54 protein-coding genes and 1 pseudogene (2 of these 55 cut by a window edge) are annotated in these 57,671 nt (G+C 41.4%); 41 read left to right on the top strand and 14 right to left on the bottom strand.

The features are described from left to right. From CVN76_RS18750 to CVN76_RS18710, 9 genes are all read left to right on the top strand, one after another. Positions 1 to 153 carry the 3' end of a cytochrome c biogenesis CcdA family protein gene (locus CVN76_RS18750; protein ID WP_100532535.1) on the top strand. Its footprint begins 555 nt before the window's first position, so the window shows 153 of its 708 coding nt (coding positions 556-708); its start codon lies off the left edge, out of view; it ends in the stop codon at positions 151 to 153. Positions 154 to 364: 211 nt separating this feature from the next. Then, the gene (locus CVN76_RS18745; RefSeq protein WP_100532534.1) at positions 365 to 724 is read left to right on the top strand and encodes a response regulator; all 360 of its coding nucleotides are present in this window, start codon (positions 365 to 367) and stop codon (positions 722 to 724) included. 114 nt (positions 725 to 838) lie between these two features. Beyond that, on the top strand, positions 839 to 1,300 hold the full coding sequence (locus CVN76_RS18740; RefSeq protein ID WP_100532533.1) for a CcdC family protein: 462 nt from the start codon (positions 839 to 841) through the stop codon (positions 1,298 to 1,300). Positions 1,301 to 1,517: 217 nt separating this feature from the next. Further along, positions 1,518 to 2,573, top strand: a complete 1,056-nt coding sequence (locus tag CVN76_RS18735; RefSeq protein ID WP_198512596.1) for a YeeE/YedE family protein — start codon at positions 1,518 to 1,520, stop codon at positions 2,571 to 2,573. 37 nt (positions 2,574 to 2,610) lie between these two features. Next, a complete protein-coding gene (locus CVN76_RS18730) occupies positions 2,611 to 2,838 on the top strand; it encodes a sulfurtransferase TusA family protein (protein ID WP_100532532.1) in 228 nt (75 codons plus the stop codon). A gap of 124 nt (positions 2,839 to 2,962) precedes the next feature. Further along, positions 2,963 to 3,268, top strand: a complete 306-nt coding sequence (locus tag CVN76_RS18725) for a DUF3219 family protein (protein WP_100532531.1) — start codon at positions 2,963 to 2,965, stop codon at positions 3,266 to 3,268. Between the two features lie 77 nt (positions 3,269 to 3,345). Further along, complete coding sequence (locus tag CVN76_RS18720) at positions 3,346 to 3,774, top strand: DUF2621 domain-containing protein (protein ID WP_061141687.1); 429 nt, start codon at positions 3,346 to 3,348, stop codon at positions 3,772 to 3,774. A gap of 776 nt (positions 3,775 to 4,550) precedes the next feature. After that, positions 4,551 to 5,696, top strand: coding sequence for an exonuclease SbcCD subunit D (locus CVN76_RS18715; RefSeq protein ID WP_100532530.1), 1,146 nt, complete (start codon positions 4,551 to 4,553; stop codon positions 5,694 to 5,696). Next, a complete protein-coding gene (locus tag CVN76_RS18710; protein ID WP_100532529.1) occupies positions 5,693 to 8,824 on the top strand; it encodes an AAA family ATPase in 3,132 nt (1,043 codons plus the stop codon). The genes CVN76_RS18715 and CVN76_RS18710 overlap by 4 nt, the downstream gene beginning before the upstream one ends. 72 nt (positions 8,825 to 8,896) lie before the next feature. Here the strand turns inward: CVN76_RS18710 and CVN76_RS18705 are convergent, their stop codons facing one another. Further along, positions 8,897 to 9,304: an Hsp20/alpha crystallin family protein gene (locus tag CVN76_RS18705; RefSeq protein WP_061141684.1), complete on the bottom strand. Its 408-nt coding sequence runs from the start codon at positions 9,302 to 9,304 to the stop codon at positions 8,897 to 8,899. A gap of 479 nt (positions 9,305 to 9,783) precedes the next feature. On the opposite strand from CVN76_RS18705, the gene CVN76_RS18695 reads away from it, so the two are divergent. From CVN76_RS18695 to CVN76_RS18665, 7 genes are all read left to right on the top strand, one after another. After that, a complete protein-coding gene (locus CVN76_RS18695) occupies positions 9,784 to 11,334 on the top strand; it encodes a long-chain-fatty-acid--CoA ligase (RefSeq protein WP_232732323.1) in 1,551 nt (516 codons plus the stop codon). Positions 11,335 to 11,429: 95 nt separating this feature from the next. After that, positions 11,430 to 12,707, top strand: coding sequence for an MFS transporter (locus CVN76_RS18690; protein ID WP_100532527.1), 1,278 nt, complete (start codon positions 11,430 to 11,432; stop codon positions 12,705 to 12,707). A gap of 66 nt (positions 12,708 to 12,773) precedes the next feature. Then, entirely contained in the window at positions 12,774 to 13,946 is a 1,173-nt protein-coding gene (locus CVN76_RS18685) for a thiolase family protein (protein ID WP_100532526.1), read from the top strand. Positions 13,947 to 14,002: 56 nt separating this feature from the next. Next, complete coding sequence (locus tag CVN76_RS18680; protein ID WP_100532525.1) at positions 14,003 to 15,151, top strand: acyl-CoA dehydrogenase family protein; 1,149 nt, start codon at positions 14,003 to 14,005, stop codon at positions 15,149 to 15,151. 85 nt (positions 15,152 to 15,236) lie between these two features. Next, positions 15,237 to 16,421, top strand: a complete 1,185-nt coding sequence (locus CVN76_RS18675; RefSeq protein ID WP_100532524.1) for a thiolase family protein — start codon at positions 15,237 to 15,239, stop codon at positions 16,419 to 16,421. Between the two features lie 74 nt (positions 16,422 to 16,495). Next, positions 16,496 to 16,900, top strand: coding sequence for a PaaI family thioesterase (locus CVN76_RS18670; protein WP_100532523.1), 405 nt, complete (start codon positions 16,496 to 16,498; stop codon positions 16,898 to 16,900). Between the two features lie 73 nt (positions 16,901 to 16,973). Next, positions 16,974 to 18,569, top strand: coding sequence for a long-chain-fatty-acid--CoA ligase (locus CVN76_RS18665; protein WP_100532522.1), 1,596 nt, complete (start codon positions 16,974 to 16,976; stop codon positions 18,567 to 18,569). 88 nt (positions 18,570 to 18,657) lie between these two features. On the opposite strand, the gene CVN76_RS18660 is transcribed toward CVN76_RS18665, so the two are convergent. Continuing rightward, a complete protein-coding gene (locus tag CVN76_RS18660) occupies positions 18,658 to 19,437 on the bottom strand; it encodes a hypothetical protein (RefSeq protein ID WP_100532521.1) in 780 nt (259 codons plus the stop codon). Positions 19,438 to 19,712: 275 nt separating this feature from the next. Here CVN76_RS18660 and CVN76_RS18655 point away from each other — a divergent pair, with 275 nt between their 5' ends. From CVN76_RS18655 to CVN76_RS18615, 9 genes and pseudogenes are all read left to right on the top strand, one after another. Continuing rightward, positions 19,713 to 20,735, top strand: a complete 1,023-nt coding sequence (locus CVN76_RS18655; RefSeq protein WP_100532520.1) for a LacI family DNA-binding transcriptional regulator — start codon at positions 19,713 to 19,715, stop codon at positions 20,733 to 20,735. Positions 20,736 to 20,898: 163 nt separating this feature from the next. Then, positions 20,899 to 21,495, top strand: a pseudogene (gene deoC, locus CVN76_RS18650) (deoxyribose-phosphate aldolase). A 41-nt stretch (positions 21,496 to 21,536) separates the two neighbouring features. Further along, positions 21,537 to 22,883, top strand: coding sequence for an L-fucose:H+ symporter permease (gene fucP / locus CVN76_RS18645; protein ID WP_100532519.1), 1,347 nt, complete (start codon positions 21,537 to 21,539; stop codon positions 22,881 to 22,883). Between the two features lie 80 nt (positions 22,884 to 22,963). Next, positions 22,964 to 23,977, top strand: coding sequence for an aldose 1-epimerase family protein (locus CVN76_RS18640; RefSeq protein ID WP_100532518.1), 1,014 nt, complete (start codon positions 22,964 to 22,966; stop codon positions 23,975 to 23,977). Between the two features lie 13 nt (positions 23,978 to 23,990). Then, positions 23,991 to 24,911: a ribokinase gene (gene rbsK / locus CVN76_RS18635; RefSeq protein WP_100532517.1), complete on the top strand. Its 921-nt coding sequence runs from the start codon at positions 23,991 to 23,993 to the stop codon at positions 24,909 to 24,911. Between the two features lie 252 nt (positions 24,912 to 25,163). Next, entirely contained in the window at positions 25,164 to 25,712 is a 549-nt protein-coding gene (locus tag CVN76_RS18630) for a hypothetical protein (protein ID WP_100532516.1), read from the top strand. 437 nt (positions 25,713 to 26,149) lie between these two features. Beyond that, positions 26,150 to 27,985, top strand: a complete 1,836-nt coding sequence (locus tag CVN76_RS18625; protein ID WP_100532515.1) for a beta-glucoside-specific PTS transporter subunit IIABC — start codon at positions 26,150 to 26,152, stop codon at positions 27,983 to 27,985. 3 nt (positions 27,986 to 27,988) lie between these two features. Further along, complete coding sequence (locus tag CVN76_RS18620; protein ID WP_100532514.1) at positions 27,989 to 29,416, top strand: glycoside hydrolase family 1 protein; 1,428 nt, start codon at positions 27,989 to 27,991, stop codon at positions 29,414 to 29,416. Positions 29,417 to 29,443: 27 nt separating this feature from the next. Continuing rightward, the gene (locus CVN76_RS18615) at positions 29,444 to 30,277 is read left to right on the top strand and encodes a PRD domain-containing protein (RefSeq protein ID WP_100532513.1); all 834 of its coding nucleotides are present in this window, start codon (positions 29,444 to 29,446) and stop codon (positions 30,275 to 30,277) included. 686 nt (positions 30,278 to 30,963) lie between these two features. Here CVN76_RS18615 and CVN76_RS18605 read toward each other — a convergent pair. Further along, entirely contained in the window at positions 30,964 to 31,518 is a 555-nt protein-coding gene (locus CVN76_RS18605; protein ID WP_100532511.1) for a helix-turn-helix domain-containing protein, read from the bottom strand. Positions 31,519 to 31,628: 110 nt separating this feature from the next. On the opposite strand from CVN76_RS18605, the gene CVN76_RS18600 reads away from it, so the two are divergent. Continuing rightward, on the top strand, positions 31,629 to 32,213 hold the full coding sequence (locus CVN76_RS18600; protein WP_100532510.1) for a LysE family transporter: 585 nt from the start codon (positions 31,629 to 31,631) through the stop codon (positions 32,211 to 32,213). Between the two features lie 84 nt (positions 32,214 to 32,297). On the opposite strand, the gene CVN76_RS18595 is transcribed toward CVN76_RS18600, so the two are convergent. From CVN76_RS18595 to CVN76_RS18575, 5 genes are all read right to left on the bottom strand, one after another. Continuing rightward, a complete protein-coding gene (locus CVN76_RS18595; protein ID WP_100532509.1) occupies positions 32,298 to 32,972 on the bottom strand; it encodes a hypothetical protein in 675 nt (224 codons plus the stop codon). A gap of 232 nt (positions 32,973 to 33,204) precedes the next feature. Then, a complete protein-coding gene (locus CVN76_RS18590) occupies positions 33,205 to 33,498 on the bottom strand; it encodes a putative quinol monooxygenase (RefSeq protein ID WP_100532508.1) in 294 nt (97 codons plus the stop codon). A gap of 48 nt (positions 33,499 to 33,546) precedes the next feature. Further along, complete coding sequence (locus CVN76_RS18585) at positions 33,547 to 34,185, bottom strand: nitroreductase family protein (protein WP_100532507.1); 639 nt, start codon at positions 34,183 to 34,185, stop codon at positions 33,547 to 33,549. A gap of 46 nt (positions 34,186 to 34,231) precedes the next feature. After that, complete coding sequence (locus CVN76_RS18580) at positions 34,232 to 34,618, bottom strand: MarR family winged helix-turn-helix transcriptional regulator (protein WP_061141841.1); 387 nt, start codon at positions 34,616 to 34,618, stop codon at positions 34,232 to 34,234. 267 nt (positions 34,619 to 34,885) lie between these two features. After that, entirely contained in the window at positions 34,886 to 36,622 is a 1,737-nt protein-coding gene (locus CVN76_RS18575; RefSeq protein WP_100532505.1) for a methyl-accepting chemotaxis protein, read from the bottom strand. Between the two features lie 455 nt (positions 36,623 to 37,077). Between CVN76_RS18575 and CVN76_RS18570 the strand changes: the two genes are divergently transcribed. The 4 genes from CVN76_RS18570 (at position 37,078) to CVN76_RS18555 (ending at position 40,444) form a co-directional block, all read left to right on the top strand. Continuing rightward, positions 37,078 to 37,977 (top strand): ABC transporter ATP-binding protein, encoded by a 900-nt coding sequence (locus tag CVN76_RS18570; protein ID WP_100532504.1) that lies wholly within the window; start codon positions 37,078 to 37,080, stop codon positions 37,975 to 37,977. Continuing rightward, complete coding sequence (locus CVN76_RS18565) at positions 37,970 to 39,220, top strand: ABC transporter permease (RefSeq protein WP_100532503.1); 1,251 nt, start codon at positions 37,970 to 37,972, stop codon at positions 39,218 to 39,220. The genes CVN76_RS18570 and CVN76_RS18565 overlap by 8 nt, the downstream gene beginning before the upstream one ends. Before the next feature lie 148 nt (positions 39,221 to 39,368). Further along, complete coding sequence (locus tag CVN76_RS18560; RefSeq protein ID WP_100532502.1) at positions 39,369 to 39,671, top strand: hypothetical protein; 303 nt, start codon at positions 39,369 to 39,371, stop codon at positions 39,669 to 39,671. 512 nt (positions 39,672 to 40,183) lie between these two features. Beyond that, the gene (locus CVN76_RS18555; RefSeq protein WP_100532501.1) at positions 40,184 to 40,444 is read left to right on the top strand and encodes a hypothetical protein; all 261 of its coding nucleotides are present in this window, start codon (positions 40,184 to 40,186) and stop codon (positions 40,442 to 40,444) included. A gap of 68 nt (positions 40,445 to 40,512) precedes the next feature. Here the strand turns inward: CVN76_RS18555 and CVN76_RS18550 are convergent, their stop codons facing one another. Continuing rightward, the gene (locus CVN76_RS18550) at positions 40,513 to 40,860 is read right to left on the bottom strand and encodes a c-type cytochrome (protein ID WP_100532500.1); all 348 of its coding nucleotides are present in this window, start codon (positions 40,858 to 40,860) and stop codon (positions 40,513 to 40,515) included. Positions 40,861 to 41,244: 384 nt separating this feature from the next. Here CVN76_RS18550 and CVN76_RS18545 point away from each other — a divergent pair, with 384 nt between their 5' ends. From CVN76_RS18545 to CVN76_RS18510, 9 genes are all read left to right on the top strand, one after another. Further along, the gene (locus tag CVN76_RS18545; protein ID WP_100532499.1) at positions 41,245 to 41,454 is read left to right on the top strand and encodes a twin-arginine translocase TatA/TatE family subunit; all 210 of its coding nucleotides are present in this window, start codon (positions 41,245 to 41,247) and stop codon (positions 41,452 to 41,454) included. Positions 41,455 to 41,750: 296 nt separating this feature from the next. Continuing rightward, positions 41,751 to 42,512, top strand: a complete 762-nt coding sequence (locus tag CVN76_RS18540) for a gluconate 2-dehydrogenase subunit 3 family protein (RefSeq protein ID WP_100532498.1) — start codon at positions 41,751 to 41,753, stop codon at positions 42,510 to 42,512. Between the two features lie 21 nt (positions 42,513 to 42,533). Beyond that, entirely contained in the window at positions 42,534 to 44,249 is a 1,716-nt protein-coding gene (locus CVN76_RS18535) for a GMC family oxidoreductase (RefSeq protein WP_100532497.1), read from the top strand. 179 nt (positions 44,250 to 44,428) lie between these two features. After that, positions 44,429 to 44,692, top strand: coding sequence for a hypothetical protein (locus CVN76_RS18530; RefSeq protein ID WP_061141650.1), 264 nt, complete (start codon positions 44,429 to 44,431; stop codon positions 44,690 to 44,692). 273 nt (positions 44,693 to 44,965) lie between these two features. Further along, positions 44,966 to 45,577: a hypothetical protein gene (locus CVN76_RS18525; RefSeq protein ID WP_100532496.1), complete on the top strand. Its 612-nt coding sequence runs from the start codon at positions 44,966 to 44,968 to the stop codon at positions 45,575 to 45,577. A 188-nt stretch (positions 45,578 to 45,765) separates the two neighbouring features. Next, positions 45,766 to 46,083 carry a putative quinol monooxygenase gene (locus tag CVN76_RS18520; protein ID WP_100532495.1) on the top strand — a complete coding sequence of 106 codons (318 nt, stop codon included), beginning with the start codon at positions 45,766 to 45,768 and terminating at the stop codon, positions 46,081 to 46,083. Positions 46,084 to 46,207: 124 nt separating this feature from the next. Then, positions 46,208 to 46,375, top strand: coding sequence for a hypothetical protein (locus CVN76_RS31125; RefSeq protein WP_157805704.1), 168 nt, complete (start codon positions 46,208 to 46,210; stop codon positions 46,373 to 46,375). A 203-nt stretch (positions 46,376 to 46,578) separates the two neighbouring features. Then, positions 46,579 to 47,976, top strand: coding sequence for a right-handed parallel beta-helix repeat-containing protein (locus tag CVN76_RS18515; protein ID WP_100532494.1), 1,398 nt, complete (start codon positions 46,579 to 46,581; stop codon positions 47,974 to 47,976). Between the two features lie 228 nt (positions 47,977 to 48,204). Continuing rightward, entirely contained in the window at positions 48,205 to 49,473 is a 1,269-nt protein-coding gene (locus tag CVN76_RS18510; RefSeq protein WP_332850650.1) for an ABC transporter permease, read from the top strand. A 240-nt stretch (positions 49,474 to 49,713) separates the two neighbouring features. Here CVN76_RS18510 and CVN76_RS18505 read toward each other — a convergent pair whose 3' ends face one another. From CVN76_RS18505 to CVN76_RS18485, 5 genes are all read right to left on the bottom strand, one after another. Further along, positions 49,714 to 51,387, bottom strand: coding sequence for a glycoside hydrolase family 13 protein (locus CVN76_RS18505; RefSeq protein ID WP_100532635.1), 1,674 nt, complete (start codon positions 51,385 to 51,387; stop codon positions 49,714 to 49,716). Between the two features lie 49 nt (positions 51,388 to 51,436). Then, positions 51,437 to 52,258 (bottom strand): carbohydrate ABC transporter permease, encoded by an 822-nt coding sequence (locus CVN76_RS18500; RefSeq protein ID WP_100532492.1) that lies wholly within the window; start codon positions 52,256 to 52,258, stop codon positions 51,437 to 51,439. Next, entirely contained in the window at positions 52,258 to 53,091 is an 834-nt protein-coding gene (locus CVN76_RS18495) for a carbohydrate ABC transporter permease (RefSeq protein ID WP_232732342.1), read from the bottom strand. The genes CVN76_RS18500 and CVN76_RS18495 overlap by 1 nt, the downstream gene beginning before the upstream one ends. Before the next feature lie 46 nt (positions 53,092 to 53,137). Continuing rightward, on the bottom strand, positions 53,138 to 54,367 hold the full coding sequence (locus CVN76_RS18490; protein ID WP_100532490.1) for an ABC transporter substrate-binding protein: 1,230 nt from the start codon (positions 54,365 to 54,367) through the stop codon (positions 53,138 to 53,140). 159 nt (positions 54,368 to 54,526) lie between these two features. Next, positions 54,527 to 55,519: a LacI family DNA-binding transcriptional regulator gene (locus CVN76_RS18485; RefSeq protein ID WP_100532489.1), complete on the bottom strand. Its 993-nt coding sequence runs from the start codon at positions 55,517 to 55,519 to the stop codon at positions 54,527 to 54,529. Between the two features lie 1,070 nt (positions 55,520 to 56,589). Here CVN76_RS18485 and CVN76_RS18480 point away from each other — a divergent pair. Both CVN76_RS18480 and CVN76_RS18475 read left to right on the top strand, forming a co-directional pair. Beyond that, positions 56,590 to 57,315: a ThuA domain-containing protein gene (locus CVN76_RS18480; protein ID WP_100532488.1), complete on the top strand. Its 726-nt coding sequence runs from the start codon at positions 56,590 to 56,592 to the stop codon at positions 57,313 to 57,315. 23 nt (positions 57,316 to 57,338) lie between these two features. Continuing rightward, on the top strand, positions 57,339 to 57,671 hold the 5' end (the start) of the coding sequence (locus tag CVN76_RS18475) for a Gfo/Idh/MocA family protein (protein ID WP_100532487.1). Its footprint extends 720 nt past the window's final position; the window shows 333 of its 1,053 coding nt (coding positions 1-333); its start codon is at positions 57,339 to 57,341; the stop codon falls past the right edge of the window.

Raw genomic sequence — 57,671 nt, 5'->3', positions numbered from 1 at the left:
GGTAAGCTGAAGTGGATCAAAAAGTATAGCCAATCCATTATGAAGATTGGCGGATACCTCATGATTGTAATGGGTGTCATTTTGTTTTTTGATTGGATGACCCAAATCATTTCAGTCCTGTCTAGACTATTCGGTGGCTTTACCGGGTTTTAGTCCATAAAAAGCTATTTTTTCAAAAAAATTCAAAACAATTAGAGTCGATTGGGTCTAAATACCCTTAAAAGATGATTTTACACTTGTAAATCGGATGATAATTCTTGATTTTAGGTCTAAAGTTTTATATCCTATACATACTAGATAAATCATTACATTTCTCACGCAGTTTTTTTTTTGAACCTTGTTGTTGGAAATGAGGAGGAAGACCATGGCCCGAATATTAATTGTTGATGATGCTAAGTTTATGAGGATGACGCTTTCAAATATTTTATCAAAGGCTGGACATGAAGTGATCGGTGAAGGTGAGAACGGCGAAGAGGCGATTGAACTATATCGTCACCTTCAACCTGATTTGGTGACTATGGATATAACGATGCCACTCATGAGCGGGTTGGATGCAGTTAAAGAAATCAAAAAGGAATTTCGGGCTGCAAAGGTTATAATGTGCTCTGCAATGGGGCAGCAGAAAATGGTTGTCGAAGCGATAGAAGCTGGGGCAAAGGATTTTATCGTCAAGCCCTTTGACGAGAGCAGGGTAGTGGATGCCATCAATAGGGCGCTTGATTAAGTACACGCTCCTTGTTTATCTTAAATAGGTAATATATACTTTGTTTATTAATTGAAGTCATATATAATTTTTTATGGTACTTACCTATTTTTAGTTAAAAGGGATGGTTAAGAGATGATATATATATCAACGGGTATAGCGATCGTGATGGCTATGGGTGTTTTCATGTTGCGGATGAAGGAAACAAAAAAACCAGTGAATGAAAAGAAGATCATCTTGCCGCCGTTATTCATGAGTACGGGAGCTTTGATGTTTATTTTCCCCATGTTCCGGGTTTCTCGATACGAATTTTTGGAGGCTCTAGTCGCAGGGATGCTATTTTCCATCTTGCTCATCAAAACCTCAAAATTTGAAGTGAGAGATGAAAAGATTTACATTTTGCGCTCAAAAGCGTTCATATTCATCCTTATTGGCCTTATGGTTGTTCGGCTCGTCGCGAAACTTATGCTCGGGAGCACCATTGAAATAGGCGTCTTGAGCGGAATGTTTTTCTTGCTCGCCTTTGCTATGATCGTCCCCTGGAGAATTGCGATGCTATATCAATATAAAAAGGTAAAGGCAGCCAGTTTCAGCTAATTTGTTGTGGAATTTCAATGAATGTCCTGCTTTTCACGGATGCCAGTAATAGAAGTCAAAAAACCTGAGTCGATCTTCAAAGCGACCCAGGTTTTTTTATTGTTAGGGAGCGTAAAGGGCTTGTAAAAAACATCACGAGAAAATGTAAACCTAGTAATTTCATCTGAATTATATTATATTAGTATTATTAAAAATTTACTAGAGGAGGAGACGGTTGATGTTACAAATGATTGTGTTAGGGATTATATGTGGGCTAATGCTCGGATTTGTGCTTCAAAGGGGCCGTTTCTGTGTTGTTGGTGCATATCGTGATTTGATTTTAGCTAAAGATGGACGGATGTTTTTAGCTACATTCGTTGTTATAGCGATACAAAGTATGGGTGTTTATGCTTTGAATGGCACAGGGGTCATTCAGTTTGGAAATGATGGATTTCCATGGCTGGGAACAATCGTGGGAGGCTTTATATTCGGTATCGGTATGGTACTCGCAGGCGGTTGCGCTACCGGTACATGGTACCGGGCTGGAGAAGGAATGATTGGTAGCTGGGTAGCTCTTTTTGGTTATATGCTTGGAGCAGCCATGACGAAGTACGGCGTTTGGAAAGTGGCTGGGGATCATCTGTTATCCTATCGTACAAGCGACACGTACATTCACGAGACATTGAATGTTTCTCCGTGGGTGCTTGTGATCATCGTAACCGTTTCGGTAGGAATCTTGGTGATACGTGAATTAAGGAAGCCTAAACTGCCGATCTTTCAAATGAAACCGAAGAAAAAGGGGCTGGCTCACCTATTATTCGAAAAACGGTGGCATCCATTTATTACGGCATTGTTGGTTGCCCTGATTGCCATCATCGCCTGGCCGTTAAGTGCGATGACAGGCAGGATGTTTGGTCTCGGAATCACGGCTCCTTCCGCGAACATCCTGACTTTCCTTATTACAGGTGATGATGCGTTAATTGATTGGGGGACGTTTTTAGTTTTGGGTATTTTCCTCGGTGCTTTCATAGCGGCAAAAGGAAGCGGGGAATTCCGTTGGCGCCTGCCAGATATGAAAACATTACGTAATAATGCCCTAGGCGGTGTAATCATGGGATTCGGGGCGAGTGTCGCAGGAGGATGTACAATCGGGAATGGCTTGGTGAATTCTGCATTATTTGCCTGGCAAGGCTGGATTGCGATTATCTTCTTCCTGCTAGGTACATGGGTGGCTACTTATTTCACGATTATCCGTAAGCAAAAGCAGAAGGTTGGTTCTTCCAAAGCCGCTTAAGATTTCAGCAAAAATACGAACAAGGAGTGGATTTCACTTGGCAAAAGTACTGGAGACGACAGGGATGGTTTGTCCGTTCCCTTTAGTGGAAGCAAAAGAAGCAATTGTGGATATGGCGATAGGAGAGGAATTGATCATTAATTTCGATTGCACCCAAGCAACGGAAAGCATTCCGCGCTGGGCTGCCACTGAAGGTCATGAAATTACGGAGTTCGAACAGATCGATGATGCTAAATGGCGCATCATCGTCAAAAAGGGAAATTGATCAATAAAAAAACGTGCGAGGAATTCCTTTGCACGTTTTTTTATTTTTTCAAGACTGAATCGTTGGCTAGGGCAGTTTCAAGTGATAACATAATTGAAAGAACATTTAAGGAGATGTGGATAATATGGTGGATGAGGTCATTTTAAATGATGTTCGGCTGAATGTTACGGATTTTCTTGCTGACACTGTAGAAGGATCTGAAGGTGGAGAAATCAGAAAAGTCAGTTTTAATTTCAAGGTAACGAATGAGGAATACCATGATATCACAACACTGCTTTATCAAATGATATTCGATATAAAGATTCCGCAGCTGAACGAGGAGTTTCGAGCGGAAATTTTTAATTATGCTACTTCCGTTACAAATCTCTATGAAGAAAATGCAGTCGGGGATTTTTCACTGGTTCTACTGGAAGTGAACGAGTCGGAATGATTACTTTGCCAGTCTTGTAAAGATATGGGTTACTGTCTATAATGATAGTGACGATTCTATACATATGGGGTGATACTTTGCTAAGTGGCTGGTTTTTATGGTTTATTCTATTTTGGGTAGTCCTTTTAATCATATTGATGAGCATTGGCGGCTTTTTCATGTTTCGAAAGTTCCTGAAAAGATTTCCTAAAGAAGACGGAAAGTCGGATATGGATTGGGAAGAATACTATTTGGATCAAACCAAGCACTTATGGACAAAGCAGCAAAAGGATTTGCTTGAAGATTTAGTGAGCCCTGTACCGGAACTTTTTCGGGATGTTGCCCGGCATAAGATTGCCGGGAAAATCGGTGAATTGGCCATAAAGGAAAAAGCGGGGGATATTACCGAGGACCTGGTGATACGAGGATATATCATCGCGACACCAAAGCGTGATCACAAGTTCTTACAAAAAAAATTGGCTGAACGAGAAGTGAATATGAGTCCATATGAACATTTATTCAGTTAAGGAGAATAAGGACCGGCTGCAGGCAAACTCGAACTGCCCGATATATGTTAGACACCAGACTCACATGTACCGGGTTTTTTTATGGCTAATTCAATTAGGGCCGACCAACAAATAATTTAAAAGAAAAATTTTAGTCAAATAAATAATGAAACTTAAAGTTTCCTACTTAACAACTAATGTTATTGAAGAAATACAAAACATAATGAATATTTTTAATATGAAATGTTATTAAAGTATTGAGGTTTGAGGTAATTTCGCAGATAAAAAGGCAGTTTTGGTAGATAAATCACAAAATTGGCAGATGATTTTTCCATAGAGTTTTTGTTCGGAGCATTTTATGATTTTTCTAGGGTATTCCTCCAATACTTATCCGCATTAATTAATACGTGCGTCTCTCCGCAGTAATGAGCTACCATGAAGAACGAGTTCCGAACGGAGTATAGAAAAAATGTAAAGTGAAAAATGAGCTTGGAGATACATTCCAAGTTCATTTTAATATGAAAACATGGATAACTATTTCTAAGTCTTAATGTCTCTGCGATTTCCTAAGTTCAAGAAAAACTTGATAAAATAAGCATCAGCTTCTTACTTTACATATTTTTTACTTAACTGAACAATCAACAAGGGTTTCGGGTTTTCTCATTCCGAAACTCTTCTTTGTTCTGTACAGCAGATTCGAAAGAATGGTAAAAATTAGAACGTTTGTGCCCAATCCATGCTATTCTATGAATTTTTGCTATAATAATAGTAAGTAAAAATGAGGACGGAGTGAAACTATGAAATTTATTCATACGGCTGATTGGCATTTAGGGAAAATTGTTCACGGTGTACATATGACAGAGGATCAAAGGTATGCACTGCTGCAATTCATAAATATAGTCGAGGAGGAAAAACCGGATGCGGTCGTGGTTGCCGGGGACTTATATGATCGTTCGGTCCCGCCGATTGAAGCAGTGGAGCTTCTTGATGAAATCCTTTGTACGATCAATGTGAAAATGAACATTCCGATCGTTGCTATATCAGGAAACCATGATTCGGCACAACGGCTCTCCTTCGGTTCATCATGGTATCGCCATAGCCAGTTATACATTCAGGGAAAATTGACGAATACATGTGAGCCGGTTCGCATCAAGGGTGTGAATTTTTATTGCGTCCCGTATGCTGAACCTGGGACGGTCCGCCATCTTTTTGAAGATGATAGCATCCATTCCCATCAAGACGCCATGAAGCGGATAACCGGCAAGATCGCGGAGAACCTCAATCAGGATGAACCGAATGTCTTTGTCGGACATGCGTTTGTTTTAGGCGGCAAAACGAGTGATTCCGAGCGTGTTTTGTCAGTAGGCGGTTCAGGCTGTGTTACCTCGGACCTATTCGATGCTTTCGATTATACGGCGCTTGGTCATCTGCATAGTCCGGATGCCATTCGTCACCCTAAAGTGTTTTACTCCGGATCGCTGCTGAAGTATTCATTCTCTGAGGCCAAGCAAAAAAAATCGCTTTCCGTCGTCGATATGAAAGAGGATGGGAGCTTTGAACTAAGCTATCGATCGTTGGAGCCTAAGCTTGATATGAGGGAAATAGCAGGAACGATGGAGGAACTGCTCGATCCTGCCTTTTATCAATTGCAAAAACAGGATGACTACTTAAAAATAACCTTGAATGATGAGGGCTCGCTCATCGATCCGATCAATCGCTTACGCCAAATATACCCGAATGTACTTCACCTTGAGCGAAAATGGGATTTGACCGATCTGAGAAGAAAAAAAGCCTTCTCCGCTATCAAGGATGAACAGAAATCGGAACTGGATTTGTTTGAATCGTTTTACCAAGAAATGACAGATCGTAATTTTGATTCCCAAAAACAAGATTTGATGGTGTCGGTAATCGAAGCGGTTAAGAAAGAGGAGGCCTTGAAATGAGACCACATATTTTAACGATGCAGGCATTCGGTCCTTATGCAGGAAGGGAAATCATTGATTTCAATTCCCTTGGGGAGCGGACGATGTTTGTCATTTCTGGTAAGACAGGTGCAGGAAAAACAACCATATTTGATGGGATTAGCTTTGCGATATATGGAAAGGCAAGCGGAGAGGACCGCAGCGGTCAAGATTTGCGGAGCCAGTTTGCCGAAGATGATATGTTGACGGAAGTCTCGCTGCAATTCACCTTGCGCGGAAAAACCTATTTAGTGATTCGGTCACCACAGCAGGAACGGAAGAAAAAGGCTGGCGAAGGAACGACAACAGTAGGAGCGAAAGCCGAATTATATGAATTATTGGCTGATGGAAAGAAATTGCTAGGAGCAAATGTTCGTGAGGTGGAAGACAAAATCAAGTCACTCGTTGGGCTTGATGCCAACCAATTTCGGCAAATCCTGATGATACCGCAAAATGAATTCCGCAAACTGTTAACTTCCGATAGCAAGGATAAGGAACAGATTCTTCAGAAGTTATTTCATACAGAACTTTATAAACGGATAGAAGAAAAATTAAAAGAAGAAGCATCCGTCCTTAAGCGGAAAAGTGAAAAAAGCGCGCAGCGGCGAATCGAATTGATGAAGGCGATCAAAGCTGGCAATCATGAAGAATTGCAGGAACGACTGCAAGCTGAAGAGCCTAACGAACAGCAAGTCCTTCCCCTTTTACAAGATGTCATATCGGTCGCCAGTGAAACAGGTAACAAGCTCAAAGAACAAATCGAGGAAAAGCAGAAGGCTCGAGATCAAGTGAATCAAGAGCTTTCTAAAGCGGCCGATTTGCTGAATCGGTTTTCGGACAAAGAGAAATTGCGAAAAGAGAAGGCGGACCTAGAATCGAGGCAGCCTGAAATGGAAGTAGTGAAGCAGCGAATTAAAATGGCACAAAAAGCGGCATCTCTTGAAAAGCAGGAACGATATTATTTACGAATTGGCAAGCAAGTGCAAGATGCGAACGAGGAACTGCAAAAGCTAGGCGAGCAAGCGGAGAAGCTGCAAGCGGACCGTAAGGAGAAGCAGGATACCTTTGATAGGGAAATGCTGAAGGAAAATGAAAGGGAGCAGGCAATACGAAATGTGCATCAACTAGAGCAGCTAAAAGAGGCTGTCATGAGTTTTGCCAGTTTGACAGCCCAAGTTACTTTGGATGAAAAAGAGTGGCGGAATAGTAAAGAGCTTCGTGAAAAAAATGTGGCCCAGTATCAGCAAGTCGAAAACGACGCAGAGAAGGCAGCAGTTGAAAAAAGCGAAGCCGAAAAAGCGGCGGTCCTTCATCGGGAGCAGGAAATGGAAGCAGAAAAACTGAATCGATCGTTAATGAAAATGAAAAAGCTTCAAGAATCCTTCTCCGAGATACAATATATGAAGCAGGATATGGATGATAAGAATAAACGGTTCCAAGAGAGTATAAGAATGCAAATTTCGGAGCAGGAGAAACTGGAGGCACTCAATCATAAGTGGCGTTCAGGTCAAGCTGGCAAGCTTGCTTCCTTACTGCACCCTGGGGAGAATTGTCCTGTGTGCGGCTCGGAAAGCCATCCAAAACCAGCACGGATGCATGAGGACATGCCGACGGATTTGGAACTGAAAGAGCAAGATAACAAGCTGAAAATGGCAGAGCAGCAAAAAGGCCAAGCGGAAAGCGAATATTACCGGTCCCAATCCAAATATGATGCCCTGGCCGCCTCTTCTCAGGAAAAATTACGGGACCTGCAAGCTGACATGCCGCAATTCAATCCTGAAGATATCGAATTACATTTGAAGCAATTCACAGAAAAAGGCGAAGCGCTCCATGCGCAATTAATGGAAACGATGCGGAAAAAAGCGGCAGTTACTGAATTGGAAAGAGTGATGCTGGCATTAAAAGAGAAGGCCTCCAGGCTTAAAGAGAATTTGACCGCCTTGGAAAGAAACGAAGACCAAGGTAAAACCAGATATATTGAAAGCTCCACGAAATTAGCGGGCTTAACGGATTCCCTTCCAGAAGGAATCCGGACTGAGGCCGAATATGCTGCTGCTTATCAAATTGCCGTGAAAACACAGAAACAATTACAAAATGCCTTGGAAGAAGCACAGAAAAACCTTCAAATGGTGAAGGAAAAAGAATCGGTCATCCAGGCAAAGAAAGAGTCCAGAAGCGGAAATATCGAGGCGTTAAACGAAGAATTGAAAGCGGAACGGGAAAAGTTCATAGCGGATATGACCCATCAAGGTTTTTCCAACTATAAAGAATATACCGCAGCGAAAAAATCGGAAGCGGCTCTCGGAAACTTGGAAGAGCAAGTCCAGCAGTATAATCAAGATTGGCAAAGTGTTTTAAGTTTATTCCATGATCTGGAGATGAAATTAAAAGATGTCGTCAAACCGGATATGGAAGGATTGCAGAAGACCTTTGAATTCATAAATGAAGAATTGGAGTCCATGCGCCAAAGTCTAAACCAATTACTTGCGGAAAAACAGACGAATGAAGAAATCGAGAGTAAATTGGCACAAATCAGGGAAGATCAGAAAAGCCTCGATGAAAGGTACAGTATCGTTGGCCATCTATCAGAAATTTCCAAAGGCCAAAACTCCTTCCGAATCACGTTTGAACGGTATGTATTGGCAGCCTTTTTAGATGACATCTTAAAAGAAGCCAATTCAAGATTGCTGAAAATGACCAGCGGCCGGTACCAGCTGCTGCGAAAGCTGGATCCAACACGCAGAAACATCCAAAGCGGGCTGGAATTATCTGTATACGACCAATATACAGGACAGGAAAGGCATGTCAAAACCCTTTCGGGAGGAGAGAGCTTCAAGGCGTCACTTGCTCTCGCTTTAGGTCTTGCGGATGTCGTCCAGCAGAATGCAGGCGGTATATCGCTTGAGACGATGTTCATCGATGAAGGGTTCGGTACGCTCGATCCTGAATCATTGGAGCAGGCGATTGAAGCGTTGATGGAGATACAAAGCACGGGAAGGTTAGTGGGTATCATATCGCACGTTCCGGAATTGAAGGAAAGGATCGATGCCCAGCTCCAAGTCATTTCGACGCAAAAGGGGAGCCGGACGGCCTTTCACTTTGCTGGATAATTCAAGTGAAAAAGAATGGCCTGGGAGCAAAGATGCTCTCAAGGCCATTCTTTTTTTGTTATGATGAACGAACTACTCAATATTAATATCCTCTGCTTTTTTTCCGGGGGAAAACTTATGGATGCGAATCACCAAAATGGGATTCGAGAATTCAGCGGTAATCCTGCGTGTGCAAATCGAAAAGGGGAAGGGAATATTTCTCTGTGTGGGAATTGTATCCGCTTTATTATCAATAAAAGGCTTATGAGCTTCGTCAACGATGATCGATAGCTCATTATCGCTCAGGCACACCTTAATATCCTCGACATCATGATTTTCCAAAACCGCCTCCACCATATACTCATCGTCACTTTCGTATATATCAATTGAAAAAAGCTGATGATCCAACGCACAAGTTTCCGGATCCAGAAAAAACTTTTTCACCCATTCATCAAACTTTTCAACTTCATTCTTTTGCGATCCATGTTGATAGTCTTGCATTATTGATACCCCCGGTTTTCCTTTGTATGTATTATATGTCCGAAGGATGAAGAATGGTGAATGGAAAAGTGAAAATGATTACATGAAAAATCAATCAATTCAATGCCGCTGTATTCATGAGAAGGAATTATGATTGAAAGAAAATTTGAACGTTAAAGAGTGATAAATCAGATGGTTTAAGTTTTAAAAAAGAATAATAAGTAGCAGATATTTTTCCTGTTAGTGATAATTCAATAATGAATTATTTGATTATTGATGAATCCCTTGCAGTGAAGCATTTAAGAGGATCCAAATTCAATAATGAATTAATGTTTTATCAGTTTATGCTACAAATGCCCGGCTCTGACTTGGCATGCAAGTTGCATGATAAATACGTATTAAACAGGCACGATGGGAAATTCGTATATATGGAGGGATGAAGGGTGCGAAATACGATAAGTCGACCTTGGGAGCAATGGTATGAGGGAAGGATGAAAACTATGAAGCTACCGGAAATATCCGTCTATTCCTTGCTTGATAGGGCAGCAAGAAAGTTTCCTCACCATACTGCAATCATTTATGAAGACCAGACGCTGGATTATCTCAATCTTAAAATGCAGGTCGACAAGCTTGCAGGAAAATGGAGGGAAATGGGTCTTGCAAAAGGAGAAAGAATTGGCCTGATGATGGCCAACCATCCTTATTTCATCATCAGTTATTATGCCGCCCAGGCTCTTGGCCTGATCGTCGTGCAGACGAATCCCCTGTATACTCCAAGGGAACTATTGCAAATCCTGCTGGACTCTGGTGCTAAATATATTGTATTTGATGAAACCGCAGCCAGTACGGTAGAGGAAACGAAAGCGATATATGAGTTTGCCTTCTGCATGAAGGCAGGAGCTGATCAAAATGGGACATGCTCGCTTCAAGCCATGATTGAATCCGGGGAGGCCATTCAGGCGGCTGAAAGCATCAGCCCATTTGATGATATTGCGGTCATTCAATATACAGGGGGTACCACCGGGAAGATGAAGGGAGCCATGCTGACGCACCATAATTTGACCTCCAATGTCATCCAGAGCTATGAAATGTATGGAGATTCCATGAATCCAGGAAAAGAGATCGTTTTGGCCGCTACACCACTCTACCATGTTTATGCGATGACAAGTGCGATGAATCTGGGAATCTATGTAGGGGCTGCCATTCTATTATTTCCAAAATTCGATCTCCCGCATGTTCTGGCAAACATCAAAAAATATCGCCCGACCTTTTTTCCAGGAGTTCCAAAGATGTATAATGCGTTCGTCAACCATCCCGAAATCGAAGAATATGGACTGGATTGTTTAAAAAGCTGCTCTTGCGGCTCAGCCCCCCTTCCTATCGAGGTGATTAAGCGGTTCGAGGTGCTGACTGGTGCTCATATTGGAGAGGGATTCGGTTTATCGGAAGCATCGCCCTCGACCCACCGCAATCCTCCTTTTGGAAAAAGGAAAGTTGGCAGCGTAGGCATCCCATTTCCAGGTACGGATTGCATGATCATTGACGACGATAATAATGAAGTTCCCAACACAAGTGTCGGTGAATTGCTCATAAGAGGTCCGCAAATCATGAAGGGATACTGGAATAACGAGGCCGAAACAAAAAAAGCTTTACAGAATGGCTGGCTGTACACGGGTGACCTTGCCGTCATGGATGATGAAGGATATTTCTATATAGTCGGCCGGAAAAAAGAAATGATCATCGTGGGCGGATTCAACATTTATCCGCAAGAGGTGGAAGGGGTTTTGTATGAACATCCAGCGATCAAGGAAGCTGCTGTGGTGGGCATCCCTCATAAAGAAAAAGGCGAAGTCGTAAAAGCATTCATTGTCCCTAAAGAAAGCGTTTCCATTGACCTTGAAGAAATAGAAGGATATTGCTATTCCCAGCTGACACCGTACAAGGTGCCGAAAGTGTTTGAAGTAAGAAATGAACTGCCGCGAAACACGGTCGGTAAGCTATTGAAAAGATTATTAGTAAAAGAGGAGCTTGAAAGGGAAGGGGAAAATTGATTGAGGGACGAAGCGGCGTTAGACACACGTCATTCCAACCCATTTGTTAGGGAAATGCGGGTTTGTGAAGATAGATTCAAGAGGGAGGGATTGTTATGCGTTGGGTTGTTCTCATTCTATTATTCTTTGGTGCCGTCATTAATTTTGCGGATAAATCGATTGTAGGACTTGCAGCTGTTCCCATCATGAAGGAATTCGATCTTTCTTATGCGGAGTGGGGCCTTGTCGGCAGCAGTTATTACTGGCTCTATCCCGTAACGGGGATTTTTGGAGCAGCATGGGCTGATCGACTTGGGGCCAAAAAAGTGCTTGGATTCATCATGTTGACCTGGACTGTGCTGCAATTCGGCGTATTGGCCATCGCTGCGCTGCCATTTCTGATTCTTTACAGGATTTTATTGGGCGCATTTGAAGGGCCTTACAGTCCAATTGCATACAGCCATGCCGACAAGTGGTTTCCCCCGAAGCTAAAAGGCTTTGCCAATTCAGTGGTTGTCGGCGGGGGAACGGTCGGTGCGATGATCGTGGCGCCGATCCTTGTTTCCTTAATTACGATATTCGGATGGAAGGCTGCCTTTGCTACGCTTGGTGCAGCAAGCCTTGTTTGGTTCTTCCTTTTTCAATTTTTAACAAAGGAAAACCCAGTCGAAGTCCATGAGCAGGTGCAAAAGAAACAGAAAGCAAAGCTGGAAAAAATCAAATGGAAGGACTTCTTGGTGCTACTGGCATCACCTACCGCTTTATTCACCACACTCGCCTATTTTTCCACTTATATTTTAGTCGTTTGGTTTTCGGTTTGGCTCCCGATTTATTTAGTGGAAGCCGTAAAAATGACTCCAGGCCAAATGGGATCAAGCGTAGCAATAATCGGAGTCGTTTCCGTATGCATTTATATGGGGGTATCGATGATTTCCGATCATTTATTTAAGAAGAATCAAAACTGGCGATCGTCAAGGGTGTACGTCGTTGCGGGATCGATGATTCTGGGGGCCTTGTTTTTTGCCTCCATCATGGTTTTTCAAAATCCAATCTGGGTGATAGGCGCCATGTGTTTAGCGAAAGGACTGACCTATGCCATTTTGCCGATCGGGCCAACGATCATGATCAATGAAATGCAAGAGCGGGGTGGGTTGATGACGAGCATCCTGACCTCATCAGGTAACATAGCAGGCATCATTGCCCCTCTTGTAACAGGGTATATCATAAGTTTGGCCGGAGGTAACCAGCTATTGGGCTATAATCTATCAATTTTGTTCATGGCAACGCTTGTCTTGGTCTTTGGCATCTTATTTGCGATATTCGTAAAACCTGTCAAGTCAACCAGGGATCAAACAAATGAACAAACAGGGGACATGGACCTTAAGTCCTCTTAAGCATGTCGAAGGTGTGGAAAGTTTCATAAGTCCAAGTGTGAAATAAAAAAAGGGAGTGGATGAAAAATGAAGAGAGATGCGGTCATTGTTTCAGCAGTACGTACAGCCATTGGCAAACAGGGCGGTGCACTTGCTTCGGTCCCGGCTCACGTATTTGGGGCGGAAGTGATGAAGGAAGCGATAAACCGGGCGAAGGTAAACCCCGAAATGATAGATGACGTCATCATGGGGAATGTTTTGAGCGGTGGCGGCAACATAGCCAGATTGACAGCATTGGAAACAGGTCTTTCGATACAGCTTCCTGGTTTGACGGTAGACCGGCAGTGCGGTTCCGGGATTAACGCTGTCAATTTGGCAGCACAGGCGATTTCTGCAGGAGAAGGGAACATCTTTATTGCCGGTGGTGTGGAAAGCATGAGCAGGGCGCCTTACTTGATGGATCGACCGGAAAAAGCATATAGCGCAATGCCTCCGCAGTTCAGGAAGTCACAGCTGTCCTCGAAACAAATTGGCGATCCGCCAATGGGCATCACTGCTGAAAACTTAGCTGGAAAATATGAGGTCAGCAGGGAAGAACAAGATGAATTTGCCCTCCAAAGTCAAAAAAAGATGGCCAAAGCCATGGAAGAGGGCCGTTTTGATGAACAAATCATGCCAATGAGCATACCAGGCAGAAAGGGTGAAACACGCGAATTTAAGGTGGATGAACATCCTCGCCCGCAAATAACGAAAGAAGGGCTAGCCAACTTATCACCAGCGTTTTTGGAAGGTGGGTCCGTGACGGCAGGCAATAGTTCGGGATTGAATGATGCCGCTTCTGCATTGGTCATCATGTCGAGGGAAAAAGCGGAAGAGTGGGGGATCAAGCCTCTAGCAACGATCAAAGCACAGGCTGTTGCCGGTGTCGATCCAAATTATATGGGCATCGGCCCTGTTCCCGCGATTAAAAAAGTAATGGAAAAATCGAAGCTCACCCTGGCTGACATGGACATCGTTGAAATTAATGAAGCCTTTGCGGCACAAGTGATTGCCTGCAATAGGGAGCTTAATATGGATGCAGCCAAAATCAATGTGAATGGGGGGGCCATCGCCCACGGACACCCGCTTGGTGCGACAGGGGCCATTCTCATGACAAAGGCGGTTTACGAATTAAAGCGCATATCAGGAAGGTTCGCTCTTATAACGGCATGCATTGGTGGCGGTCAGGGAATTGCAACGATCATTGAGCGCGAAGTCTGATTTGGGAAAAACTAGAAAAAAGTAATTCCAGGAAAAAATCAAAGGAGGAAATAATCATGACAATCACGTTAACCAAGGAAATGCAGCAGATGAAGGACATGATCGGTCATTTCGTCGAAAGGGAAGTGGAGCCATTCGCGATACAGATTGAAGAAGAAGATGCCATTCCCGAGCATTTAGTGGAACAAGCAAAAAACCTTGGTTTATTCGGAATCAGCATTCCCGAACAATACGGCGGAATTGGCTTGAATACAGTGGGCAAGGCTACCGTTTTGGAGCAGTTAGGCAGGACGCATAATGGCTTTGTTTCATTGATCAGCGCTCATACCGGGATAGGCAGTACGGGGCTGGTCAAGCTTGCATCCGAACATTTGAAAGCGAAATACTTGCCTGATATGGCAGCAGGCACAAAGATAGCAGCCTTTGCATTATCTGAGCCCGGAGCAGGTTCGGATGCCACCAATTTGGCTACCAGTGCAGAAAAGAAGGGCGATTGCTGGGTGATGAACGGCACGAAGCATTTCATCACCAACGGGCCAATAGCCGACGTTTTTACCGTATTCGCCTTAACGGATAAGAGTAAAGGGGCCAAAGGCGGGATTACTGCTTTTTTAGTAGAAAGAGATTTTCCTGGATTGACTGTCGGCAAAAAGGACAAAAAAATGGGGCTGAGAGGATCGTATACCTCACAAGTCATATTTGAGGATTGTATCATACCTGAAGAAAATGTTATCGGTGAGGTTGGAATGGGATATATTTCAGCACTGACCATTTTGGGCGAGGGTCGTGTCGGCTTGGCGGCAAGGGCAGTGGGTTCATGCGGGAAGTTGATAGAATTATCGGCTAAGTATGCAAAGGAGCGCATTCAATTCGGCAAACCGATTGCCGACAACCAGGCGATTCAATGGATGCTGGCTGATATGGCGACGGAAACGGAAGCAGCAAGGGCCTTGACGATTATGGCGGCACAAAAAATCGATGAAGGGAAGAAGGTGATCAAGGAAGCATCGATGGCAAAGCTATTCGCTTCTGACGTGTTCAACCGGGTGGCGGATAAAGCGGTCCAAATTCATGGCGGGATGGGCTATATGGCGGAATATCCAGTTGAACGTTTTTACCGTGATGCCCGCATTACGAAAATATATGAAGGAACGAATGAAATTCAGCGTTTGATCATTGCAAGGAATGTGTTGGGAGAGTGTTGACCGCTTAAGCATTGATGAGCGGTATGTGGATGCATGAAATGGCGTGAAGGAAAAAATAGTATGAACTTTGAGGGGGAGATGTGAAGTGAGCGAAGAAATTGTCATCGTGAGTGCTGTTCGAACACCAATCGGCCGCTATGGAGGGGCATTAAAGAATATTAGTTCGGGGCATTTGGCGAGCATCGTTATCAACGAGGCCATTAAACGGGCCAATATAGCAGCTGAACAAGTGGATGAAGTCATTTTCGGGGAGGTAAGGCAAACGACCGAATCCTCGAATGTCGCTAGAGTGGCAGCTCTGCGTTCTGGGATTCCTGAATCTGCACCAGCTTTTACGGTAAACCGTTTATGCGCATCAGGCATGCAGGCTATCGCTTCAGCCGCCCAGCAACTAAGCTCGGGACAAGCCAATATCGTCGTTGCCGGCGGTACGGAAAGCATGAGTCGTGCTCCACTTTATTTAAGAAGTGCCCGATTTGGCGGGGATCGGACCGAACTTGTAGACTCGAATACCGAAGCAGGGCAACAGCCTCAGGAGATGTATGGAAGCAGTTTAGGAATGGGAATAACGGCTGAAAATGTCGCACAGCGATACAACATTTCCAGGGAAGAGCAAGATGCCTTTTCGATTGAAAGCCAACGAAGAGCGGCACAGGCGATCGAAACAGGGAAATTCAAGGAAGAGATCGTTCCTGTCCAGGTAAGTGAGAAAAAGGGGACGGTTACGATAGAAGTGGATGAATATCCTCGTCCGGATACCACAATGGAAAGGCTTGCAGCTTTAAGACCGGCATTCAAGGAAAATGGAACCGTGACGGCAGGAAATGCCTGCGGCCGTAATGACGGGGCTTCGGCATTGGTATTAATGAAAGCCAGTGAGGCAAAACGGTTGCATCTGAAGCCAATCGCGAAAATTGTAGATTGGGCGGCAGCTGGCGTTTCTCCTGAAGTGATGGGGATTGGTCCTGTACCAGCCGTCGGAAAGCTTTTGGAGCGTACCGGTAAAAAGATTGAAGAAATCGGCCTTTTTGAATTGAATGAAGCATTCGCTTCCCAAGCATTGGCGGTCATCAGGGAGCTGGCGCTTGATGAAAGCAAAGTGAATGTAAACGGCGGGGCGATTGCGCTCGGGCATCCAGTTGGATCAACGGGTGCGCGGATCGTTACAACACTCATTCACGAATTGATTCGCAGGAAAGAGAGATACGGAATCTCTACACTTTGTGTCGGCGGGGGACAGGGAATGGCGATCATGGTTGAAACCATATAAGGAGTGGAGATCTGACGTGGTTCTGATCCTATTAAGATAGTATTCGAGTAATTGGAAAAGGAAGGGGGAATAGTGTGTCTGTTGAAGTGGAGGATATTCGCAACCAATTCGAAAGCAGTGCGTTCTTTTCACATATCGGGTTTGAAATCACTCGCTTTGAGGAAGGAAATGTTATGATCAAGTTAAACATTGAAGAGCATTTACTGAATGTTAATGGGACATTGCACGGAGGGATTCACGCTACCATGCTGGATACCATCCTTGGAATGGTGACCCGTTCCGTGACCAGATCAAAAGTGGTGACGACAAGTTTGACCGTACATTATTTGGCGAGCATATCGAGCGGTGAATTGTTTGCAGAAGCGAAAGTCCTGCAAAAAGGGCATAAAATTGCCTTTACTGAAGGAGAGATAAAAGATGTAAACGGTAATATCATTGCAAAGGGAACGGGAATATTCAAAATCATTCGAGATAAATGATGCGAGGATGAACGAGCGGTAAGCAAAACTTAAAGTTACGAGCATTTTAACGACAAGGAAGTGGGAGAGATTGATGAAAACTTGGCAAAGATTTTATCCAGAAGAAACCCCTCCTGAAATTGAGATTCCCTTATTGTCCCTATACGGACTATTGGAGCGCTCTGCCAACCTTTACCCCTCAACCAAAGCCGTCATCGCCGGCGAAAATGAGCTGACTTATTTGGAATTGAAGGATGCAACAGGTTGGTTTGCTATGGATTTATTCGATAGGGGTTTTCAAATGAATGACCGGATAGCCATCATGCTGCCAAATTGTCTGGAATATATCATTGCTTACTATGCGATCCATCGTTTGGGAGGTGTGGTCGTTCAAGTAAATCCCTTGTATCAGCCCAATGAATTAGATGAGATATTGAGTGATTCCGAGGCAAAATGGTTCATTGGACGTGAGGAACAACAGGAGAAGTTGAGGGCGACAAGTTGTTCTGAGTTGGTGACGTTCATTCCTGCCGACACAGTACGGAAGGGTGGACCAGTTCCAACGACACTGGACAAGGAACTACCTGAGATTGCCCTAGATCAAAAGGAAGCGGTGGCCTTGCTGCAATATACCGGGGGAACGACCGGGAAATCCAAGGGAGTCATCCTCACCCACTTTAATTTGATTTCCAACGTCCTTCAAGACTTTTCCTTTACGGCGGAACCTCTCAAACTCCAAAGTCCTGGCGAACGGATGCTTGGATTGACGCCGTTATTCCATGTGTTTGGCAATGGACGATTGAATAGTGCCGTTTATGCAGGCGCGACATATATAACATTGGAAAAATTTGAAATCGATAAAGTGGTCGAGCTGATCCGAAAACATCGGCCAACCATATTTCCAGGTGTTCCGACGATGTATATCGCCTTACTCAATCACCGGGATTTAACGGCAGACGATTTAAGCTGCTTTAAATACTGCAGCTGCGGTTCAGCCCCGCTCCCGATAGAAATCATCCATCAATTCCAAACAGCTTTCAGTATCTCGATATCGGAGGGATTCGGCATGTCCGAAACCTCACCCACCACTCACAGAAACCCTGTTAATGGACAAAAGAAGCCCGGGAGCATTGGGATACCATACCCTAATACCGACGCAAGAATCGTAGATTTGAAAACGGGGACAAAAGGTATGACACCAGGCGAAGCAGGTGAATTGATCATTAAAGGGCCACAGGTCATGAAGGGTTATTGGAAAAATCCAGGGGATACGGCAACAGCTTTGCGGGATGGCTGGCTCTACACCGGCGATATCGCGACGATGGACGAAGAAGGGTATTTTTATATAGTGGGCCGGAAGAAGGATATGATCATTGCAAGCGGCTATAATATCTATCCAACAGAAGTGGAGGACATTATTTACCAGCATCCTGCCGTGAAAGAAACGTGTGTATATGGCGTGCCGGATACATATCGCGGGGAAACGGTTAAAGCGGCTGTAATCATCAAGGAAGGACGAACCGTCTCGGAAGCGGAAATCCGGGAGTTCTGCCGTCAACGCATGGCCCGTTATAAGGTGCCGCGGGAATTTGAGTTCAGGAAACAGCTCCCAAAATCAGCGGTAGGGAAAATATTGCGCCGTATCTTATTGGAAGAAGAAATGCAGCGCCATACAGCAGGTGAAATATGAGTTGCTGTATGGCAGCCGACACGAAAATCAAACAACCGCCAAATAAGAGAACATTCCCTTGTCTGGCGGTTTTATCTTAACTACTAAACTATTTTCCTCTTAAGCGAACTTCAAACGTAGTGCCCTTCATCAATAATTCATGTGATTCACCATCTAATATATCGTCTGTCGTGAATGAAAAGGACGCGAGCTCCCCAATGTTTTCCTCTGGATCGATCAATAAGCCAATTGTGCCTTCCCTCTTTTCGCCTGGTTGGTAATCCGAGCGGCTGACTTTTTTTGTCCCGATGAACGTATCACCGGAGTGGATGAAATTTTTAGTGGGCACATCATATGTAAGGTTACCATTGAAGGTGACATTTTCCATGCTGAAGAACTGGAGCTCCTTCAAATCTTTATTTTCCACGGAATAAGTAATTTCCAGATAAGAAACCTGTTCGTCAATATCCGCTTTGGACCAAGCGGCTTTTTGGTCGATTTCCTCCATGCTTAAATTGTCTTTATAATAGATCGAGTAGGCCTCTTCAAAACTCAAACCGGTATAAGACTCCAGCTCTGTCTCTGCTTCGTCAGTAAGCGAGGATAATTGAACCCTGCGAATATCCTTGATCGTGATCACCATGTGAGCTAATTCAAACGACTTATTAACTGGCTTGGTCTCAAGTAAGGTGAGTGTTCCCCAATTTTTTTGATGGACCTTATCCCCGACTTTTTCAAGGTGAGGTCCGCCAAATTCCTCTACTACAGGGATCTTGGACTTCTCAGTTTTTCTGCTTTCACGTTTTTGCGGTTCATTCTCGCTGCTGGAATTATTGAAGGCCCATACACCTAATGAAACGAGCAATAATCCAGCCAGTGCTGATAGCATCCATCTTTTTCTGATATTTCATCACTCCTTGTCTTAAATCATTGATGTCCCATACTATAATATACCATCCATCCTGTGCAAAACATGAAAAATGTGAGCTATGCATGTAACCGCATATAAAAACGCTTGCCATTGCAAAATAAACCTGTTAATCTATTTTTAAGAATAATCTAAACGTTTACATTTTTATAAACTCTTATAAGAGAATCGTATCTTGATATATCTGGTGATTGTCTTGAAAAATCTAAACGTTTACATTTTGAGGTGTCAACAAAATGGAATCTAAACCAAATATTCAGGATGTTGCAAGTCTAGCAAACGTCTCTATTGCCACGGTATCCCGGGTCATCAATAACCAAGGAGGAGTCCGTAAAGTAACGGAGGAACGGATCCTTAAGGCAATCGAGGAACTGGGCTATATCCGCAGTGCAGCAGCAAGGACCATGAAGCTAAAAGAAACGAAAACGATTGGCGTCATTGTACCTGATATCAGGAATCCGTTCTTTCCGCTAGTAATGGCAGGAATCGAACAAAAAGCACGTGAAAAGGAGTACTTCACCATTTTAAGCAGCACGAATGAATCGCCCAAGATTGAAGAAGAAATCGTGAAAAATTTCATTGAGCGTGGCGTGGATGGAGTGATCATCACAACAGCAAATGAAAACGGCGATCACCTAAAGCTTCTTGAAGAACAAGGAATCCCTGTCGTAGCGGTTGACCGAAGCATTAAAAAATTGGAAGTGGATACAGTTCTTGTAGATAACAAGAAGGGGGCCTATCAGGCAGTACAGCGATTGATTTTACAGGGGCATGAAAAGATTGCGATCATATGCGGACCCTTGAATACGACCCCTGGACTGGAGCGGTACATGGGCTATCAACAAGCCTTGGCAGATTACAAAATCGAATTGGATGAACGATATGTCATTCAAGGTGATTTCGGGGAGCAAAGCGGCTATCAGTGTACAGAGAGGCTTTTTGAACTTGATGAGAGGCCGACTGCCATTTTTTCTTCCAACAATATGATGACGATCGGCTGTATGAAGGCGCTGGAGGATATAAACTGGAGGCTTGGCAGTGAGGTATCGTTCATAGGCTTTGATGATGTGGATATTGCAACATTTTTGAACCCTAAGCTTAGTGTCGTAGCAAGGCCAATGAATTCCATAGGAGAAATTGCCTTTTTACTGTTGCATGAACGGATTAGTTTAAAGGGGAATCTTCCAAAACGGGAGTATTTATTGTCTCCTGAGCTTAAAATCAGGCAGTCTTGCCGATTGGTGAACCCGACGTTTTAATTGTATGAAAAGGGCACTGGACAATCAAATCATCCAGTCGCCCATCTCCTTTCATGAATTGAAAGCGCTTTATTTTAAATGGGGAAGACAAGAGTATAAAATGAACAAGGCAAAAATGATCGACCATACCTTATGAAAGGCGGAAGCAACAAAAAAAACAGATCTGACTCTTTGTGATGAAGCAAGAGAATAGGAGGTTGCCTCTAAATGTGTGAATCCGGCGGCAGAAGAACTTAAAGGAAGTGATGTGAAGGTTTGTACGGTTATCAGCTTTCCGCTCAGTGCCTCGACGACTGCTATAAAAGCGTTGGAAACAGAGAATGCCATTCAAAATGGCGCCGAAGAAGTGCTATGGTTTTAGCGATTGGATTATGGAAATCTGGTGAATATGATGAGGCGGAGGCTGATATCGTGGCAGTTGTTGAGGCAGCTGGCACCAAGGCGCTTGTGAAAGTGATCATCGAAACTTCTTAGCTTGCAGAGGAAGAAAAAATGCCTGCGAACTTTCCCTTCGTGCCGGTGCATATTTAGTGAAAACATCGACTGGATTTTCGACAGGAGGAGCAGCGGTGGAGGATGTCGCATTCATGCGCAAGGTTGCAGGTGATAAGGCTGGTATATAGGCATCCGGTGGAATATTCGTGACTTGAAGGATTTGAAAGCGATGGCTCGGGCTGGTGCCACTCGAATAGGGGCAAGCTCCGGGGTGGCGATCTTGGACGGCGAAGCAGTCGAGGGTGAATACCGATATAGCGTGTAAGGGGTTTTTCTAAACTAATGGACACAAGGAGATGTTAAAAAATGAAAAAACAGAACTTAATTCAGCTGTCAGATGGTTATTTGAATCGTACGCCTATTTTTCAGTTTATCCTGTTGTCTTTGCTTTTCCCGTTATGGGCGGTTGCCGCCAGTTTGAACGATATCCTGATCGCACAGTTCAAGCATGTATTTGAGTTGACAGATTTTGCGAGTGCTTTAGTGCAGAGCGCATTTTATGGGGGGTATTTCCTGATTGCGATACCAGCTTCAATGGTGATTAAGAAAACGAATTATAAATTTGCCATAATTACCGGTTTGCTTTTTTATATTATAGGATGCTCGTTATTTTACCCAGCATCGCATATGGCTACGTATACGATGTTTTTATTCGCGATCTTCTCCATCGCGATCGGCCTAGGATTTCTTGAGACGGCTGCAAATACATATAGTTCGATGATTGGGCCGCGAAAGTATGCGATCCTTCGCTTGAATATCAGCCAAACCTTTTATCCTATTGGTGCGATTTCTGGAATCTTATTAGGGAAATACCTTGTATTCCAGGAAGGGGCAAGCCTCGAGGCAAGGATGGCGACGATGTCGCCGGCAGAGGCTCAGGCCTTTGGGCTGAAAATGCTAGAAAATACGCTGGAACCGTATAGATATATGATTTTCGTCCTGATCGGTATCTTGATTTTGTTCATTTTGACCAAGTTCCCATCATGTAAGCCGGAAGGGAAGAGCGGCAATGCTTCTGGGAAATCACCAGGGATCATGAGAACGCTTAAATACCTGGGTGGAAACAAACGATTCCGTAAAGGAGTGGCCGCGCAATTTTTATACGTGGGGATGCAGGTGACGGTTTGGTCCTTTACGATTCGCCTTGCGCTCGATCTAAATCCCGACATCAATGAGCGTACCGCATCAACCTTTATGGTATATAGTTTCAGTGCTTTCTTTGCAGGCAAGTTCATTGCGAATTTCTTGATGACCCGTTTTTCGCCAGCAAAAGTATTGGTCAGTTATTCCATCATTGGTTCAGCGCTTCTTGCCTATGTGGCATTCGTACCGAATATGACGGCGGTGTACGCAGCCGTTGCGGTCAGCATGCTGTTCGGGCCATGCTGGGCGACGATTTATGCGGAAACGCTTGAAGTCATCCAAGATAAGAAATATACCGAAACGGCAGGAGCGATCCTCGTCATGGCCATTGTCGGGGGAGCCTTCATTCCTGCACTGCAAGGGTTTGCATCTGATTTCTTTGGTTCGATGCAACTGGCTTTCCTTGTATCCATGGCATGCTTCATCTACGTTGGCTTCTATTTCTTAGGTGAAATGAAAACGCAAAAAGTCACAATTCAGGCTGCAGAAAAGCCAGCATCTTCATTGTGAGTTCAGAAACGAATCTTCGGCACAGGGAAAAGTTCAAACACCGCTTCCCTGTGCGAAGATAAAGTGAAGGGGTGGAAGGAATGAAGGGAATAATCGCACTGCAGCGGAATTATTTTAAAGAAAGCCGCACACTATTTTTTACCAACGAAGAATTCACTGTTAACTTATTCCGCTATCCATCAGGTATTGAAGCGATTGAGATTACCAATTCAAGAGGCAGGATGGTAATTCTACCATACATGGGCCAGATGATTTGGGATTTGGAATTTGACGGTGTAGATCTTAAAATGAAGAGTATGTTCGCTCAGCCCAAAAAGGCTGATAGCGTCATAGATACATATGGTTGCTTTGCTTTCCATTCAGGGCTTATCAGCAATGGCTGTCCGGGACCTGATGATGACCATGAAATGCATGGAGAAATGCCCTGTGCGGAGATGGACAGTGCCTGGCTGGAAATAACCGATTCGTCAGTGAAAATCTGCGGCCGGACCGAATATATAAAAGGTTTCGGCTACCATTACCTAGCTTCTCCGAGCGTTGAAATGTTCAAAGCGAAAGGGTCGATTCAAATGACCATGGCTGTGAAAAATCTATCGGGCGAAGTGATGCCGCTACAGTATATGTGCCATACAAACTATGCTTACTTGGAAAATGCCGAAATGAAGCAGAATATCCCGAACAGCGCTTTCAAGCTAAGGGAGACGATTCCAGATCATGTGAAACCGACCGATAAATGGCGGGGTTACAATAAGAAGCTATTAAATGGCAAGGCATTGCTTAAAGCATTAAATAATCCTGAAATGTATGATCCCGAAATCGTGTTCTTTGCTGACGAGCTGAATCTTTATCAGGAAGTAGCAGAGTTCGAGATGGTTTCACCTGACGGGATCACGTTTTTTACCCATTTTTCGACAGCGGAATTGAACTGCGCCACAAGGTGGTTATTGCATAACGTCAATCAGCATGTCGCTTCTTTCGTCCTGCCAGCCACATGCCGTCCAGAGGGCTTCAGTGCTGCAGAAAAAGCAGGAACGTTGATGATGCTTGGAGCAGGGGAAGAGAGGACGTTCACGATAGTGACCGGAAAGAAATAAGGAGGAACAAAAAATGGACATAGCAGTGATTGGATCGAATATGGTGGATTTGATCTCTTACATCGTGGACATGCCAAAAGAAGGAGAAACGCTTGAGGCACCGGATTTTAAAATCGGCTGCGGCGGGAAAGGTGCCAACCAAGCGATTGCAGCCGCCAAAATGGGCTCAAAGGTGATGATGGTAACGAAGGTCGGCGATGATCTTTTTGCGGATAACACAATCGAAAATCTTGAAAGCCATGGGATTGATACGGAATTCACCAGTAAAGTGACCGGCACATCAAGCGGTGTGGCACCGATTTTTGTCGATCAAGAATCAAAAAACCGCATCCTGATCATTAAGGGAGCAAACCAGCACTTGCTGCCGGCGGATGTCGACTGTGCCGCCGAGAAGCTTAAGACAGCTTCCTTGATTATCCTTCAGCTTGAAATTCCGCTTCCAACCGTTTACCGTGCGATTGATTTTGGTCGCGAACATAACATTCCGGTCATAGTAAATCCGGCTCCTGCGTCAAAAGAACTTGATTTTGATTATGTGTGCAAAAGTGACTTTTTTATCCCGAATGAAAGCGAACTGGAGATTTTAACGAACATGCCTGTTGCCACAGATGAACAAATTAAGGAAGCGGCGTCCATTCTGATAAATAAGGGCGTTGAAAATGTAATCGTAACGATGGGAAACCGGGGCGTCATGTGGATAACGAAGGAAAATAATATAAAGGTTGCGGCGTACAAAGTGACAGCGGTAGATACAACCGGAGCGGGGGATGCCTTCATAGGCTGCTTTGCCCACTTTTTAGTGAAAAATGGGGATGTACTCCAGGCGATAAATAAGGCTGCAGCCTTTGCCGGATTAAGTGTCACGAAACGGGGAACTCAGTCTTCTTATCCAACGAGCGTGGAATTGGAAGCGTTCTTAATGTCGCGAAATTAAGGTAAGAGGATAGGTCAAGCCGGACAGGTGGCAAACTTTTTGCCGCCTGTCTATTTTTATATCATCAATCAACCACAAGAAGCAACAGCTCAGGGTCTCCACTGGGATTTTTTGCTGATTGTACAAGCCATTTATATGTAAATCCATATCATGTTACAAAAGGGATACTGTATGGAAGGCTTAGTTTGGTGATCTTGGGCCTTTCTAAATAACAATCGTCAGGCGCATATACTTAAAAGGAGACGTGTAAAATTGTTGCTAAATAAAATGAATAAAGGATCCATGTTGCGACGTGAAGAGATACAAGCCATTGACTCATGGATAGCAAAAATGGGGAAGCTCCATTTTTTTGAAACGACAGCACAAAGAATGACTTCCGCTACAAAAACGCTGAACCTTCAATATGAAATGATCGGGCATGGGTATAATCGAATCGTTTACGATCTGGATAATGGCTATATATTAAAAGTTGCCTTGTCCGAGGTAGGTATGGTGGCCAACGCAAATGAAGCACACATCTATAATAATTGCAGGGAGGAAGTTAGAAAGTATATTTGTCCGGTTAGTGAATATGATTCTGGCTGGGTCATCATGAAGAAGATGGACACAAGTGTACGGCATGCAGTCCTCGACTATATGAAGCTTATCAAGCTTGAAATTATATTTCTGAAGTATGGCATGATTCCAATAGATTTGCGAATCGCAAATGTCGCTTTTACCGAAGAACATGAAATGGTCGTCATTGATTATGGCCTTTTCACGATGGATCTCAAAAGCCCTGTGTTTCGCTGGTTCATGTGAAGGATTGTCATTTTCGAAGGCTCTCTTCGTAAAGATTGTTGTTTTTTGTGAAACAAAGGAAAATCCTTCCTAAAGGGTTGCGGAGGGTTTTTGGCATGGCCAAAAATTGTATATCATAAAATCTTAGAGTAAGATATTGACATCTTATTAGCTGGTTTAGCTGAAAATCGAGCTGTCTTTAAGGCGCTTTCTTTATGGTGATAAGGAAAGTTTAATTGAACAAGAATGAAGGTTATCAAAAAACTATTGTAATGCACAAATAGTTATGATAATTTATTTGTAAGCGTTTCATTATAATCAACAAATTAAATTGGCGTGTTACTGGTAAAGCAGGCAAGACCAAAATAATTTGCTCTATTTCTTAACGGGATAGGTGCATCTTATTTTGGTCTTTTTTATGGTTATTTTTATCAGTACTAAGTAAAGGGGATGAAGATATGGATTATAAACAGCTAGGCAAAGACACTTTAAAACTTGTAGGTGGAAAAGAAAATGTATCAGTGATAACCCATTGTGCAACCAGACTTCGATTTGAATTCCATGACTTTTCTAAAGTAGAATCCGCTAAAATCGAGAAGTTACCGGGCGTCATCTCTGTTGTCAATAAAGGCGGTCAGTTCCAAGTCATCGTAGGAAATGAAGTCCAACAAGCCTTCCGTGCCATTAAAAACGAAATGGGCGAGCAACCGAGTGGAAATGCAAATACCGTCAGAAAAGAAAAAAAGAGTGTCATCTCTCGTTTAATAAGCGTCATCTCTACCACATTCGCACCATTTATACCTGCCATTATTGGTGCCGGGATGATTAAAGCGGTATTGGCGGTGCTTGTGTTAACGGGCGCATTGACCAATGAAAGCCAAACCTTCTTTATCTTAAACACTGTCGCGGATGCAGCTTTCTTCTTTATGCCTGTACTACTTGCTTACGGAGCATCGATTAAGTTCGGAACCAATCCGGTGTTATCCATGACCATTGCAGGCGTGTTACTACACCCAAACTGGTCATCGGTTTTAGCTTCTAAAGAAGCCCTTTTCTTTATGGGCGTTCCAGTGCGCTTGACAGATTATGCAGGTTCTGTTTTACCGATAATTATTACCGTTTGGATTATGTCATATATTGAACGCTTTGCTGAACGTGTTTCACCATCAATCGTTAAGTTCTTTTTAAAACCAATGTTAATCCTAATTATTACCGCTCCTCTGGCGTTAGTCGTGATCGGACCAATCGGCACGTATTTAAATGATCTCGTTGCCCTTGGTGCTGAAACGATTAACAACCGTGCAAACTGGTTAATTCCAATGCTGATGGGTGGACTACAGCCGTTCCTACTTATCACTGGTACTGCTTGGGCCATGACCCCTATTGCTACAACACAGCTATCCAATAATGGAGAAGAAATGATAAATGGACCAGGAATGCTTGCTTCCAACATCGCACAAGGTGCAGCCACCCTTGCGGTTGCAATGAAAACAAAAAACAAAGAGCTAAAACAATTAGCTGGTTCGGCTGGTTTCACGGCCTTAATTGGTATTACAGAGCCTTCGCTTTACGGAGTTACGCTTAAATTAAAGAAACCATTAATTGCGGCGATGATTGGTGGGGCATGTGGGGGGATTTATGCAGGTCTTTCTGGTCTTGTCCGCTACGCATTTGTTTCGCCAGGACTTGCGGCTATCCCAGCTTTTATCGGGGAGAATCCAATGAATATTGTACACGCCCTCGTTACCATGGCCATTGCATTTATTGTCGCATTTATTACAACATGGATTTTAGGCTTTGATGATCCAGTGGAAGAAACTACACAAACACATGCAAAAATGATCGCTAGCCCGCTATCCGGAAAAGTCATTCCGCTAAACACCATAAACGATCATGTCTTTTCAAATGAACTGATTGGAAAAGGGGTTGCGATTTTACCGGATCAAAATGAAGTGAAAGCACCGTTTGCGGGTGAAATCCTGACAATGATGGAATCCAAGCACGCCGTTGGTCTTCGAAGTGACGATGGCATTGAATTATTGATCCACGTAGGGATTGACACTGTCAGCTTAAAAGGGGAACACTTTGAGACACATGTAAAACAAGGAGACCGGGTAGAACAGGGTGATATACTTGTCAGGTTCGATCGTGAAGCCATTCAGGCAAAAGGATATGAAACTGTCACACCTATAATCATCACTAACCATGAAGAATTTAATTCATTGGATATAATCAATCAAAATCACATTTCTTCAGGAGACCCACTGATGAACCTTACGAAAATGGAGGCATAACTCATGCATTACACAAATCTGAAGCCATTCCCAGACAATTTTCTTTGGGGGGCTTCCACATCTGCTTATCAAGTCGAAGGTGCTTGGAATGAAGACGGCAAAGGAAAATCAGTCATTGACATGATGGACCATCCAAAAAGCACCGCTGGTTTCACCGTAGCGAGCGACCACTATCATCACTACAAAGAAGACATCAAACTATTCCATGAGCTCGGCCTAAAAGCGTACCGTTTTTCCATCGCTTGGACGCGCATTTTACCAGACGGCACCGGAACCGTTAATGAAAAAGGACTCGTTCACTACGAGCGTGTTATTGACGAATTGCTTCATTACGGAATCGAGCCCATCGTCACGCTATACCATTTTGACCTCCCGTACGCACTTGAAGAGAAAGGAGGATGGAACAGCCGCGAGACGATCAATGCTTTCGCGAACTATGCCCGTGTTTTATTTGAACGCTTTGGAGGCAAAGTCACGCACTGGCTCACGATAAACGAACAAAACACGCTCATATTACACCCTGGTGCTGTCGGCATTCCAAAAGGCGGATCGTTGCCATCAAAAAAAGAGCTCTATCAGCAAAACCACCATATGCTAGTTGCACAAGGAAAAGCGATGTCACTCTGCCATGAACTATGTCCACATGCAAAAATTGGACCAGCACTAAACATGACATCCATGTACCAAGCAACCAGCAAACCAGCGGACGCGATTGCAGCTCATAACTGGGAAACGCTCCGCGGCTGGAGTTTTCTCGACCTTGCTGTACACGGAAGGTACAATCGATTATTATGGAGTTACCTAGAGGAGCATGTCTGGACGCCTACTATTGAAGAAGGCGACTTGCTTGCGATTCAACAAGGGCAACCCGATTTTATTGCTATCAATTATTATTCAACCGCAACGATTGCAGAGAGTACTGGAGAAGCAAGTGACGTAAGCCCTCGAGCTGGTGACCAGCAAATTATGCTAGGCGAACCCGGCGTTTATCGACCAGAGGAAAATCCATACGTCGATAAAACAAAATACGGATGGGTAATTGATCCGGTTGGCTTACGTCTCACTCTGAGAAAAGTATACGAACGGTACCAGCTGCCGATCATCATTACCGAAAATGGGATCGGCGCACCCGATGAACTCACAGAAGATGGCGCTGTTCACGACGATTACCGAATTGAATTTATTCAAGCGCATCTTGAACAAATTCAATGGGCCCTTTCTGACGGCGTTGAAGTGTTCGGTTACTGCCCTTGGGCTGCAATGGACGTTGTCAGCACGCACCAAGGCTACGCCAAGCGATACGGATTCATTTACGTAAATCGAGAAGAATTTGATTTAAAAGATTTAAGCCGAATCAAAAAAGACAGCTTTTACTGGTATCAACGTGTTATCACATCCAACGGAAATGAAGGGCTACGCCAACGCACATAAATGTCACGATGAAAATGGTGATGAAGAATGAAAGTAGAAAAAGTATTAAATAACAGCCTTGTGCTATCTAGAGATGAAAATGGTCAAGATATCATCGTCATGGGAAAAGGCCTTGGTTTTAATAGTAAAGAAGGCGATGTCATCCAGGAAAGCTCTGTCGAAAAAATCTTCACGCCAAACGATCAGCGCACAAAACAGGAATATGTCCACTTACTCGAAAGCATCCCACGAGACTATTTGGACACAATCAATAGCGCACTAAAAAAAATGAAATCCGATTGGGGTAACGAACTCGACAACCGCTATTTTTTAATGTTACTTGACCACATAGTCTTCGCTATTGAACGCGTCGAAAAGGGAGTAATATTACAAAACAAACTCTTAAATGACGTACGCATTCACTACCCGGAAGAGTACGCAGCAGGCATGATCGTCATCACACACTTAAACGAGCACCTGAATATCAACTTGCCAGAAGAAGAAGCAGGCAATATTGCCTTTCACCTCGTCAATGCCAAAAACGAGGAAGAAAACTTTGAAAACACCGTACTCACCGTCACCATGCTCAAAGACATACTTAACATCGTACGGTACCAACTAAACGTCAAACTCGACCACTCATCAATGCGATACAACCGATTCGTGACCCACTTGCAATACTTTATTCGGCGAATCTTCGACAACAAACAACTGAATTCCAAGGACTCATTCTTATATGAACATCACAAAACCAACTATCCAAACGAATTCAAATGTGCCAAATCGATCGCTACCTACTGCGAAAGCATGACTGGCAAATACAGTACCAACGAAGAAGTTTTTTATCTTATTATTCATCTCGTCCGATTTACAACCAATTAAAATTAATTTCCAAAAAAAGACTTAGTTGATCTGAATCCAAAAAGTTAAATACAATATCAAGGCAAAAAATAAAGGACATGAATCCAGTATTGTATTGTACTGGGTCATGCCCTTTATTTTCACGTTAAAAGAACGTGTGTTTACACCTTGATAAACCTGATTATTTTTCATGTCTTCATATTTTAACATTTTAGAAATGGACCTATTTTAGAGCAAGCCATTCAAATGAGTCCCAAGTTCAGCATAAACGACTCTGAATAGGCTTAGTTTCTTCTATTTATATTTGCGATAGAACGATTGAATTCTTCTTTTGTTCAAGCACGTGTATTGGCTAGGCCAGTAAGTTTATCTTTCTTGTTGGATAGAATCATGAATAGAAAGCATACTCGTCACCTCAAGTTTGAATCCTTTTATTTTAAAGCAATAAGACTCTAGGCAATAGGACCCTATCTTGAAGATAAAACAAAGTTGATTGGAACGGAGGATACGAAACTCCTGTGTGAAATGCGAGTCACGGGAGACCTCGCTGGCGAAGCTGAAGAGGCTCCCGGACCGCCTCTGAAAAGCTTAGTGCCTCTTGTTACAATCCTCGTCCACATTGTAAAAGCCATAAAAAAATAGAGACAAACAAGAATTACATAAGGTTTGTCTCCAGTCTGAAAACCCCGTTCTCTTAAAACGGGGGGTTAATTTGGATAATATAAAATCATGCTTAACCGGGTCAGCGTTCCGCCGGTATTCAGGTAAGCATGGGGCTTGTCTGCCTTGAATCTGATGGAGTCGCCATCTTTTAAGATGTATTCATGATCATTTAGGCGGACAGTCAGCTCGCCTTCAAAAATAGTCAGGAATTCTTCCGTTCCTTCTTGATGTGGATCGGCACGATGATATCCACCTGCTTCGATCTCGATCGAATAAACCTCAAAACGTTTATCAGCTTCGAAGGGGAATTGAGGATAAACTAGATATTTGCCGTTGTCTTCAGTTAATGTTCGAATATCACTTTTAAGAACAACCGTTGTATCTGGCCGTGGATGATCGATTAGCGAAGAAAAGGAGATCTTTAAACCATTGGCAATTTTCCAGATCGTTGTGATCGTGGGACTCGATTCCCCTCGTTCAATTTGGCCTATCATTGTTTTGCTTACACCAGTCAGCTCTGCAACCTTTTCGAGGCTTAACTTTTTATTTTCTCTGAAGGCTTTTAAGTTTTTCGCAAGTATAAGATTTATTTCCTCCATAAGTGCACTCCTTTATATACAATATAACGATCGTATTGTACAATAAAAAGTAAGTCGTTATATCGTTCGTTTTAAACATTATAACACACATCTTTAAGGGAGGCGCACCTATGCCATTAGTAACATTTTTACTTTATGTTTTTGTCACCAGCTTCACCCCAGGCCCCAACAATATCATGGCGATGTTATTCGCTAACAAATACGGGTTTAAGCGGACGCTGAAATTCTGTTTAGGAGTAGGAGCAGGTTTCTTTGTGATCATGTTATTGTCAAGTTATTTTAATCTGCTGCTGAAAAATTTCATTCCAAAAATCGAATTTATCATGACAGTCCTTGCTGCCATCTATATGCTGTATCTGGCAACGAAAATAATTAAAAGTAAAAACAAAAGCGAGGATGAAGATGGAGATAGAAATAACCGTTTTCTGTCAGGCATGCTGCTGCAGTTCATCAATCCCAAAGGTATCTTGTATGGCATAACGGCCGTTTCAACTTTTATCATTCCCTATCATACTTCCAATGCTAGTCTGCTATTTTTCTCCTTATTTCTTGCATTTATCGGTTTCCTGAGTACGATGAGCTGGAGTGTGTTCGGTTCACTGTTTCAAAAGTTCCTCACAAAATATAGCAGTCAATTCAATATCGTCATGGCCTTGTTATTGGTCTATAGTGCCATATCCATTCTTGTAGGATAGAACACCCTATCTAATATAAGGAAGAAATACGTAGTAAAGAAGCCTATTATACATATAAAAGGCTTCTTTTTGCTTCGTTCTCTGTTAACCTCGCCACGAGGGCTTGTAATTTTGTGGGGCTAATTTATAGTGTGTAAGCCACAATAAACATATAAAAATCAACTCAAATGCATTCGTGAGTGCCGAACTCGGTAAGGGGATAGGGATGGCGCTGCCGCCTACCATGATCAAGACCCCTAAAAGCATCCAAATCCAACGAGTTCTCAGGAAGATGTTGATGCTTATCACCAATAATACAAGGGTTACTACAAGCACCATGAGAGGCGGACCAGAAGATCCCTCGCTAACATATCTTAAAACGCCATACTCGCGGACAGGTACAAAGGTTTTATGCATATTTTCGATACATTCATAGATGATGAGTCCTGCCGTAAGGCAAAGGAAAAAATAGAAAACGGCAATTTTCTTTGTAAAAGGAATATTGATTCTTTTTGCCATTCCCCAACCAAACAGAATCAATGTCGGTGTGATAAATCCGTGAATCCAGAAACGGGAGATATTGAGCATCTCAAGCATAGGTGCATCATTAATGAATTTCCCGGAAGCGATGATTATATTGTCCACAAAGAGTGCGAGCGTAACGAAGAGGAGAGAGCTTGAAAGGGAAAAATGGCTATCATGCCGTCGCATGAGGGTAATGCCCATTAGAAAAAGAATGATGTAAATGAGTGAAAAACAAAAATACAGAATGGTATCCAAATATATGTCCCCTTTACTGTTTTAGGTTCATTTCTTTCATTATAACGAAATCCGCTGTCAGGAAAAAGGAAAATACCCTGTCTTAAAAATGAACGTAACGAGCAATAATATAACAGGAAGGGGAGAAGTGGGATGTCCGTAATCCATAAAAAAACTGATGATCCAGCGTGTGCTAGTTCATCAGTCTTTGTATTAACGTGATATCAGTAAAAGCAGGCCATTCGTTTTGGGATTATTTCAAAGGCTGCCCTTCAAAAGCTTTAACATCCAAAGGAGCAGTGAGGAATTCTTTAGCTTTCCCGACAAATGAAGTGAAGTGCTCACTTGAGTTATGGCTAGCAACAGCTTGCTTATCTTCCCAAATCTCAACCATTGTAAATTGATTGTCGTTCTCTGTGTCTTTGTGAAGGTTGTAAGAAACATTACCGCTTTCCGCTCTTGAAGAATCGATAAGTGGTTGAATCTCAGCTAGAAATGCATCTTGTTTGGCTGGGTTGATATTGAATACGGCATGAATGATAATCATGTAAGTTCATCCTCTCTTTTTTCAAGCATCTTAAAAAAATTCAATCCATTACTTCCACTGAGCGACTTTATCAATTGGAAGACGAACGGATGCGTGCCCGCCATCAGCTGCTTTCCCAATTGAGATAAGCATGACTGGTACATAGCGTTCTTTGTCCATTCCAAAGGCTTCTGCAATTTTGTCTTTTTCGTAGCCGCCAATCGGATTCGTATCATATCCAAAGGCTCTTGCCGCTAGCATTAGTTGCATGGACACCAGACCGCCATCAACCAATACGACTTCTTTCATTTCTTCAGTCGAGATTCTTTCGTAATATCCAGCAAAAGCGGTCAGGATATTTTCTTTTACTTCCATAGGCATATGTCCCATTTCGACAGCTTTGCCGTAGATTTCCTCGGCGTTTTCAAAATTGTTCAGATCACCAAAAACAGCAATCACTGCGGAAGATGTTTCGACCTGAGTCTGGTTAAAGCGGGCAAGGGGGGCAAGTGTCGCTTTCCCCTCAGGGCTGTCTATGACCAAGAAGCGCCATGGTTGCATATTTACTGAAGAAGGGGCAAGTGTCGCTAATGTCAGGATTTCCTCCATTTCAGCGCGGGTTATTTTGACAGTCGTGTCATATTTTTTTATCGAGCGGCGACCTGTAAGTATTTCATTGAAGTCATTTGTAATTTGTGCAGTAGTCATTGATGAAAATCTCCTTTTATTCGTTTTTTTCGTAAGGAAGCAGGCATTATACTTCACTTATATTATTTTGAATCCGTATGAGCATTTCCGTTAACTCTTTACGTTCCGTTTCATTGAAATCTTTAAGCATTAACGTGACGAAACGAGCCTTTTCAGCTTGGGAAGCAATGATTTGTTGACGACCGGGATCTGAAAGGGAAACGAGCGTGAATCGATTATCATCCGGATCTTTACGCCTTGTGATCATCCCAGTCGCTTCAAGTTGTTTTAAATGCCGGGTAATCGCAGCACCGTCAATTTTGACCTCTTTTTGAAGAGCTGTTTGACTCATTTCATTCACTTGATAAAGCTGATATAAAATATCATGTCTTGATTGACTGATACCCATACAACTCTCGAATTTTGAACTTATCTGCTTGTTAAGGCAGTTCATCTTATATAAAATAAGCGATTCATTGGAACATGAAGAATTCGTCAATAAACATCCTCTTTTCTTAATTGATAGGTCAATGATTGATGCATCAATTAATATACTATAACCAAAAAAATAAAGCAAGTACTTATGTTGTAACTATTTTTGCCTACCATTGTACCTTCTTATGTATTTATCTGAAAAAGCCATGAACAGAGACCAAAAGGGATTCTGCTTTAAAAGCAAAATCCCTTTTCCAATGCCAGAGGAGCATGGCGGATCAATAGGTTAAGCCTTAAATTGTTCGACAGATTTTTCCAGACCGTTAGCGAGCTTTACCATCGAAGTGGTCGAGAATGAGATGTCTTCCATGGATTTTGCTTGCTGATCGGTTGAAAGTGCCACTTGCTGTGATACCTCAGCTGTTTCCTTAGTTAGAGCCGCAAAATTTTCTATCGAAGCATTGATTTCCTGAGAACCTGCAGCCATTTGCTCTGTTATGGCGGATATCTCTTGAATCTGATCACTAACATGCTCATAAGATTTTATCGTCTCATTAAATGTTTCCCTTGTATTCAGGACAACCTTCGTTCCTTCTTCGACCTCTTTCGTACCCGTTTCCATCATGGCCACTGAGTTATTGATGATCGATTTAAAATTAAGCAGGGATTCTTGGATATTGGTAGCAGATTCCTTGGTGCCTTCCGCTAATTTTCGCACCTCATTCGATACGACGGCAAAACCTTTCCCATGTTCACCCGCCCTAGCACTTTCAATCGCTGCATTTAGTGCCAGCAAGTTTGTTTGCTCTGCTATCCCCGTAATTAAATGGACGATATTCACGATTTCGTTTGCTTGTTCGTCCAGTTTCTTTATTTCTGAACTTGCTTGGAGCATCACATCTTTTACTTGCAAGATTTGATTGGAGAGTCCATTTAAATCTTTATTTCCATTGGACATTTGTATGGACACCTGATTTGTTTGTTCACTGACTTCTGACGATGCTTCGGCAATTTTTTGAATCCCTATGGTCATTTCCTCTATGACCCTTGATGATTCTTCACTCCTGTGCAATTGCACTTCCGTAGCTCCGGCAACTTGTTGAATGCCTTTCACGATATATTGTGTGGACGTGTCCATTTCACTAATTTTGTGTTCGATTTCACTTGATGCTGCCAAAAGCTGTAGTGATGAGCTTTTCATCGAGTTGACAATCATAATCGTATTGTTGATCATTTCTTCGAATGATTTCACCAATGTGCTGATCTCGTCATTACCCTTTACCTTCGTATGGCTAATCAGTTGATTGGCTGCGATTAAATCCCCCTCGGCAATTTCCTTTGCAGCCATGCTGACCATTCGAAGTGGCCTTAACTTTCTGGTCAAGTACCATATTAAAGCTCCCACAACGATTGCTATCAGGATTACATTGATGATGATCGTTAGAGGAAGGATGCCTCCCAGAACCTTGCTTGCTGTAGAATCCACTTTGCTCGCATCAATATCCACCCCTAATATCCCAATGACCTCATTTCCTTGTTTTATTGGAACGAAAACGGATAAATAATCACCATACTCAGGATCATGAACTATCGAAGTGGTAGAAACCTTTCCCTTCATTACGCTTTTTACATCAGAATATGCAGTGGCAGTTGTAGTAGTTAAGATGGGAGCTGCCTTTTCATCTTCCTTACTCATTCCATCGATCAGAATATGGACCTTTTTGCTTGTCTCGTCAATCCCTAATGTATATACATATAACGCTCCCGTTTTTTGCTTATAGTCATGTAACTGTTCCCGGATTTTCCAATATGCTTGCGTTTCTGTTTGATTGCCTAGAAACTCCGCATAATCAGTTTGATTTATGCCTTGGGCGATGGTGCTTGCCGTGTCCAAGCTGCTCATGGCTATCGTTTTCTCGACCGTATCATTTGTACTCTTATACATTAAAAGTAAACTTCCGATCAATGTAATGACCATCCCTGCTAACAGAACGAGACCTATTTTCGTACTAAGTTTATTCATCTTTGTTACTCCTTCTCGAAGTGATAAGTTATCCATGTATATATCGGAAGCAATGAAAGGGATTTAAAGAGAGCATAGGAAAACAAATATATTTTTCCTATCCATTAACTTGAATTTAAAAATGACCAGAAAGTTAGGCATCAGTTTTTTCCTTTTTCATTATTTTGTTCGGGCAGTACGACAGGAAAGGAAATTACTTATGAGGCAACAAGGCATCACAACTTTCATGAAACAAAAACATGTTATCCGTGATGATCAGCGGAATGGATCTATATGGTTGTAAAAAATTGATAATGGTGGCTCTATGATCCGGGAGTCTAACGAGACATTGTTTGTATGACTTTGCATATAATCAAAGGGGAAAAGAAGGTATAGGACTTTTGAAGAAGGTTGAACTTGGAAAACATTTCCGTTAACATGTTATTGTGAGAGTCATATAAAAAGGGGGTTGCCCATTGAGTCTGCAAATCAATGAAGTTACGAAAAAATTCGGGGAGTTCACAGCTGTCAATCACCTTGATTTAAAGATTCCCGAGAAAGAAATGTTTGGTTTTTTAGGCGGAAACGGAGCCGGGAAAACGACCACATTCCGGATGATATTAGGATTGCTTGATCCCACTGAAGGAGAAGTGACCTGGAAGGGTAAGAAAATTGATTATACGACCAGTTCATTGATTGGTTACCTGCCTGAGGAACGCGGCTTATATCCAAAACTGAAAGTGCGCGATCAAATCGTCTATCTGGCAAGATTGAGAGGAATGAACAAACGTGATGCATTGAAAGAGTTGGAGTATTGGCTTGATCGCTTTATGGTTCCCGAATACATCGATAAGCGGGTCGAGGAGCTCTCCAAGGGAAATCAGCAAAAAATCCAGCTGATTGCTTCCATGATCCATAAGCCCGAGCTGCTTATCCTTGACGAGCCGTTTAGCGGGCTGGACCCTGTGAATGTGGAAATATTGAAGAAGGCAGTCATTGACCTGAGGGATAATGGAACGACGATCGTTTTCTCAAGCCATCGGATGGAGCATGTGGAAGAGATGTGTGAGCATCTTTGCATCATGCATAAAGGGTCACCGGTCGTTGCCGGAAAATTAAAGGAAATCAAACGTTCTTTTGGTAAAAAGAATGTGTCAATCAAAGCTGATTTTGATTTATCTTTCTTGGATACGTACGCTGGCGTAACAAAAGTTAAAAACACGATGGAAGGAAAGGTCCTTCAGGTCACAGGGGAAGATATAGCTGAGAACATGATTCGTGACCTTGTTCCAAAAGGGTTCGTTCGAAAGTTCGAATTGGAGGAACCGTCGCTGACGGATATTTTCATTGAAAAGGTAGGTGCAGTCTATGAATAAATTTTGGATTGTTCTTTCCCATACATATCTATCAAAATTAAAAACGAAATCATTTATCATTTCCACCATCATCATGATGGCCTTGATTCTGGTCCTGTCGAATATTTCCAAGCTGATTGATACATTCGGCGATGATGAAACGCAAAGGGTGGCCGTCATCGACCAGACTGAAGATCGCTTATTCGATCCTTATAAAGATGCTGTAAAAGGCGTGAACGAAGACCTTTCGATCATTTCTGCCCAAAGTGAGAAGGAAGCGGAGAAGCTGGTGAATGCAGATGAAATTGTGGGGTATCTTTTAGTTGAAAAGAATGATTCCCTCGGCTTCAAGGGGACGTATAAAGCGAATCAAATTTCAGATTCAAAGGTAAGCAATGATTTGCTTCTGGCACTTACCCAGCTGAAAAGCCAAATAACTGCGGATGATTTGAAATTGACAGATCAGCAAATTTCCCAATTGAATACACCGCCTGCTTTCGAAACGATTGCGCTTCAGGAAAATGCAAAAACCGAAGAAGACCTAGATCAAGCCCGGGGTCTTGTTTATGTGCTCTTGTTCGTCATTTATTTCGGTGTACTGATGTATGCAACGATGATAGCAATGGAAGTCGCGACTGAAAAAACATCACGAGTCATGGAAATCCTGATTTCAAGTGTCCCGCCAGTGACGCAGATGTTTGCCAAAATCATGGGCATCGCATTGCTTAGCCTTACCCAAATGATTTTATTTTTTGGAGTCGGTTATTTATCGATCAAACAAAACTTGGCAAGTATGGATGGAGGATTATTTTCCTTTTTTGGTTTTGGTAACACGAAAATTTCAACCATCATTTATGCAATTATCTTCGCTTTGCTCGGCTACCTCCTATACGCGACGCTTGCGGCCTGTCTTGGATCGGTCGTCAGCAAAATAGAAGATGTTCAACAAATGATTTCACCGATGACCATGTTAGTTGTCATTGCCTTTTTAATTGCGATGTTCGGGCTCGGAAATCCATCAGCAAGCTATATCACCTTTACATCATTCATTCCATTTTTCACCCCAATGATCATGTTTCTGCGTGTAGGCATGCTCGATGTACCATTCTGGGAAATAGCCCTCAGCATCGCCGTGATGATCATCACCATTGTTTTGCTAGGTATCATCGGGGCAAAAATCTATCGGGGTGGCGTCTTGATGTACGGAAGCTCAAAATCCCTGAAAAGCATCAAGAATGCCCTGCAATTATCAAAGAAAAATTAGCAGCAAGCCTGGACTTTCCATTTCCTTCGGGAAAATCCAGGCTTTAAATAAATGGCCCGTTCATAAAAGACGTCTGCGAACACAATCGATATTTTTGAATTCATAGCTAACGAATGTTAAGGCAACCATGATTGGGAGTGTATATTATATGAACGATCCGATACCTTTGGCAATCGCTTCAGAAGCTTTTCTTTTGCTATCCTTCTTCATTATGTATGTATCTACCGGGAAATCCAAAAAGACCTTGATAATTTTACTCAGCATCATCGGAGGAGCGCCGCTTTTATATTTTGTCATAGACGATATGAACAGCAATTATGAAGATGCAAATATAGGGCTGGGCCTTGCTTTTATGTTTACCTGGTTATATAGCGCCATAGCGTTTATCATTGCAATCATTCTATTAGTAGTAAAAAAGAAAGCGGATCATGATATTCCGAAAGAACCGTGATCAGCGTTTTTAGGAAATGATTCATGCAGGGACTACATGAAAAATGCAGTCCCTGCATTTTTATATTTGTGAAAACAATAATAATAGCAAAGATGAAGGAAAAGGATCTTAGTCATAGTTCAACATATTCCAAAAAATTTTTTATCAGTCGGTATTGGCTTTGGTTTTTCAAATAAATGCCTCCGACCATAAGAATTGTTCTGCATTGAGGGTGCAACTCATATTGCATTGTATGATATCCCGGAAAATGTAGGTCAAGCTATACCTAAATTAACGGATTTCTTTGGCAAGAACCTTTAAGGAATAAGCTGAAACAAAGTTTGGTAAATTGAAACTGTACCTCTGCAGGGCAGCAACTTTATATAACGGTTTGCCCTGCAGTTTTTTTTTACCATGAAATGCGCGGTATCCTATAAATACGTATATATGAAATTACCTCCAATTCCTATTTTGCATAAAAAAATCCGCATGAAGTACTATATGAAGACAAGATGGTTTTTAAGGAGGAAGAAATGAGCGAACATGTTAAAGGCGAATTATCATTATTTACCGAATATCTTATGTCATTATTATTTACAGCCTGCCTTGCAATTTTTCTTTCGAAGTTCACCGATACTTTTCCATGGCTTGCCTTCATCGGAATTTCATTAGGTCTTGCTATCATAATTTTCTGTTGGGAAAAAAAGAAGCACCAATGGCCTCTTTTTATTATAGGCTTATTATTGAACACCCTAGTGTGGTCCATCGTTTTGAATTGGTCTTCATTTTTCTGAATATAAAACATATAACCGTTTAATTCATGTTTCATGGAATCGGCTATTATGTTTTTTTTATATTCTATTCATTTTTTCTTTGACAGCCACTCTGCCACGATTGCAGCTTCTTCGTTGGAAATGACCCCAGCCGGCATGCCGTTTTTACCATTATTGATAATATCTTCTATTTCACTTTTGTCATATTTTGCACCAACTTTATTTATAGCTGGACCCGCTCCTCCTTGTAGATTTTCGCCGTGACATGATATACAGCTATTATTTACAATCTCTTCTGCACCAGCCGAAGTACCCTGTGTGCCCCCATCTGGGCTTGGTGCTGGTGAAGGTTGCTGGCCTTTGTAAAAAAATAGTAAAAACACTAAACATCCTGCAAGAACAACACTGACTCCAGAGGTAAGCCAAATTTTTTTCATAAATACCTCCCTATTTAAGTATGTAAAGTTAAAAATGTATGAAAAATGATAATCTTCATTCTCATAGAATTCATTTTGGGATGAATTTAACTTCAACATCCATGATTCCTATTTATTATTCCTATCTTTCCCAAAAAAATATTATTGTATGACTGGATTTTTCTAATGGGCAGGATTCATTCCTATAAATCTAATTAGTATCATTCTAATTGGTTAATTATAGGTATAAAAATGAGCCGTTCTGTGAATATATGTAAAAAGGATAATAAGTCACTCTCCTTACCAATCGTTTATTGCGTGGGTGGGAACGTTATGGTTCTCTGGTAAGGCTACATAATGAATTTACCAGGAAATGCTGCTGATGCTTATAATGGAGGGTTGAGGATGTTTCAAAATATTGGGATTCCAGGCTTGGTTGTCATGCTTATCATCGCACTGGTGATTTTCGGTCCGAAAAAACTACCTGAAATTGGACGGGCATTTGGACGAACTTTCTCGGAATTCAAGAGCGCAACAAGTGGATTGATATCCGATGACGATAAATCGGAAGAAAAACCGCCTGAACCGTCGATTGATGAAAAGGAGAAGGGATAAATCAGGTGGATCGTAATATACTGGTGGTCATTGTCCTGGACGGATATGTCCGCAAGGCAGTGGGATAGTGCTGTCTTTGACAAGATGGGAATGTTCTCGATTCAAAGGTATCGGCAAGGCGAGGGAAAAATCTTTTTTCCTTGGTAATCGTGTCTATTATGATCACTCCTCGTGATTAGATATCGGTTATGCTGGTCATTATTCCTCCGCTCGTCCTTTATGGATGGAGTGTTACTAAATCTATGATCATCTATAAGATAAGGTCATTCACACCTTTATTCAGATAGGAGTTTTTTATGTCGGACAATGAAAAAAGTCAAATAGAAAAACGGGGCAGTACCAGACGTACCTTTTTAAAGAATTCCGGATTAGCGGTCGGTGGCCTCATTTTAGGTGGCGCCGTGGGAAGCATATTTGATGGCAATTCTGATAGTGGTGTGAAACCAGAACAAAAGAATCAAACTCAAGGCAATAATCCGAATGAAGCCTTGATGTTTTTTTATCCAGAAGAATATCAGACGACAGCGGCAGCTGCTGAGCGCATATTTCCAAAGGACGAAACGGGACCAGGCGCGCTGGAATTAAACGCGGCGATATACATTGACCATCAACTTAACAGTGGATGGGGCGTAAATGAAAAAGATTATAAGCTTGGACCCTATTATAAGCCAGAGCCAACACAAGGTGAACAGGTTAAACTTTACCGAAAGGATTTGTTCAGGCTAGGCTTAAAAGAATTGAATGCCTATAGTAACAAAAACTATCAAAAGAAATTTACGGATTTGGACGCTACTGGACAGGATGAAGTTTTGGCTGCATTTGAGAAAGGCGAAGCGAGTTCACTTTCTGGCGTATCTTCATCGGCATTTTTCCAATTGTTAAGAACTCTGACTATTGAAGGGGTTTATGCCGATCCATTGTACGGAGGAAATAAGGAGATGCTTGGTTGGCAGATGCGGAAATACCCTGGTTCTCGAATGGGGTATACAAAGGAAATCCAAAGCAAGGAATTTGTAAAGCTAGATCCAAATAGCCTTCAGAGTCATATGAAGCATTAATCTCGGAAAGGGCTGAAACATATGGCAAAAAAACTATCAAAGGTACCCGTCGTCATTGTCGGTATGGGATGGGCTGGTGGTATCATCGCCTCGGAATTAACGAAAGCGGGAATTAAGGTTGTTGGACTTGAACGCGGGAAAGAACGGGATATGAGCGATTATTCAATGGTGCATGACGAATTGCGATTCCAACATCGAGAAGAATTGATGCAAGATCTGTCAAAAGAGACGATTACCCACCGCAATAATCTGAAGATGAGAGCGCTCCCTATGCGAAGTTATGGAACATTTATCGTAGGTGAAGGTCTTGGGGGGGCTGGAAGTCACTGGAATGGGCAAACCTACCGTTTCCTTCCTTATGATTTTGAAATTAGGTCGCTAACTGAAAAAAGGTATGGCAAAAATAAAATTAAATCAGACTATCCCATTCAGGATTGGGGCATTACATATGACGAAATGGAACCATATTATGATACCTTTGAAAAAATGGCAGGCATTTCCGGTGAAACCGTTGAGCTATATGGAAAACGTTCCAATCCCTATCCAACAGGTCCGATGGTGAAAACACCTGTTTTGGCGGAATTTGAACAAGCAGCGAAGAAGCTGGGCTACAAACCATATATGATCCCTTCTGCAAATCTATCAGAGAATTACAAAAACCCGGATGGCATTTCCCGTTCAGCCTGTCAATATTGTGCGTATTGTGAAAACTTCGGGTGTGAGTACGGGGCAAAAGCAGATCCGGTTGTTACGGTCATTCCCGTTGCAAAAGAAACTGGTAACCTTGACCTGCGCACCTATTCAAACGTCACCCGTATTGTAAATGACGGACGGAAAGCGACAGGTGTTATTTATGTGGATACCTTCACTGGCGAAGAATTCGAGCAGCCGGCAGAAGTAGTGGTATTAGCTAGTTATGTATTTAATAATGTCAGGCTTTTGCTTAATTCCAAGCTTGGAACACCTTATGATCCAAAAACGAATAACGGTATAATTGGCAAGAACTATTGTTACCAAGTAAGTTCAGGATATTCAAGCCTTTATTATAATGATCGTGAGTTCAATATATATGGTGGTGCAGGAGCTTTAGGTATAGAAATCCCGGATTTCGCAGGTGATAATTTTGACCATTCGGATGTAAACTTCCTTCATGGAGCAGGAATTCGTACAACCCAGTATGGTAACAGGCCGATAGCGAATAATAACTCACCAATCGGAACACCTTCTTGGGGCGCTGAATTCAAAAAGCAATCAATCAAATATGCCAATAGTATCCTGCAAGTCAAATCTCAAGGAGCAAGTATGCCACATACACAAAATTACCTTGATTTGGATCCCACTTACAAAGATGTTTACGGTATGCCCTTATTGCGGATGACGTATGATTATACCGCCCAAGATCGCGAGTTAGTTAAATACATGGCGAAAGTAACAAGGTCGATTGCTAAAAAAATGGGTCCTGACCATATTGATACGGTCGCTGAACAAGCGGATTTTAACGTAAACACAGATACGAATACGCATAACACAGGCGGAGTCATCATGGGGACCGATCCCAACGATTCAGCCGTTAACACATACCTGCAAATGTGGGATGCTGAAAATGTATTTGTTGCCGGCTCTTCAGCATTTCCACATAACAGCTCGTTTAACCCAACTGGTACACTAGGAGCCTTTTCATATCGAGCGGCTGAAGGAATCGTGAAATACCTTAAAAAAGGCGGCTCTCTCGTATAAAAGCCCTTCCTTTGACCGTACATAAACAGGATCTGTTCCCGAAAAATGGGTATTGGTCCTGTTTTTTGGTGAATTTTATTCAAAGCAACAAATATTGCATGTCTCATACCAGTCTAATGGCCTTGTTTAATGGGCATATTAAACAACATACCAAAAACGTAAATGCGGAGGTTTGAAAAATGAGAGGCAAATGGAAGATCACAATTTTATCCTCTATTCTTTCTGTAAGCTTTCTAACAGCTTGTAATGCCGGTAATAAGGACTTTAATGATCGAGAGGACGTAGATTACCGTCCTGTCCGCTATGAAAGCGACACGAATCCAACGGATAATAATGATGCAGAAAATCGATCATTCAAGCATGATGAAAACCCAGATCAAACAGACAAGCAAATGGAAAAGGGCGATAATCTTGAATTTAACAAATCAAGAGGTGACTTATAAAGCTTGACCAGAGAAAAAATCTTAAAATCTTTTGATGATACTTTGCAAAAGAAGGAAAAAGATGATTGGCTTTATTATCATTATGTAGACCTCGTTATTTATGAACTTTTAGCGGAAGGATGAAAATGAATCATATAAAAAAAAGCTTGGAAATTCCGAGCTTTTTTTATTTATTTTATTTTTGGGGATAAGGGGCAGGATCGTTCAACAAATCCATGGGTTAATTTGGTAGAATAAAGAAGGTAAAAAAATCCATACTTTAGGGGGTAGCTTTTGAAAAAAAATTATTACATTGTAAGCTCTATATTATTATTATCCTTGATGATGATTTCTGGATGCACTGGTAAAGATGACAAAGACAACATAGCTTCCATTTCGGTTAATCCCGATTCTGAATATACGAATACATTTAAAAAATTAAATCTAGGGGAACTGTATGATTTTGATTTCAAATTAAATGATGCAGATAAAACGTGGGTAAATGTGTGGTTGGAACGTTACAAAGATGGAAAGAAAGAGCCTCAACCGTTAGCTAAACTATCCTATGGGAATAGCCCTAACAAAGTGGAGAAAGGAAATTTAGGATTTGGAATGATAAATACGAATGATTCGCGTTTAGGTTTTCTTTACGCACCCCATGTAACTGCACCGCCACAAAATATAGACAAAATCCATTCTGATAATATTTTTACAGGATGGGATTATGCCGTAGGGGAAGATAAAATGGCATTAAAATTGGGCGAAACCTATGTATTAGGTGCTTATAGAGAATCCGATGGAAACTCGATAAGGACATACAATTTACAAGACGAAAATGAAGTGAAGAAGATGATAAGTGATGATAAAATTGTCTTTTTGCTTAAAATGAAAATTGAAAAAAAATAATAAAGTTATATATTGTATGTACACATACTTATGAAGGTAAGCCGTATCGAATCGAAGGTGCACGTTTCTCTGATACCACTAAGGAAGCAGGCTAGCGGATGAGGTTCCTATGAACGTTCATTATGGGAACGGTAGGATAATCATGTGTTGCTGTAGAACTAATGAACAAGAAGACAAAGGAGGACACTATGAGTAAATTCAGTTTGTTTGGCAAGTTCAGTGTACAAGAAGGCGAACGTGACACAATGGTGGAAATCTTGTTGGAAGCAGCGGAATCAATGGAGAATGTAAATGAGTGCGAGATATATCTTGTGAATATTTCTGAAACCGACCCAAATACTGTTTATGTTTATGAAGTATGGAGTAATGAAACTGCCCATCAAGCGTCACTGACACTTGAAGCAACACAAACCTTAATAAAGCGTGCAAAGCCAATCATTACTGGAATGGAGAGAATCGGCACCTTACAGACAAGGGGAGGGAAGGGCATTTCACACGATGCTTGATTCACGATTCAAGGGTACAATCCCGTAAATAAATGAACCGGGCAGGATACGAGAATAAGTCTTTACCATTAATACTAGTAACGATATAAAGCAAAATCATGTATTTCATTGGGAGAGCAAAATTGTGGGTATCATACTTTCCGTTTTTTACGGCTTTGTTGGCTTGGTCATTATATTTTTTATTGTTCAAAAAGTCATTAGTATGGGGATTGACCAATCAAAAGAAGTTAAGGCTTTACGGTCCGAACTTAACGAAATCAAAAAAATGCTTAAAGATTTAAACGGAAGATAAACATTAAAATGATACGCTCCATTTAATTTGGAGCGTTTTTTTGTTTTCGGTTCAGGTGTAACAAGATGTTAATGTATGATCAATAGAAGCCGTTGCTTGTCGTTCACTTGAAAGTAACTTTCCTTAATAATAAAAATATTGCCATTTCCCTAATTTCAAGTCAATATTATGTAGGTATGAAATGATGGATAAGGAATGATGAAATGAAAAGACTTATATTAATGCTCTTGGCTGCAGCTGTTATCATGATTGGATTGGTCTTGAATCATGCGATTGCCAAGAAGGATAAGGGCATTTATGTTGCTGTCAATGGAGATGATCAAAGTGCCGGCACAAAATCAAAGCCATTTCGCACACTCAATAAAGCCGCTTCTGAAGCGAAAGCAGGGACGATTGTCTACATACGAAAAGGAACTTACAATGAAAAGCTAGTCGTGAAACATAGCGGTACAAAATCAAAACCAATCATTTTTAGAGCTTACAAAACGGAAAAAGTGATTATTAGTGGGAAAAATTCAAAGGATGTTGAAGGTGATACATCCTTAATTACGATTAATAATAAAAATTATCTTACAATAAAAGGTTTGATGATACAGGATTTAACGACCGATTTATCGGATGAAACAGTCATGGGGATTTATGTTACAGGGTCCAGCAGTCACATTACATTGGAACATAACCATGTGCATCGGATAAAAACACGTGCACCTGATGGCAATGGTCATGGGATCGCGATCTACGGAACAGGTAAAATGAGAGACATAAATGTTTTGGGAAATACAGTAGAAGATTTAAAGCTTGGTTCCAGCGAATCTCTTGTTCTTAATGGAAACATTGACGGCTTTAAGGTGGAAAACAACATAGTTCGCCGAAATGACAATATCGGCATTGATCTGATTGGTTACGAAGGCACCTCTAATGATAAAAATGTTGACTTTGTACGTAATGGAGTCGTAAAAAATAATCAGGTTTATGAAATATCTTCTTTTGGCAATCCAGCCTATGGGGAAGAGTATTCCGCCGCAGGAATTTATGTGGATGGCGGGAAGAATATAACCATTGAAAAAAATACCGTTTATCAAAGCGATATCGGAATAGAAGCAACCTCAGAGCATCCTGGAAAATATGCTGATGAGATAAACATGACAAACAATAGAATTTATCATAACTTTTTCACCGGAATATCAATTGGAGGGTATGATGAAAAGCGGGGCGGGACTAAAAATTCTCTTATCTCGCAAAACATTATTTATCGTAATGATACAAAGGGTATCGATGGTGGCCAGCTTTTATTGCAGCATGATATAAGTAACAACGTGATTGAAAAAAATATTTTGACTGCCGGACCATCCCGCATATTCATCGCTAACTATTTTTCAACAAATAAAGAAAATGATCTAGTGATGAATGTATTTCATCAAGAAAAAGGAAAAAAGGGGATATGGGTTTGGAAGGAAGAAGACTATACATCTTTTCCAATTTTCAAAAAAGCCTCAAAAAGTGATGCAAAATCCAGTTATTTAGATCCTGGATTTGTTAATTCGAATAAATATGATTTTAGGCTGAAAAAAGATTCACCTGCAAAGTCCATTGTAGACTGAATGTCGCAGGTTAACATAAACTCCCTTATTAACATAAAAAAAGGCTGCCAATTTGGTTGCCTTTTTTTATTGCAAAAGAAAAAATTGGCAGATCTGCATTCTAGGTTTGATTGATAATGAATCATTGGCTGGTTTGGTTAACATAGCAAAAAAACCGATTTTGATCCTTATCATAATTGTATTCATTATCGGACATAGCTATATGAAAGTGGTTTAATCCTGAGTGAGGTGAAGAAAATTGTGAAACAATTATTTAAGCTAAGATCTGCTTGGTTTCCAGTTTGGTTAATTACATTACTCATGTTAATTATGATAAGCGTTTACTTACCTGTCTTTAGTGGTGCGAATAAAAATGTACCAAATGTTCCCTTAATCTTTGTGAACGAAGATCAAGGCACTGTTGGAGCCTCTATATTAATGAAACTTAAAGAAAAACAAAATGGAAACCCTTTTAATTGGAGGGCCGCTGACAGTGAGAAAAAAGCATTGAATCAATTAAAAAACAATCAGGCACATGGTGCACTAATTATTCCGGCTAATTTTTCAAAAGAAATTTCCGAGGTGCAAAAATCGCTACTGTCAGAAAAAGAAACGGGAAAACCAGCAACATTGAAGATTTTGTTAAATGAAGGGATTGGCCAATCATCGTCCATGATTGCAAGCAATGTCCTGCAACTGGTTGCTGCGTCCACAAACCAGGAAGTCAGCGATGAAATAAAAATTATATTAAATCAAAAAGGGATTTTATTGTCCCCTGAAAACGCATCCCTGATGGATAATCCAGTTCAGTTCAAGACGGAAAATGTACTGGGGCTTCCGGATAATCTCAATAAAGGAATGACGCCATTCGTAATGGTCATCATTTCCTCGATAACAGGGATGATGGGGGCAAATATGATTCGCGGATACCTTAGGAAAGCAAACGGCGATCTTGAAAACAATGGTTCTTCCTTGAGCTATACAAAAATCCTTAAAGCAGAAATGATATTTAGCATCTTTTTAGCCTTTGGTGTCTCCTCAGTTTCCCAAATAGGTGTTTTTGGCTTCTTTGGGAGTTCACACACGTCCAGCATTTTTTTGATTTATCCATTTTCCTTTTTCTGCTGTCTGACCATGATTTCCTTATTCAAATCGCTTTCCTTAATCTTTGGTGGATGGGGGATGCTTGTAATGTTTCCAATAAACATCATGGGCATTTTTTCAAGTGGCGGACCGATACCTTTATCAACCTTGCCTATTGTCCATCGTATATTTAGCTATATCCTGCCTACGAAATATATGGTAGATGGCATGAGGGCGCTGCTATATTATAATGGCAGGATGCAAGCAGGACTCGGCACGGCTTTATTCGCTATATCCGTTTACTTCATTGTCACCCTCGCCATCATCCTTGCTTTCATTGTATATTCATCAAAAAGAGACAGAAATAATGCGAGTGAGGAAGAGGAAGAGAATATGCAAGTACCAATAGACAGTGAAATTCATGCCAAAAAATAATGAATACCGTGTGCAAAAAAATTTGGATAGAACCGAATTATGGGAGCAAAAAGAAAGATTCAGGTTTGTAGATCGGATTGAGTAGGCACAAGGACGTTTTAAGAATAATAAAGGGAGTTTTATCGGATGGAGCAACATCCCCAAAAAAGCTATGTCGCTGTAGAGTGCATCTTAGCACTCAAAATAAAATGGGAAAAACGAGAAAAACTTACCTTGTGGGTAAGTTTTTTCGGCTAGAAGTTACTTCGAGAGATAAACGCGGGCTTCATAAGGTTTTAATGTATTTGAAGAAATCGTATCACTGCCTTGATCTGCATAGTTAGTGATTAACAGTTGTCCAGCTTCATAGTTCATATGCCTTGGCCATTCAAAGCGGGCTGCTTCTTCTGTAAAGTTACATAAAACCAGTAATGTTTCATGATTCAATGTACGTGTATACGCATATATTTGCTCATTCTCTTTTAATACAAGGTCATATGCACCGTACACAATTATGTCATGTTCTTTTCTTAGCTTAATTAGTTTCTGATAGTAGTAAAAGATAGAACTCGAGTCTTCCAATGCTTGCTTCACATTAATTTCCGCATAGTTTGGGTTCACTTTTAACCATGGAGTGCCTGTAGTAAAACCTGCATTTTGACTATCGTCCCATTGCATGGGAGTCCTGGCGTTATCACGGCCTTTCATATAAATGGATTCCATTACTTTAGCTTGATCCTCGTGACCCTCTATCACTTTTTCACGGTACATATTCAGAATCTCGATATCCTTATAATCATCAAGATCAAATGTAACATTTGTCATGCCTATTTCCTCACCTTGGTAGATATAAGGCGTTCCCTGCATCATATGAAGGAAGGTTCCAAGCATTTTTGCGGATTCCACTCGGTAAGATGTATCATTGCCAAAGCGAGAGACCATTCTTGGCTGATCATGGTTGTTTAAATATAGGCTATTCCAACCTTTTCCTTCCAATCCTTTCTGCCATTTTGTCATGCATTCTTTAAGATCATCCAGCTTTAAAGGCTGTACATCCCATTTCCCGCCTGGTCCTGAATCCAAATCCATATGCTCGAATGTGAAAATCATATTTAGCTCAGTACCTTCACTGTTCGCATACTTAGTGGCATCTTCAACCGATGCCCCAGGACATTCGCCGACTGTCATCATGTCATATTTCGAAAGTACCTCACGATTCATCTCCTGCAGATACTCATGGACATGAGGACCATTCATGAAGAAATCGCCGCCCCAATCGTATCGCTTTCCGCCTGGCGTGCTGGGCAATCCTTCCGTTTTGGAAATGAGGTTAATCACATCCATTCGAAAACCATCAATGCCCTTATCAAGCCACCATATCATCATGTCATGAATTTCTTTTCTTACCGCAGGGTTTGCCCAATTTAAATCAGGCTGTTTTTTGCTAAACAGATGAAGGTAGTATTCATCTGTTTCTTGATCATATTGCCAAGCCGGACCACTAAAGACCGATGTCCAATTGTTTGGCTCTTTTCCATCTTTGCCGGGGCGCCAAATATAGTAGTCTCTGTAAGGATCATCTTTTGATGAACGGGATTCAATGAACCATTTATGTTCATCTGATGAGTGATTAACAACAAGATCCATCATCAATTTCATATTTCGTGAATGTAATCCTTCTAAAAGGTCTTCCCAGTCATTCAAGGTACCAAACTCATCCATAATGTCTTGATAGTCACTAATATCATAGCCATTATCATCGTTTGGAGATTTGAAAACAGGGGATAGCCAAACGACATTGACTCCTAATTCATGTAAATAATCAAGTTTTGAAATAATTCCAGGCAAATCCCCGATTCCGTCCCCATTACTATCCATGAAACTCCGGGGATATATTTGATAAACAACACTTTCTTTCCACCATTTTCTCTCCAATTTCATCTTCCTTCCACTTTTAATATGTTTCTTAAGTCTCATTCTGCCCTTATTTAACAGCACCTTTCGTCACACCACTAATAATCCATTTTTGAGCGATGATATAAACAAGGACCATAGGGGAGAGTGCCATTAAATAGGAGGCAAATGCTAAGTTATAATTGGTTGTAAACTGGGACTGGAATACATATTGGACCAGCGGCAATGTCATCGAATCACGATCATTTAAAATAACAAGCGGTAACATAAAATCATTCCATGCCCACAAGCATGTTAAAATTCCGACTGTTGCGTTTATTGGGCTTAATAACGGAAAAATGACTTTCCAAAAAACTGTCCAAATACTTGCCCCATCCACATAAGCTGCTTCTTCTAATGACTTAGGGATCGAACGGATATAGCCCACATAAATAAAAATATTAAAAGCCAAGCCGTATACAATATAGAGAAAGATAAGTCCTGTCATATTATTTAATCCAAATAGGCTCGTTTGCTTGACAACAGGCAGCATGATGATCGGAAAAGGTACAAACATCGCACTGACAAAATAGTAATAAAGCAACTTGAAGAATCGTCTATGCATATTACGGGCAATGGCATAAGCCACCATCGAATTGGTCAGTAAGGTAAGAGCAACTGTAAAAACGGTAACGATAAAACTATTTTTAATAGATTGGAAAAAATTCGTCAGGCGAATGGCTTCGGCGAAGTTTTCCCATCTTAATGTATGGGGCAGTGCCAATAGTGAGTTGCTCATTTCATCTGGTGACTTGAATGCTGTCACGATTGTAAGGTAGAGGGGAAATAAGATAACCAATGAGCAAATAATGAGCAGTATGGTTATAGGCCAATTTGCTTTTTTACTTTCCATTACATATCCACCTCACGTTTTTGAAGGAATTTAATTTGGAGGACTGAAATAACCACAATTAAAATAAAGTAGACTACAGAATTTGCCGCCTGATAAGCGAATTCCCCCCCTGAGAAGCCCCCTTTATATATCAATACCGAAATGGCTTCCGTCGATTGACCTGGACCTCCATTTGTCATTGCAATAATATGGTCAAACACCATTAAAAAGTTTTTCATCGCGAGCACCATATTTATGGTGAAGAAAGATGCAATAAGTGGAAATGTAATGTGTTTAAAACTTTGCCATTTCCCCGCCCCATCTAAACTGGCAGCTTCGTACAATTCGGTTGGAATCGTTTGTAATCCTGCCAAATAGAGAATGGTATTAAATGCAACGGCTTGCCATACAGCCACAATCACAATTCCAACCCATGCTAAATCCGGGTTACCAAGAATATTTTGTGTTAAAGATGTGATGCCCAGCTTTTCAGCGATTTGAGGAATGAAAAAAGCAAATATGTAATTAAAGATAAACCCAACGATTAATACGCTTAGAATATTCGGCACGAAAAATACGGCTCTAAGTGTATTTTGAAATTTAATCTTGGCATTAAGCCCAATGGCAATGGCCAAACTAATGATATTTACGAGTAAAGTGGAAACAATGGCAAATTTAAATGTAAAGCCATAGGATGCCAAGATACGCTGGTCTTGGAATAAATTCACATAGTTTTTCAAGCCAACAAATTTAAAATCCCCATACCCTTTATAATTTGTAAAACTATAAATCATTCCTTGAAAAACTGGAACTGTATGAAATACAAAAAATATTAAAAATGCTGGAAGCACCATCCAGTAATAGGCCTTGGATTGTTTGACCACTCGTTTTTCCCCCTTGTCATTCTCTCGCTTTGACTTTATTCCACTCATCATCCAGTTTTGCAAGGAACGGTTTGACTTCACCTTTAATTAAAAAATCCTGTACTAAATTGGCTGCCTGCATACTAGCAGGGAAATAGTGTTCCGGAAAACCAGTAATTTTTTGTTGTACAAAATAAGGATTTAGCTCCTTTAAAGCTTCATCATTTTGTAAAACATTTTTAACAGCAGAAAAACTGTTTTGTTCTTTAATGTAATACTGTGAATTTTCCTTTTCTAATAAAAAATGAATGAACATTAACGCTTCTTTTTTATGTGGTGTATTTTTGGACATCGTTAATGCAGTATCTACACCTGATACGAGTTTGTTTTGAGAAGAATCATTGGATGCAGGTAAGGGAAAGGAGCCGAGTTTTATATCTGGGTTAATGGCTTTAATGGCTGAGATGGCCCAGCTTCCCTGGATATACATAACTGAATCGCCATTTGCAAACGCCCGATTGCCTGCATTATAGTCACGGCCAAAATTATCCTTGTGGCCGTAATCGAGCAATGTAAGCATTTTTTCCGAGGTTTCCTTGTAACGCTCCGTAAAAGTTGTTTTATTGGAAATGCGATCTTGAATAAAGCCGTCACCCTGCAAGTTTCCTGCTAAGGCATTAAAAGAGACCATTGCAGTCCAAGCATCTTTGTACGTAAAATAAAAAGGTAATTCTCCCTCTTTTTGAATCTTTTTCGATATGTCAATTAACTCATCCCAAGTTTTAGGAACTTGTAAGCCTAACTCTTTAAATTTATCCTTGTTATACAAAAGCATATTAGCATTCGTCGCAAAGGGAATTCCATTATCCTCATTACTCGTTCTGCCTAATAAATTGAGCATATTAACATAGTCCGGGATAACTTTATTGAGCGCTGAATCCTTTGAAAAATCGTAAAATAATCCTTCCTCTGCAATATCTCCATACGTAGCATTACCTCCAATCGCTAAAAGGTCCGGTACATCTTCTTTCACCAACCTCGTCCGTAATACCGTCTCGGAATCAGGAACGTTATTCTGTTCAATATCAATATGGGGGTGCAATTTTTCAAACCTCTCAATTAACTGATCGAATGTCGCTACAGCTTCAGGCTTATTTTGAAAAAATTCAATATGGATTTTTTCATCGGCCGTCGTTTGATTCGTACATCCCGCAAGTAAACTGGCTATAAATGCTGTAGTACAGAGGCAACGCCACTTATTCTTCATATACGCAACTCCCGTCTGAAAATTTCGTCTATTTTATGCATAAGTAAACGTTTACTTAAATGTCATGAATAATTTAGAGTAAACGTTTACGTTAAGCCGTTTATTATTGGAGTGATAATAGTGCAATCACTATGCCCACCCCAATTCATACATTCGTTTTTATTCGCTATAGGCACGGACTGTATCACGTTCAGCAATATGATGGGGATAACGCTGGTTTATTTTTAAAGTTGGATTCAATAAAAGTTGAATGGAATCTTTACCCATCTTATATAAGGGCTGCGCTACCGTCGTAAGCGGGGGAATGGCCTTCTCGGCTGTAGCTGTATTATCGTATCCGATAATGGATATTTCTTCAGGTACACTGATGCCCTTTTTATATAAAAGTGATAATGCACCTACAGCCATTTCATCGCTTGCACAAAATACAGCTCTTACTTTCGGGTAACTTTTCAATAAGTTCTTCATCCCCTCAATACCACTCTTGAAAGAAAAATCTCCATACGTGATCATTTCCTTGGCCACTGTTATTCCAACGTTATTTAATGCATCTTTAAAGCCTTCAACACGTGGAGTTGTCGAAATGACATCGCTTTCCGTACCTGCAATCATTCCAATATCAGCATGGCCTTTTTTTACTAAATATGTAGTGGCATCGTAAGCAGCTTGATAATCATCTACTTTAATAAATGGAAGTGGATATTCAGATTCTGTGGCTACTAATACAACCGGTACATTATTTGTTTCAATTGCTTTATAGTAATCTAGCGTGATAAATTCACTGACGATGATAATTCCATCCACTCGTTTTTCATACAAAGCCTGCAAGTAGTTGATCGTTCGTTTACCATCATGATTCGTTTTACAGATCATTACACTGTAACCGAACTCATGTGCTTGTTCCTCGATTCCGGCTAAAACCTCACTTGCAAATAAATCGGATACATTGGGAACGAGTACTCCTATCGTTTTAGTTTTGCGATTAATTAAACCTCTAGCAACGGCATTAGGCTGATAACCAAGCTCTTTGATTACCTTTTTCACTCGCTGTTGTGTTTCATCCGAGTAGCCAGGCAAATTATTTAGAATACGAGAAACAGTCGCAACGGATACATTTGCTTGTTTTGCTACATCTTTAATGGTAATCGACATGTTGCACCAACTTTCTACGTAAACGTTTTCTAAAAAAACAGTAACATATAAATAAAGCGGTTTCAATACAATTTATATCAAAATTTGAATATTCTAACACAAATCGTTTGAATGGTTTCATAGGCAATCATTAAAAAAGACAAATATTATAAAAGCAGTGGAAAAGGGTCACCGGTGACAAATATAGCGGCCTCGAGATATGTAAAAATGCCCAAGATAGTAAATGCAACCAATAATATAATGTCATATTCCACACATACACCATGATAAATTCACTGTTGCACAGAAATTATCTAAGCAAAAAGGCGATTATTTCTACTTCTTTGGGGAGAAAAACCAGACATTGGAGAAGGGAGATGAACCAAACAAGGGAAATCACAGCTATGAATCAGGATAAATGAAGGGTCTTTTGGAAGCGGAGGTTCGCGGATGGAACGTAAGCTCGATTTCGGTTAGACCCCGGGTTCGTTCAGAAGGAAGAGGCTCAGTTTATTTGGACTGATCATCAATCAACTATGTAACTTTTTTGTTTTTACTGTCTATCCATAACGGAATAACCATACTTAATTCTGGAGTAACGGAATATCTTGTGAAGAAATAAAATTCAAAAATATCTGAAAAATCATTGAAAACGTTTTACGCATGTGCTAGGGTGTTTTTAGAAAACGTTTACCCAGGAGGTTGGTGAAAATTACAAGTAAAGAAGCAGCAAAGAAAGCCATAGTAACTGTTTCTGGCATTCGGAAAGAAAAGCAGTGCTTAGAAAAGTTTGGAAGAGACTAGATTATCACGCTAATACTGTCAAAGTATCGAATTGATCTTGATGCAACGGTAACCACCAGCACTCATAGGCGCATTCTGCCCAAGTGATGAAATGGCTGTCTACTCACGGGCATTGTTCTGCCATCATTTCCTATAAGTGAGAACCCACTATCAGTAACGTAAACGTTTACGTTGCTTTAACGATTTAATTCAGTGTAGGTCAAATCCACCCTATATGTATAGTAAAGTTGGAGATTTACAGAAAATAAGAACAATACTTGAAATTAAAATGAGAAGGAGTTTTTAAGATGGTAAAAGTAACTGTTTGGAATGAAAATCGACATGAACAAAAAAATCCAGTTGTAAGGGAAGTCTACCCTGAAGGTATTCATGGTGTGATTGCTGCCTTTTTGCAAGAAGCAGGATTCAATACAAAAACAGCTACATTGGATGAGCCCGAACATGGTTTAACAGACGCTGTTTTAGAGGAAACAGATGTGCTGATTTGGTGGGGGCATTTAGCTCACGATGAAGTAGACGATATAATTGTTAAAAAGGTACAGCAGCGTGTTTTAGATGGAATGGGCTTGATTGTATTGCATTCAGGTCATTTCTCCAAAATTTTCAAAGCATTAATGGGTACAAGTTGTGATTTGAAATGGCGCGAAGCAGATGAAAAAGAGCGTCTATGGGTAACAGATCCTGGTCATCCGATTACTGAAGGCATTTCAGAATATATCGAGCTGGAGCGGGAAGAAATGTACGGGGAACATTTTGACATCCCGGCTCCAGACGAATTAGTCTTTACGAGTTGGTTCGAAGGCGGGGAAGTTTTCCGCAGTGGCTGCACATATAAACGAGGCAATGGAAAAGTCTTTTATTTTAGGCCAGGCCATGAAACGTATCCAACCTATCACAATAAAGATATTCAACGTGTCATTATGAATGGCGTGAAATGGGCACACCCAGTTGACAGAAAACGTCCTATATACGGAAATGCTGAACCACTGGAACGAATTGCAGTGAAAAATTAAGGATATTAAAGGGGAAACTGATTATGAAAACAGTAAAAGTAGGAATTATCGGTTGTGGAAGTATCGCTCAACACCGCCATTTACCGGAATATAAAATGAACAAAGAAGTCGAGATCGTAGCGGTTTGTGATATAAATGAACAGCGCGCGCTTGAAGTTTCCAAGCAATATGGTGCAAAAGCGTATAAAAATCATGAAGAATTACTCGCTAGCGGCACGGTGGACGCAGTGAGTGTTTGCACGCCAAACTATTTGCATGCACCCATATCCATATTAGCTTTAAACAAAGGGGTTCATGTATTGTGTGAAAAACCAATGGCTACATCAAATGAAGAAGCTCAGGCCATGATTCAAGCA

It is taken from the genome of Bacillus sp. mrc49 (assembly GCF_002803435.1).
This window is presented reverse-complemented; position numbering and strand designations above follow the sequence as displayed.

What these genes read in the sequence shown, in the direction of transcription:
- CVN76_RS18745 (WP_100532534.1), top strand. Translation starts at nt 365, where the DNA reads ATGGCCCGAATATTAATTGTTGATGATGCTAAGTTTATGAGGATGACG.
- CVN76_RS18740 (WP_100532533.1), top strand. Translation starts at nt 839, where the DNA reads ATGATATATATATCAACGGGTATAGCGATCGTGATGGCTATGGGTGTT.
- CVN76_RS18735 (WP_198512596.1), top strand. Translation starts at nt 1,518, where the DNA reads ATGTTACAAATGATTGTGTTAGGGATTATATGTGGGCTAATGCTCGGA.
- CVN76_RS18725 (WP_100532531.1), top strand. Translation starts at nt 2,963, where the DNA reads ATGGTGGATGAGGTCATTTTAAATGATGTTCGGCTGAATGTTACGGAT.
- CVN76_RS18715 (WP_100532530.1), top strand. Translation starts at nt 4,551, where the DNA reads ATGAAATTTATTCATACGGCTGATTGGCATTTAGGGAAAATTGTTCAC.
- CVN76_RS18710 (WP_100532529.1), top strand. Translation starts at nt 5,693, where the DNA reads ATGAGACCACATATTTTAACGATGCAGGCATTCGGTCCTTATGCAGGA.
- CVN76_RS18705 (WP_061141684.1), bottom strand. Translation starts at nt 9,304, where the DNA reads ATGCAAGACTATCAACATGGATCGCAAAAGAATGAAGTTGAAAAGTTT.
- CVN76_RS18695 (WP_232732323.1), top strand. Translation starts at nt 9,784, where the DNA reads ATGAAGCTACCGGAAATATCCGTCTATTCCTTGCTTGATAGGGCAGCA.
- CVN76_RS18690 (WP_100532527.1), top strand. Translation starts at nt 11,430, where the DNA reads ATGCGTTGGGTTGTTCTCATTCTATTATTCTTTGGTGCCGTCATTAAT.
- CVN76_RS18685 (WP_100532526.1), top strand. Translation starts at nt 12,774, where the DNA reads ATGAAGAGAGATGCGGTCATTGTTTCAGCAGTACGTACAGCCATTGGC.
- CVN76_RS18680 (WP_100532525.1), top strand. Translation starts at nt 14,003, where the DNA reads ATGACAATCACGTTAACCAAGGAAATGCAGCAGATGAAGGACATGATC.
- CVN76_RS18665 (WP_100532522.1), top strand. Translation starts at nt 16,974, where the DNA reads ATGAAAACTTGGCAAAGATTTTATCCAGAAGAAACCCCTCCTGAAATT.
- CVN76_RS18660 (WP_100532521.1), bottom strand. Translation starts at nt 19,437, where the DNA reads ATGCTATCAGCACTGGCTGGATTATTGCTCGTTTCATTAGGTGTATGG.
- CVN76_RS18655 (WP_100532520.1), top strand. Translation starts at nt 19,713, where the DNA reads ATGGAATCTAAACCAAATATTCAGGATGTTGCAAGTCTAGCAAACGTC.
- fucP (WP_100532519.1), top strand. Translation starts at nt 21,537, where the DNA reads ATGAAAAAACAGAACTTAATTCAGCTGTCAGATGGTTATTTGAATCGT.
- CVN76_RS18640 (WP_100532518.1), top strand. Translation starts at nt 22,964, where the DNA reads ATGAAGGGAATAATCGCACTGCAGCGGAATTATTTTAAAGAAAGCCGC.
- rbsK (WP_100532517.1), top strand. Translation starts at nt 23,991, where the DNA reads ATGGACATAGCAGTGATTGGATCGAATATGGTGGATTTGATCTCTTAC.
- CVN76_RS18625 (WP_100532515.1), top strand. Translation starts at nt 26,150, where the DNA reads ATGGATTATAAACAGCTAGGCAAAGACACTTTAAAACTTGTAGGTGGA.
- CVN76_RS18620 (WP_100532514.1), top strand. Translation starts at nt 27,989, where the DNA reads ATGCATTACACAAATCTGAAGCCATTCCCAGACAATTTTCTTTGGGGG.
- CVN76_RS18615 (WP_100532513.1), top strand. Translation starts at nt 29,444, where the DNA reads ATGAAAGTAGAAAAAGTATTAAATAACAGCCTTGTGCTATCTAGAGAT.
- CVN76_RS18605 (WP_100532511.1), bottom strand. Translation starts at nt 31,518, where the DNA reads ATGGAGGAAATAAATCTTATACTTGCGAAAAACTTAAAAGCCTTCAGA.
- CVN76_RS18600 (WP_100532510.1), top strand. Translation starts at nt 31,629, where the DNA reads ATGCCATTAGTAACATTTTTACTTTATGTTTTTGTCACCAGCTTCACC.
- CVN76_RS18590 (WP_100532508.1), bottom strand. Translation starts at nt 33,498, where the DNA reads ATGATTATCATTCATGCCGTATTCAATATCAACCCAGCCAAACAAGAT.
- CVN76_RS18585 (WP_100532507.1), bottom strand. Translation starts at nt 34,185, where the DNA reads ATGACTACTGCACAAATTACAAATGACTTCAATGAAATACTTACAGGT.
- CVN76_RS18580 (WP_061141841.1), bottom strand. Translation starts at nt 34,618, where the DNA reads ATGAACTGCCTTAACAAGCAGATAAGTTCAAAATTCGAGAGTTGTATG.
- CVN76_RS18575 (WP_100532505.1), bottom strand. Translation starts at nt 36,622, where the DNA reads ATGAATAAACTTAGTACGAAAATAGGTCTCGTTCTGTTAGCAGGGATG.
- CVN76_RS18565 (WP_100532503.1), top strand. Translation starts at nt 37,970, where the DNA reads ATGAATAAATTTTGGATTGTTCTTTCCCATACATATCTATCAAAATTA.
- CVN76_RS18560 (WP_100532502.1), top strand. Translation starts at nt 39,369, where the DNA reads ATGAACGATCCGATACCTTTGGCAATCGCTTCAGAAGCTTTTCTTTTG.
- CVN76_RS18555 (WP_100532501.1), top strand. Translation starts at nt 40,184, where the DNA reads ATGAGCGAACATGTTAAAGGCGAATTATCATTATTTACCGAATATCTT.
- CVN76_RS18550 (WP_100532500.1), bottom strand. Translation starts at nt 40,860, where the DNA reads ATGAAAAAAATTTGGCTTACCTCTGGAGTCAGTGTTGTTCTTGCAGGA.
- CVN76_RS18545 (WP_100532499.1), top strand. Translation starts at nt 41,245, where the DNA reads ATGTTTCAAAATATTGGGATTCCAGGCTTGGTTGTCATGCTTATCATC.
- CVN76_RS18540 (WP_100532498.1), top strand. Translation starts at nt 41,751, where the DNA reads ATGTCGGACAATGAAAAAAGTCAAATAGAAAAACGGGGCAGTACCAGA.
- CVN76_RS18535 (WP_100532497.1), top strand. Translation starts at nt 42,534, where the DNA reads ATGGCAAAAAAACTATCAAAGGTACCCGTCGTCATTGTCGGTATGGGA.
- CVN76_RS18530 (WP_061141650.1), top strand. Translation starts at nt 44,429, where the DNA reads ATGAGAGGCAAATGGAAGATCACAATTTTATCCTCTATTCTTTCTGTA.
- CVN76_RS18520 (WP_100532495.1), top strand. Translation starts at nt 45,766, where the DNA reads ATGAGTAAATTCAGTTTGTTTGGCAAGTTCAGTGTACAAGAAGGCGAA.
- CVN76_RS18515 (WP_100532494.1), top strand. Translation starts at nt 46,579, where the DNA reads ATGAAAAGACTTATATTAATGCTCTTGGCTGCAGCTGTTATCATGATT.
- CVN76_RS18500 (WP_100532492.1), bottom strand. Translation starts at nt 52,258, where the DNA reads ATGGAAAGTAAAAAAGCAAATTGGCCTATAACCATACTGCTCATTATT.
- CVN76_RS18495 (WP_232732342.1), bottom strand. Translation starts at nt 53,091, where the DNA reads ATGGTGCTTCCAGCATTTTTAATATTTTTTGTATTTCATACAGTTCCA.
- CVN76_RS18490 (WP_100532490.1), bottom strand. Translation starts at nt 54,367, where the DNA reads ATGAAGAATAAGTGGCGTTGCCTCTGTACTACAGCATTTATAGCCAGT.
- CVN76_RS18485 (WP_100532489.1), bottom strand. Translation starts at nt 55,519, where the DNA reads ATGTCGATTACCATTAAAGATGTAGCAAAACAAGCAAATGTATCCGTT.
- CVN76_RS18480 (WP_100532488.1), top strand. Translation starts at nt 56,590, where the DNA reads ATGGTAAAAGTAACTGTTTGGAATGAAAATCGACATGAACAAAAAAAT.